This is a genomic window from Paracoccus bogoriensis (assembly GCF_019431455.1).
GTDB lineage: Bacteria > Pseudomonadota > Alphaproteobacteria > Rhodobacterales > Rhodobacteraceae > Paracoccus > Paracoccus bogoriensis.
The window spans coordinates 1-54,930 of record NZ_JAHYSR010000008.1 but is presented as its reverse complement, the minus strand read 5'-3'; the positions used below and the strand labels follow the sequence as shown (position 1 = coordinate 54,930).

Genomic DNA, 54,930 nt, shown 5'->3' with positions numbered 1-54,930 from the left:
ACTGGAAGCCGCCATCGAAGCCGCCTGGGAGGCGCGCGACAGCATCACCTCTGCCACCAGGGGCGAGGCCCGCGACGCCGTCGAGGCCACCCTGACCGCGCTGGATAACGGCACGCTGCGCGTGGCCGAGCGCCATGAGACGGGCGAATGGCATGTGAATCAGTGGGCCAAGAAGGCCGTGCTGCTGTCCTTCCGCCTGAACGACATGGAAGAGATGTCGGGCGGGCCGCAGGGCGGCAAGTGGTGGGACAAGGTGCCCTCGAAATTCCACGGCTGGACCGAAGCCGACTGGCGGCAGGCCGGGTTCCGCGCCGTGCCGGGCGCGATCGTGCGCCGCTCGGCCTATATCGCCAGGGGCGCGGTGCTGATGCCGTCCTTCGTGAACCTGGGCGCCCATGTGGGCGAGGGGACGATGGTGGACACCTGGGCCACGGTCGGTTCCTGCGCGCAGATCGGCCGCAACGTGCATCTGTCGGGCGGCGTGGGCATCGGCGGCGTGCTGGAGCCGCTGCAGGCCGGGCCGACCATCATCGAGGATGATTGCTTCATCGGCGCCCGGTCCGAGGTGGTCGAGGGCTGCATCATCCGCGAGGGCTCGGTTCTGGGCATGGGCGTCTATATCGGTCAATCCACCAGGATCGTGGACCGCGAGACCGGCGCGGTCATGTATGGCGAGGTTCCCGCCGGGTCGGTGGTCGTTTCGGGTTCGATGCCCTCGAAGAACGGCGTGAACCTTTATTGCGCGGTGATCGTCAAGCGTGTCGATGCAAAGACGCGCTCCAAGACCTCGGTCAACGAGCTTTTGCGCGACGGATGACGACGCTATACGTCGATGCGGATGCCTGCCCGGTCAAGGCCGAGGCCGAACGGGTGGCCGTCCGCATGGGCGTCGAGATGGTGCTGGTCTGCAATGGCGGGCTGCGGATGCCCACGCATCCGCTGGTGCGCCTGCAGATCGTCTCCGAGGGCCCCGATGCGGCCGATACCTGGATCGCCCAGAATTGCGGGCTGGGCGATGTGGTGGTCACGGGCGATCTGCCTCTGGCGGATCGCTGCATCAAGGCGGGCGCCCGGGTCGTCACCCATGCTGGCGAAGAACTGAGCGACGCGAATATCGGTCCCCGCCTTGCCGCCCGAGACCTGATGGCCGATCTCCGGGCGGCGAACCCGTTTCATCCGGGCAGTGGCGGCACCTTCGGCAAGGCCGAGAGGGCGCGCTTTCTGTCCACGCTGGATCGTGTTCTGGGCGCAGCACGTCGGGCGGGGTGAACCTTTCCTGTGGAGCCGCGTTCGCTGCATGGCCTTGACGGAGAGACCATGCACCACGACGAGACGATCACCGGGCTGATGGGCCGGGTTCAGGCCGTGGCAGAGAAGGGCGAGCGCACGTGCCTGCGCGACGTGATCGACTCGCTTGGACGGGACAGCTTCATCCCGCAGCTGATGATCCCCGCGCTGGCGGTGGTCTCGCCCCTGTCGGGCGTGCCGCTGTTTTCCTCGCTCTGCGGGATCACCATTGCGCTGGTCTCGGCGCAGATGCTGGCGCAGCGCCAGCGGATCTGGCTGCCGCGCTGGCTGCTGGAGAAAGAGATCGACAGCAAGCGCCTGCTGTCGGCCGCGACGCGGATGAAGCGGCCTGCGGGCTGGCTGGACCGGATCACCCGCAACCGGCTGCGTGTCCTGGTCTGGCCGCCGGTCCTGTGGATCGCGCAGGCGCTGTGTCTGGCCTGCGGGCTGATGATGCCGTTTCTGGAACTGGTGCCGTTCACCTCGTCGATCCTGGGGACGGTCGTGCTGCTTCTGTCCTTCGGGATGCTGGCGCGGGACGGGCTGTTCACGCTGCTGGGATTTGTGATGATCGGCGGGTTGGGCATCGGGGTGACGGTGTTCGTCAACGGCAGCACCGTCTAGCGCGTTGCGGCAGGCCGCGGCCCGACGGGCCATCGAGGCCCGCCCGGCCGCCGCCCCTGCGCCTTGCGGCACAGGCGCGCAGCGCATCGCGGCAATCAGGCGCCCGGCTTGATGCGCGGCCCTGTCCCGTCGGCGAAGGCGGCAAGCCGGTCACGCGCGGCCTCTTGCGTGTTCACCACGCCTGCGACTGCGGCCTCGGCATAGGCAGCGTCAAGCGCGCTCATGTTCTGCATGTGGCTGATGGCCGAGCAGATCGCGAAGTTCGACAAGGGCGGGTTCGCCGCCGCCGCCAGCGCGATCTCGTGTGCCTTCGTGGCGGGATCGTCCACCAGATACTGGCAGAGCCCGACCGACAGGGCCTCGTCTCCGCGATAGAGGCGGCCGGTCAGCATCATGTCGATCATCCGCGCCTTGCCGATCAGGTCTGCCACGCGGATCGTGGCGCCGCCCCCGGTGAACAGGCCGCGCTGCCCCTCGGGCAGGCCGAAATAGGTGTCGGGGCCCGCCACCCGGATATGCGCCGCCGAGGCCAGCTCCAGTCCGCCGCCCACGACCGCGCCCTGAAGGACCGCGATCACCGGGACGCCGCCATATTCCATCTTGTTGAACGCCTCGTGCCAGCGCAGGCAGACCTGCATGAAATCGGCCGCCGTGCGGTTGGCCTGATGATGTTCCACCAGATCCAGGCCCGCGCAGAAATGCGGACCGGCCCCCGACAGGATCGCCGCCCGCGCGCCCGATCGGGGCAGCGCCTGAAAGACCTCGATCAGCTCCTCGATCGTGGCGATATCCAGCGCATTGCGCTTGGCCGGGCGGTTCAGCATGACGCTGGCGATGCCATCTGCATCCAGTTCGACTTTGAGGTTGTTCAGGTCCAGCCGGTCGAGGGGTCTCATGGCGCTCCTTTCGGTCAGGGGTTCGTGATCAGCAGCATGACCACTGGAATGGTCAGGATCGAGGCCGCGGTCGAGATCAGGATCGCAGCCGAGACGCGTTGCGGCGCGATGCGGAAATGTTCGGCCAGCATGAAGACGTTGCCTGCGACCGGCAGGGCGGCCGCGGCGATCATGACCGCCGCCGTGACAGGCGGCACGCCGAAGGCCCAAGCGCTCAGCGCGATGGCCAGCGGATGCAGGATCAGCTTGGCCGCCGATAGCCAGCCTGCCGCCGCCACCCGGACCAGCCGCCGCCCGGCCAGCCCCGCGCCGATGGCAAAGAGCGCGCCCGGCGTCGCCGCCGCGCCCAGCAGCGTCAGCAATTCCTCCAGCGGGCGCGGCATCGCCAGGCCCGACTGCGCCCAGGCCAGTCCGGCCAGCATCGACAGGATCATCGGATTGCCCGCCAGCCCCCGCAGCACCGGCAGGACGGCCGCGAGCCGCAGACCGCCCTGCCGCGCGCCGTGGACGATCAGCGTGATCAACGCCGAAAAGACCAGCATGTCGATGGCCAGCACCATCAAGAGCGGCCCGACGGCGACCGGCCCCATCAGCGCGACCAGCATCGGCACGCCCAGAAAGCCGGTATTGCCGGTCATGCAGCAATGCGCCTCCATCGCGGCCTCGGGCAGGGACAGACCGCGCGCGCGTGCAATTGTCATGCCAAGAGCCCAGACCGCAAGCGAGCCGGTCAGATAGGCCAGGACGAAGCGCGGATCGAAGATGGCAGTCAGATTCAGCCCCGCGGCAAAGCGGAACAGCATCGCCGACAGCGCAAAGTAGAAGACGAAGCGGGTCAGCCAGGCGGCACCCTCGGGCGGAAAGAGACGGAATGCAGCGGCCAGCCAACCCAGCCCGATGAGCCCGAAAAAAGGCAAGGTCTGCAAAAAGACCTCAGCCATGGCGCGCGGTGTTATGTTTCATGCCGCCCCTTTGGGGCCTCAGCCGGACCCGATCAAGATGCCTACGGCCAGCACCAAACCACCGCCGACCACGACTTGCAAGGTGGCCCGCCAGAAGGGGGTCTGCATCCAGCGGTTCTGAATCCAGGCGATGGCCCAGAGCTCCAGGAAGACCACGATGATGGCGATCGTGGTCGCGGTCCAGAAATCGGGGATCAGGTAGGGCAGGGCATGGCCCAGACCCCCGATCGTGGTCATCACCCCCGCCGCGATGCCGCGCTTGATCGGCGAGCCTCGCCCCGAGACGACGCCGTCATCGGATGCGGCCTCGGTGAAGCCCATGCTGATCCCGGCGCCCAGGCTGGCGGCAAGCCCCACGATGAAGGTCGTCCAGGGATCCTGCGTGGCGAAGGCCACCGCGAAGATCGGCGCCAGCGTCGAGACGGAACCGTCCATCAGCCCGGCCAGACCGGGCTGGACCCAGGTCAGCACGAAGTTGCGATGGGCGACTGCATCCTCGGCCGCGCGGGCGTCGCCGCCCAGATAGGTGTCCGCCAGCTCATCCGCGCGGGTCTCGTGATCGCGCTCGGCGGCGGCCAGATCGCCCAGAAGCTTGCGGATGCCCGCATCCTGGCTGAGCTGTGCGGCGCGGGCATAGAAATCGGCGGCGTCACGCTCCATCCCTGCGGCCTCGCTGCGGATCTGGTCCAGCGTCAGGGTCTTCATCATCCAGGCCGGGCGGCGCATCGGATAGCCGGCCACATGCTCGCGGCGGATCACCGGGATCGCGTCGCCCCACCGCTCGCGATGCAGGTCCAGAAGCGCGCGGCGGTGGCCGTCCTCTTCCAGCGCCATGGCGTCGAAGATTGCGGCGGTGGCGGGATAATCCGCGCGCAGGAAGCTGGCCCAGTTGCGATAGATGCGGGCGTCGTCCTCTTCCGAGGCGATGGCCAGCGCGACGACCTCCTGCTGAGTCAGGTCGTCGAACCGCTTGCGATTGGTCAAAAGCGCCATGCTCATCCTGGGTCTTCAACCATGTTCGAGGCAAGACCTGTGGCGGTGGGGAGGCCAGAGGCCCTTTGCCGCGGTGGAATTCACGCGCGCCGTCCCCGATCGGGCGCTCTTGCACCATGACATGACCCGGCTGCCCACAGAAATGCGGCACATCGACCACTGCCGCCAGCCCTGCACGCCCAGGTCACGGGTCGAGACCTCGGGCGTCCAGTTCGCCCAACCGCACGGAGCCGTGCCAGGTTCGGGTGGCCTTTTCGGCCTGATGGCTGCGCGGTTTGGGTTCTGGGCGTGCGAAGGCTTCTGCCGTGACGGGCGCGCCCATGTCAGAGCGGGCAGGGGGCGCTGCCCCCCGTCCCTTGCGGGGACTTCCCCCGGGATATTTACGTCGAGGCAAAGAGGTGGGCTTTCCTGTTTCCGCAGTCGGCCCTATGCAGAAGGAATGAGCGATTACGACGAGATCCGCGCCCGCATCCGGGCGCTTTGCGAGGGCGAGACCGATGAGGTCGCGCTGATGGCGACCGTGGCCTGCGAGCTGCATCATTCGGACGAGCGGTTCGACTGGACGGGTTTCTACCGCGTGGTCGCGCCGGATCTGCTGAAGATCGGCCCCTATCAGGGCGGGCACGGCTGCCTGGTGATTCCTTTTTCGCGCGGCGTTTGCGGCGCCTGTGCGCGGACGCGCGAGGTGCAGCTGGTCGATGATGTCGAGGCTTTTCCCGGGCATATCGCCTGTTCCTCATCCACCCGGTCCGAGATCCTCCTGCCGGTTTTCGGCGCGGGCGGGCGGCTGATCGGAGTTCTGGATATCGACAGCGACCGGCCCGCCGCATTCGATTCGCGCGACGCCGAGGCGCTGTCGGCCATTCTGGCCGACGTGTTCGGCCATCTCTGACGCAGGAGTCCCGATGATCTGGGAGACGATCGCCGCCATCCCCTCGGCCCAGCTGCTGGCCTTCGTGCTGGGCGGGCTGGTCCTGAACTTCGCGCCGGGCCAGGATGTATTCTTCGCCAGCGCCTGCGGCATCCAGGGCGGGCCGCGCGCCGGGGCATGGGCCGGGTTCGGTGTAGGGCTGGGCGTGCTGATGCACGTGACGCTGGCCACGGTCGGTCTGGGCGCGCTGGTCGCCGCCCATCCCGAGGCCCTGCGGGCGATCAAGTATCTGGGCGCGGCCTATCTGCTGTGGCTGGCCTGGAAGAGCTGGAACGCGGGCGAGGTCGATCCTGCCGCGCGGGGCAGCGTGCGCGTCTGGTCGATCATCCGGCGCGGTTTCCTGTCGAACGCGCTGAACCCCAAACCCGTCCTGTTCATGCTGGCCTTCCTGCCGCAATTCACCAATCCGGCATGGGGCCCGATCTGGCAGCAGATCCTGGGCCTTGGGCTGATCTTTGCCTTCACCGGGACGTTGGTGACGATGGGTTACGGCATCGTCGGCGGGGTGGCCGGGCAGGTCATCGGCAAGCGGCTTGGTCTGGTCAACCGAATCGCCGCCGTGATGTTCGCCGGGCTGGCGCTGCGCCTTGTCGCGCGATGAGCGATTTCGTCTATACGCCCCCCAAGGGGGGCGTCACCGTGCTTCATGCCGATCACGAGATCCTGGTCGTGGACAAGCCCTCGGGGCTGTTGTCGGTGCCGGGGCGCGGCGAGGATCGGGCCGATTGCCTGATCGCGCGGCTGCGCGGCGCCTTTCCGACCGTGTTGCTGGTGCATCGGCTGGATCTGGATACGTCGGGCGTCATGGTCTTTGCGCTGAGCCCGCACGCGCAGCGCCATCTGGGCCGCCAGTTCGAGGCCCGGCAGGTCAAGAAGATCTATGTCGCGCGGCTGGCCGGGCGGCTTGAGCCCCGGACCGGGCGCGTGGATCTGCCGCTGGCGGTGGACTGGCCGAACCGCCCTCGTCAGAAGGTCGATCACGAGGCGGGGCGTCCCGCACAGACCGATTGGCGGGTGCTTTGCGCCGATGACCGGGAAACCCGTGTGCGGCTGATGCCGGTCACGGGACGCAGCCACCAGTTGCGTGTCCACATGGCCGAGATGGGGCATCCGATTCTGGGCGATCCGCTTTACGCCAGCGGCGCGGCCGCCAACCACCCGCGCCTGATGCTGCACGCCGAGACCCTGCGCCTGCGCCACCCCGACAGCGGCGTGGTGGTGGGCTTTTCCAGTCCTGCGCCTTTCTAGGCCGCCGAACCAGCCCGGCGGGCGCGCCGCAGCAGCCAGCGCGCGAGCCAGGGCAGCAGCGCCAGCGCGATCAGGGCCGCGACAAGCCGGGGGCCGAAAATGTCCGAGATGTCGTCGATCTCGGCCAGGCTGGTCCCGGCAAGCGCCAGGATCGTCTTGTTCGGCAGAACCCCGATGGCCGTGATCGGCACGAAGACCGCCAGCCGCATCCGGCTGATCCCGGCCGCCAGGTTGATGACCAGGAAAGGCAAGGCCGGGGTCAGGCGCAGGCTGAGCAGCGCGATCCAGCCGTCGCGCGCCACGGTGCGATCCAGCGCCTGCGCCCGGCGGCCCAGACGACGCCTGAGCGGGCGATAGATCAGATGCCGCGCAATCAGAAAAGCCAGCATCGCGCTGAGGGTTGTGCCTGCCACCGACAGCAGCGCCCCCGCCCAGAGGCCGAACAGCGCGCCTCCGGCCAGGGTCATGACCGTAACCACCGGCAGGGGCAGGGTTCCCGCGACGCCGAAGATCACCACGAAAACCACTGCCGCCAGCGCCGTGTTCCGGTCGCGCCAGCTGCGGATCAGCGCGACCTGGTCATAGACCCATGTCAGATCGACCCCGCCCGAGGGCAGATGTGGCCACAACGCAAACCCCGCCCCCAGCACCGCCAGAGCCAGACCAACCAGCGTGGCGCGCCGGATCAGTCTGTGCCGTCCGGGTCGGGCGGGGTCACGCGGCCGGGCTCGGATCATGGCGTTTCCCTTGCAAGGTCGGCGGGCCGGCCCTGTCCCGGGCCTGGCCTCTTGGCGCAACGACCGGGGATGCCCTCGGGTTGCCTGCTGCCTGCCGGGTTGTGGGCCGTGGCGGGCTGACCTAAGGATTGCGTAGCCATGGGGGGGTAACGGATGACGCATCTGTGGGTCAGGGCCGAAAGCAGGCCGAACGAAGAGCGTGTGGGCATCACGCCCGACGGGGTGCGGCGCCTGATTGCACAGGGTTTCACCGTCACGGTCGAGAAATGCCCCCGCCGCGTCATCCCGGCCGATGCCTATGTCAAGGCGGGCGCGGCCATCGCCCCCAAGGGCAGCTGGCCCGGCGCCCCCGCCGATGCGATCATCTTCGGTCTCAAGGAACTGCCCGAGGACGGCACCCCCCTGCACCATCGCCACATCATGTTCGGCCATGCCTACAAGGGCCAGCCCGCGGGACAGGCCCTGCTGCGCCGCTTTGCCCAAGGCGGCGGGACGCTTCTGGATCTGGAATACCTGACCGACGAGGACGGCCGCAGGCTGGCGGCCTTCGGCTATTGGGCCGGCTATGCGGGCGCGGCCGTGTCGTTGTCGGCCTGGGTCGCGCAGCAGGCGGGCGCGATCTGTCCGCCCGTGCGCGCCTGGCCGGGACGCGATGCGATGCTGGCCGATCTGCAGGCCCGGATGGATGCGACGGGGCGGCCCCGCCCGCGCGCCATCGTGATCGGCGCCAGGGGCCGCGTGGGCAGCGGTGCCTGCGATCTGCTGACCGCGATGGGTGTGACCGTCACCCGCTGGGACATGGCCGAGACCGCGCATGGCGGCCCCTTCCCCGAGGTGCTGATGCACGACATCTTCGTCAATGCGATCCTGGCCCGGCCCGGGGCACCGGTTTTCGTGCCGCAATCTGCCCTGACGGCGCCGCGTGCCTTGTCGGTGATCGGCGATGTGGCCTGCGACCCGACCAGCGAATTCTCTCCGATCAAGGTCCATGACCGAACGACCAGCTGGGACCAGCCTGTCCTGCGCGTGGCTGACAGCCCGGTGCTGGACGTGATGGCGATCGACAATCTGCCCTCGATGCTGCCGCTGGAAAGCTCCGAGGATTATGCCGCGCAGCTTCTGCCGGTGCTGGAGGGGCTGGATACCTTCACCGCCCCCTGGGCGCGTGCCAAGGCGCTGTTCGTCCGGCATTCCGGTTCCCGCCTCTGACGCCATCGTGAAGTCGCAGTCCGGCTTTGACCGGAACGCAATCTGCGCCGGGTTGTTCGATCCCTGACACAGCCTGACGGAACGGAGGACGACGATGACAACGAAGGCGCGCCCCAAGGCTCCTGGCCTGATGATCAGCACGCTGGCACTTGCTGCGGGGACGGGGCTTCTGGCCTGCGCCGCCTTTGCACAGGACTTCAACGACGCCCCGCCGCATGGCGCCCGGTTCGGCCAGACCCCTGCCTTCGAGGGCCAGACCCGTGCTCCGGTGATCGAGGATGATCTGACCCTTGCACAAGAGGTCATCGCCGACGGGCTGGAACATCCCTGGGGCCTGGTCGAGATGCCGGATGGCAACTGGCTTGTGACCGAACGTCCGGGCCGGATGCGCGTCATCACCCCGGATGGCGAGGTTTCGGACCCGATCGAGGGCCTGCCCGAGGTCGATGCCCGCGACCAGGGCGGTCTGCATGACGTGGCCATCGCCAGCGATTTCGCGGAAACGCGCCGCGTCTGGTGGACCTATGCCGAACCGATGGAGGACGGCAAGAACACCACCGCCATCGCGACCGGCATCCTGAACGAGGACGCCACCGCGCTTGAAGATGTGCAGCGCATCTGGCAGCAGGTGCCCGCCTGGGACTCGACCAAGCATTTCGGCGCCCGCATTCTCTTTGACGACGAAGGGCATCTGATTGTCGGCCTGGGCGAGCGGTCCGACCCCGAGCCACGCGAATATGCGCAGGATCCCCAATCGACCCTGGGCAAGGTCATCCGCATCAATCGCGAGGACGGCAGCCCCGCCGGCGCGGGGATCGACGGCGCGCTGCCCGAAATCTGGTCGATGGGCCACCGCAACATCCAGGGCGGTGCCATCGATTCGCAAGGCAACATCTGGTTCAACGAACACGGCCCGCGCGGCGGGGACGAACTGAACCTGATCCAGCCGGGCGCGAATTACGGCTGGCCGGTCATCACCTATGGCGTGGAATATGCGGGCTCGCAGGTGAACGAGGGTCTGACCGCGCAGGATGGCATGGAGCAGCCTGTCTATTACTGGGATCCCTCGCCCGCGATCAGCGGCATGGCCTTCTATGAGGGCGAAATGTTTGCGGATTGGCAAGGCGATGCCCTGATCGGCGGCCTGCAAAGCCAGGACATCATCCGCCTGACCATCGAGGATGGCCGCGTCACCGGCGAACAGCGCTATGCCAAAGGCATCGGCCGCGTGCGTGAAATCGAGGTGGCCAGCGATGGCGCGCTGATGGTCATCACCGACCACGAGAACGGCGCCCTGATCCGCCTGACGCCCGAAGGCTGATCAGCATGACGATGCCGAACCCCGCCCCGTTCCGGGCGGGGTTCCTGCGTCAGACGGGCTTCTGCAGCGCGTCCTCGACATCCTCGGGCGAGATACCGAGCGCCTCGAGCCCGGCTTCCAGCAGATCGGCCAGACGCGGCTCTCCCATCAGGTAGTCGGCGGTGGGGGTGGTCCGTTCGGCGCGAGCGGTGGCGATGGCCTCGGCCAGTTCCTCGGGCTCGAAGCTTTCGCGGCCGATCCACATGACCGCGACAAGGCTGGCCTGTTCGTCATCGTTCATCGAATCGATGAAATCGTGCAATTCGGTGCGCGTGCCGTGCTGGCGACGGCTGCCCTGATGGGCCCAGGGATTGACCCCGCTGTCATAGTCGCGGGCGCGGATGATCACATGGGCGATCTTGTCGGTGGCGATTTGCAGCATGTCGCACCTCCTTTTGCGCCAGTGTCGCGCCGAGGGCGGCGCGGGTCAATCCTTGCGGCCGAAAAGACGCTCGATATCGGACAGACCCAGCCGGACCCAGGTGGGGCGGCCGTGATTGCACTGACCCGACCGGGGCGTGCGCTCCATCTCGCGCAGCAGGGCGTTCATCTCGTCCGCGCTCATCCGGCGGCCCGACCGCACCGAGCCGTGGCAGGCCATCGAGGACAGGACCGCGTCGATGCGCCCCCGCAGCCGGTCGGACACGCCCTGATCGGCCAGATCGTCCAGAATGTCGCGGATCAGGGCTGCTCCGTCCAGACGCCCCAGCAGGGCGGGAATTTCGCGGATCGCGATGGCGCCGGGGCCGAAGGGCTCGATAACCAGCCCCAGCTCGGCCAGATCGGGGGCCAGCGACAGGATCAGGGCCGCCTCGGCTTCGGACAAGGTGACGATCTCGGGGATCAGCAGCGCCTGTGTCGTGATGCTGCGGCTGGCGGCCTGGGCCTTCAGCCGCTCATAGACCAACCGTTCATGGGCGGCGTGCTGATCGACGATGATCAGACCGTCAGCGGTCTGGGCGATGATGTAATTCTCGTGGATCTGCGCGCGCGCGGCGCCCAGGGGGGCATCCGCCGGGGCCTCGGTCGCCGGCTCCAGCCGGGCCGAGGCGCTGGCCTCGGCAAAGCCCGAGGCCAGAAGCGGCGCCTGCGCCTCTTGCGCGGCCCGGATTGCCGCGGTCGAGGGCGGCACCGACTGCCATGTGCGGTGGGGATGATGGGGCGCGGGCGTCTCGGGGCGGAAGGCATCCGCCATCGCTGCGCCCAACGTGCCCGAGGCGCGGTGCCCCGCCCCCGCCATCGCATGACGCAGCGCGCTGACGACCAGCCCGCGCGCGGCCTGCGGATCGCGGAACCGGACCTCGGCCTTGGCGGGGTGGACGTTGACATCGACCAGTTGCGGATCGCAGCTCAGATACAGCACCGCCGCCGGATGGCGCCCCGGCGCCAGCACATCCATGTAGCCCGCCCGCAAGGCCCCGGTCAGCATCTTGTCGCGGACCGGGCGGCCGTTGACATAGACATGCTGCGCCACGGCGGCCCCCCGCGAATAGGTCGGCAGCGCGGCAAAGCCGGTCAGCGCGATCCCGTCCCGCGTCGCGTCCAGCGGCAGGGCATTGTCGATGAAATCCGCGCCCATGATCCGCGTGAGCCGGGTGGCCAGTGCGCCGAACAATTCGCCCTGTTCGGCATCGGCACGAAAGATCTCGCGCCCGTCAGCGGTCAGGGTGAAGCCGACAAAGGGCTCGGCCATGGCAAGGCGGCGCACGGTTTCGGCCACGGCCTGCGTCTCGGCGCGGTCGCTGCGCAGGAATTTCAGCCGGGCGGGCGTGGCAAAGAACAGGTCGCGCAATTCGACGACAGTGCCGGGATTGCCCGCCGCCGGACGCACTGGCGCGACGCGCCCCCCTGTCACGGCGATCTGGGCGGCATCCGCCCCCCGTGCGCGCGAGGTGATGACCAGTCGCCCCACCGCGCCAAGCGAAGGCAGCGCCTCGCCGCGAAAGCCGAAGCTCTTGATTGCCAGCAGGTCGCTGCCGTCGATCTTGCTGGTCGCATGGCGCGAGAGGGCCAGCGGCAGGTCGTCCGCCGTCATGCCGCAACCGTCATCGACCACGCGGATCAGGCGGCGCCCGCCATCCTCGATGGTGATGTCGATGCGGCTCGCCCCGGCATCCAGCGCATTCTCGACCAGTTCCTTGACCGCCGAGGCCGGACGCTCGACCACCTCGCCCGCGGCGATACGATTGGCCGTTGCCTCGTCAAGCTGGCGGATGATAGGCCGGATATGGGGGGTATGGGTGTTCATGCCCCCATATCTAGCACCTCCCCTGCCTGCCTGCCAGAGATTCGCCCGACCCCGGGCGCGACCGCGCCGCGGTCGGCCGGCGTGCCGGCCGCGGCGCCACCGCCGGCCCGCAGGGCCGGCTATTCCGCCGCCAGCGGCAGGTCGTCTTCGGTCTCGATCCCCTCGGGCCGCCCGACCAGCACGAAGCGCAGTCGGTCAGGGTCCAGCAATTCGCCCGCCACGCGGCGCACATCCTCGGCGGTCACGGCCTCGACGCGGTCGTTGCGGGTCTCGATGTAATCGACCGGCAGCCCGATCAACTGCATCCCCGCCAGGATTGAGGCGATCCGCCCGTTGCCGTCGAAGCGCAGCGCGTATTCGCCCGTCAGAAAGGTCTTGGCATCAGCCAGTTCCTGCTCGGACACGCCCTCGGCCATGCGCGCCCATTCCGTGCGGATCAGCTCGACCGCCTCGGCCACGGTGGCATTGGCGCTGGCCATGCTGCCACGCCAGATCTGGCCGTAAAGCCCGGTCGAAAGCCCGGTTCCGACGCCATAGGTCAGGCCGCGCTTTTCGCGGATCTCCTCCATCAGGCGCGAACTGAAACCGCCGCCGCCCAGGATATGATTGGCCAGGACGGCCGCAAAGTAATCGGGATCGTCGATGGCGATTCCCGGTCCGGCAAAGCTGACGACCGTCTGCGGGCTGTCCCAGTCGATCACCGTCACGCCACGGGTCAATGCCGGCTCGACCGCGTCGGGCAAGGGGGCAGTGGCCTCTTCGGGCAGGCCCGCCAGAACCTTGTCGATCAACAGACCCAGATCCTCGGCCGAGATGTCGCCCGCCGCGCCGACCACCACCCGGTCGCGCGCCAACACCCGGTTCTTGGCCGCAACCAGATCTTGCCGGGTCAGTGCCTGGACGCTGTCCACCGTGCCATTGGCCGAACTGCCATAGGGATGATCGCCCCAAGCCTGTCGCGCCAGTTCCCGGGCCGCAATCACATTGGGGTTGCTGGCCTCGGACCGGATCGCCGCCAGAACCTGCGCGCGCACGCGCTCGACCGCGGCATCGTCGAAGCGGGGCTGGCTCAGCGCCTCGGCCAGCAGTATGGCGGCCTCGTCGCGCGTCTCGGTCAAGGCCCGCAGACTGACATTTACCGTGTCGTCGCCCGCTGCAAAGGACAGGCGCGCGCCCAGATCCTCGACCGCCTGGGCAAAGGCCGTGGCGTCACGGGTGCCGGCGCCTTCCTCCAGCAATGCCGTCATCAGGTTGACCGCGCCCCGTTTGCCGGGCGCATCCATGCTGGCCCCGCCCCGGAACTGGAACTCGACCGCGACAAAGGGGATGCTGTCATCCTGGACCAGCCAGGCGCCAATCCCCTTGGGCGACGTGACCTCCTGGATCTCGATGGCCTTAACGGGCAGGGCGAAGGCCGCGAACAGCAAGAAAAGGGCGGCGCGGATCATCCTTGCACCTCTGATTCGGCGGTTGCGGGAGGCTCGATTGCGGGGGTCGTCGCGGGCGCCTCGGCGGCAAGGCTGTCGGGATGGGGCGCTGCATCCGGCAGCAGCCAGCCGGTCACGCGGCCCGGATTGTCCAGCACCATCCGTGCGGCCTGCATCACCTGGTCATCGGTCACTTCGCTCAGGATGCGTGGCCAGTCCAGCACATCCTCGACGCTCAGGCCCGTCGCCAGGCCCTGCCCGAAATCATAGGCGCGCGCATGGGCGGAATCGCGGCCATAGATTTCCGCAGCCCTGATCCGCGTCCGGACCCGTTCCAGATCGGCCGGGTCGGGGCCTTCCTCAAGGAACCGCGCCAAGGCAGCATCCAGCGCCGCCTCGGCCTCGGCCGGAGACACTCCGTCGGCGGGCACGAGCGACAGAGCGAAGTCGGTGCGGTCCAGCGACAGCCCGTCGTAGCGCGCGCTTGCGAAAAGAGCCTTGCCCGGCAGCACCAGTTCGCGCCCCAGCACAGAGGTTTGCGAGGATCCGCCCAGCAACTCGGCCAGCACCGTCAGCGCCGCCGCCTGGCGCTGGTCGCCCGGTTCGCGCGCGGGGGCCAGGATACGGCGCGTCATCTGCGGTTGCGGCACGCGAGGGTCGGACATTTCCAGGCGCCTGTCGGCCCGTTTGGGCGGCTCCTGCGGGCGCTGGCGGGGGGCGATGTCGCCACGCGCAGGGATGGGGCCGTAATGTTCCTCGGCGAGAGCACGCACCTCCTCGGCCGAGACATCGCCCGCCACGATCAGAATGGCGGCGTCGGGCGCGTAATGGGCCTCATACCAGGCCTTCGCGTCGTCCAGGGTCAGCGCCTCGATCTCGTGGCGCCAGCCGATGATGGGGCGGCCGTAAGGGTGGTTGTCATAGAGAACCGCATTCAGTTCTTCGGCGAACAGGGCGCGCGGATCGCTGTCGATGCGCTGCGCGCGTTCCTCCAGCACGACCTGGCGTTCGGCCAGCCAGTCATCATCCGAGATGTTCAGATTCGCCATCCGGTCGGCCTCCATCGCCATGACCATGGGCAGGCGGTCGCTGGCGATGCGCTGGAAATAGGCCGTGAAATCCCACGAGGTGAAGGCGTTGTCGCTGCCGCCATTGGCCGTGACGATCCGCGAGAACTCGCCCGGCTCAAGGCTGTCGGTGCCCTTGAACATGAGATGTTCCAGATAATGCGCGATGCCGGACTTGCCCGGTTCCTCGTCGGCGGCGCCGATTCGGTACCATACCATCTGCACGACGACCGGGGCGCGGCGATCCTCGATCACCACGGTTTCCAGCCCGTTGGACAGGGTGAAATGGGTGACGCCATCGGCCAGATCGGCCAGGGCGGTGCCTGCGGACAGGATCAGCCCCCCCATGAGCGGCAGGGCGGCGGTGACGGGCGTTTTCAGGGCGGGGCAGGGCATCGGGGAAGCAACCTCCTCTTTCCTGCTGGAAATCTGGACCTCTCGCAACCCGGACGCAACCCGGACTCAAGCGAATGTGTCGCCCCTTCCGTTCGAGGGGCGCGGGGGCGAAGCCCGCGAAAGCCCGGCCCCTCGATGGGGTCGGGCTTTCGCCCCCTGCCCGTCGGTCAGGTGAGGCTTGGCTTCAGGCGATCAGGGTCAGCGGCAGGCTGCGCGGGCCATGCGCCTGCAGGCCGGTCTTCCACAGGACCGGGCCCGCAGCTTCGATCGCCCGTGTGCGCGACAGAAGAGCCGAGAACAGCACCTCCATGTTCAGCCGGGCCAGATTGTTGCCCAGGCAGACATGCGCGCCTGCGCCGAAAGCCAGATGCATGTTCGGCCGGCGCCGGATGTTCAGACGGTCGGGATCGGCAAAGGCCGCCGGGTCGCGGTTCGCGCTGGCGTAGAGCAGGCCGAACTTCGTCCCCTTGGGCCAGTCCTGCCCGCAGATCGTCAGATCCACCGAGGCGTAGCGGTGAAAGAACGGCAGCGGCGCAGAATGGCGGAACATCTCCTGCACGGCCTGCGGCATCAGCGCGGGTTCGGCGCGCAGGGCCGCCATCTGGTCGGGATGGCCGATCAGCGCGTTCAGCCCCGACCCGATCACGTCGATGGTCGAGCCGTGGCCCGCATGGAGGATCTGCATGACCGTGGCGATCAGCTCGTCATGGGTCAGCAGGCCCGCCGTCTCGGCGCCGATCAGCGCGCTCATCAGGTCGTCGCGCGGCGCGGCACGGCGGGCGGCGTAAAGCTCCTCCAGCAGCTCGGCAAACAGCCGCGTCGCCTCCTCGGCGCGGGCCTTTTTGGCGGCGCTGCGGTCTATGTCGAAATAGCTGACGACATCCTCGGACCAGGCGGTCATCTGCGGGGCCAGCGCCGGGTCGGTGCCGATCAGATGGCCGATCACCTGTCCCGGCAGATGGGCGGCCAGGCTCTCGATGAAATCCACCGGCCCCGCGCCGATCAGCGGCGCCAGTTCGCGGGCGACCCAGTCCGCGACGAAGCCGCGCAGGCTTTCAAGCCGTGTCTTGGTGAAAAAGGGAAAGACCGCGCGGCGCAGGCGGTCATGGTCGGGGCCGTCCAGTTCCAGCATCGAGGTCTGGACGTAGCGTTCATGGAACGGCATGTCGTGGAAATTGCCCGCGACCTGAAGGCGGCGCACGTCGTCCGGGGGCAGGAAGGCCGCGGCCGAACGCACCATCCGCCGGTCCAGCGCGATGGCGCGGACATCCTCCATCCGGCTGGCCAGATACCCGTCAAAGGCCGCCCAATAAGGCAGGCCGGGCATGGCACGCAGGCGGGCATAGGCGGGCCAGGGATCGGCGCCGAAATCCGGCGCCGCGGGATCAAGCAGCGGTTCCATCGGATCAGCGCGTCTGCGGCCGGGGCGAGGTCGGCGTGACCGCGCCCGCGCGCTGCCAGCGCAGCAACTCGGCCCGCTGATCCAGCGCCATGGGCGCATAGGCGCGCTGATAGACGCTGGAGTTGAACAGAACCTCAAGCGGGCGGCGGGCATTGCGCTTGCGCCAGCGCAGATCGGCCGCTGCCAGCGTCGCCCGGATCGAAGGGTCGGTGCCAAGGCGTGAGGCATGGGCGACCAGTGCCTGATCGACCGCGCCGATGCCTTGATCGGCCAGCCGCGCCGGGTTGCCGCCAAGCGCCGCCACGGCGTCGCCCTGGGGGTTCGGGTCGGTCAGGTTCGCGCCGCCCGGCGTGGGCGTCGGCAGCACGGCCAGATCGGGCGGCATCGACAAGGGCCGCGTCGGCAGGATGGCGAATTCGTCGGGCGAGGTCTGTCCCGCGCGAATATTCATCAGCCTGCCATCGCCCGAGCAGCCCGCCAGCGCCGTCGCGGCCGCCACTCCGATCATCAGCGCATATGCCCGCATATCCTGCCCCTCTGGTCCTTTGCGCCCGTTCTAGCCGGATTTTCCTGCCCCGTCACGGGGCTGTTCACGGGGCTGTTCACGGGGCTGTTCGCCGGGCAGGCCCGCGGTCCGATCGGGCGCGGTGGCGGGCCGGGTCCGGGGCGCGCGGGGCTTTCGGGGCTTCTTCGGCGGCAAGGATTGCGGTTGCGGGATCAGGACCAGCCCGATGGCCCCCGCAAAGATCGAGATGTCGGCCAGATTGAAGCTGTAGGGGTTCTGCCAGTTGGGCAGCGACATGTTCAGGAAATCGGCCACCGCACCATAGAGGATGCGGTCGATCACATTGCCAAGCGCGCCGCCGATCAGCAGCCCCGCCGAGATCCGCGCCAGCCGTCCGCAGGCGTTGCGGCGCACCCAGAACCAGACCCAGAGGCAGATCGCCAAGGCAATGCCGATCAGCACCCAGCGCATCACCTCCTGATCCGAGGCGAAGAGCCCGAAATTCACGCCCTGATTCCAGGCCATGCGCAGGTTCAGCCAGGGCGGAAAGACATCAATGGCGCGCACCCGGTCCAGGTGCAGGACATGGACGACCCAATATTTCAGCGCCTGATCCAGAACGAAGATCACCGCCGCGACCCAGGCAACCAGGCGCATATCGGCGCGCTGCGGCCCCTTGGGCGCGCGTTTGCGCGGGGTGGCGGGCTTGCGCGCGGGGGCGCGCAGGGGTTTCGCCGGCGCGGCCATCAGTGCCGGAAATGCCGCTGGCCGGTCAGCACCATCGCCAGACCCAGCCGGTTCGCCGCCGCGATCACCTCGTCATCCCGCATCGAGCCGCCGGGCTGGATCACCGCGCGGGCACCTGCCGCTGCCAGCGCCTCGATCCCGTCGGCAAAGGGGAAGAACGCGTCGGACGCCACTGCTGCGCCATTGGTCAGCGGCTCGGGCAGGCCGAGAACCTCGGCCATGTCCTCGGACTTGCGGCGACCGATGCGGGTGCTGTCCACGCGGCTCATCTGGCCCGCGCCGATGCCGACGGTGGCGCGGTCCCTGGCATAGACGATGGCGTTGGATTTCACATGCTTGGCGACGGTCCAGGCGAACATCAGGTCGGCCAGCTCATCTTCGGTCGGCTGACGTTCGGTCACGATCTTCAGATCGGCGCGCGTCACATGGCCGTTGTCGCGGTCCTGCACCAGAAGCCCGCCGGCAACCTGCCGCCAGGCCAGCCCGCCCGCCCGCGGATCCGGCAGTCCGCCCGTGGTCAGCAGGCGCAGGTTCTTCCTGGCGGCAAAGACGCGGCGAGCGTCCTGGTCGGCATCGGGCGCGATGACGACTTCGGTGAAGATCTTCACGATCTCTTCCGCCGTCGCACCGTCCAGCGGCTGGTTCAGCGCGATGATGCCGCCGAAGGCCGAGGTCCGGTCGCAGTCGAAGGCGCGCCTGTAGGCCTCCAGCGCGGTCTCGCCCCGGGCCACGCCGCAGGGATTGGCGTGCTTGATGATCGCGCAGGCGGGGCCGTCCGCGGGGTCGAACTCGGCCACCAGCTCGAAGGCGGCGTCGGTGTCGTTGATGTTGTTATAGGACAGTTCCTTGCCCTGATGCTGCTGCGCGGTGGCCACGCCGGGGCGCGCATCGCCGGTGACGTAGAAGGCGGCCCGCTGATGCGGGTTCTCGCCATAGCGCAGGCCCTGCGCCAGGGTGCCTGCGAAGGCGCGGCGGCGGGGCGTGGCCTCGCCGATGGCCTCGGCCATCCAGGTGCTGACGGCGGCGTCATAGGCGGCGGTGCGGGCATAGGCGATCTGCGCCATGCGCTGCCGGAAGGGCAGGGTCGTGCCGCCATGGGCGTCCAGTTCCGCCAGGACCGCGTCGTAATCCTGCACATCCACGACCACGGTGACGAAGCCGTGGTTCTTGGCCGCCGCCCGGATCATCGCCGGACCGCCGATGTCGATATTCTCGATGCAGTCGTCATAGGCCGCGCCCTTGGCGACCGTCTCCTCGAAGGGATAGAGGTTCACCACCAGCAGGTCGATCGCGCCGATGCCGTGCTGTTCCATGGCGGCCACGTGGTCGGCATTGTCGCGCAGCGCCAGCAACCCGCCATGCACCGCCGGGTGCAGGGTCTTGACGCGACCGTCCATCATTTCCGGAAAGCCGGTCACATCGGCCACGTCGGTCACGGTCAGGCCCGCATCGCGCAGGGCCTTGGCGCTGCCGCCGGTGGACAGGATCTCGACGCCGCGGGCATCCAGCGCGCGGGCGAAATCGACCAGGCCGGTCTTGTCGGATACGGAGATCAACGCCCGCTTGAGGGCAACGGCGGCAGAGGCTGCGTGTGCAGACATGGGTGGGGCCTCGTGTCTCTGGGTGACGCCCAGTTAGCGAATGCCCCGCCCGAGGTCCAGACTCAGCGCCGCGAGGACAGGATCTGGCTGGCCAGTTGCAGCGCGGCCACGACCATGACGGCCGTGCCGATCCCCGAGGCCAGCCCGCCCGCGCCCCGCGCCGCGGTGGTCGCGCCGCGCGTCCGCAGGACGAACTGCGCCAGTTTCAGGCCCATGGCGATGGTGCTCCGTCTCATCGGAATACCTCTGTTCGGGGTTGCTTCGCGGGGGAAAGGCCTGGCGGGGCTGCCGGGTTTCCGTGGGGCGATGTCGCAGCGCGCCGCTTGTCCCCCGCTCAGCCGGGCTTGCGCAGGCGTGCCATGTAGAAGCCGTCCATGCCGCCCCGGTCGGCCCAGTAATCGGGGCGCAGGCGCAGCCCGCCTTCCTCGGTGATCCAGGCGGGGTCGATGCCCGGCAGGTCGGGGCGCTCCACCATCAGGCCGGGATGGCGGGCAAGCGCCTCGTCGATCTGCACCTCGCCCTCGTCGGGGATCAGCGAGCAGGTGGCAAAGACCAGCCGCCCGCCGGGGCGCAGGATGGACAGGGCATGATCCAGCATCGCGGCCTGCAGCGCGATCAATTCGGCGATGCCGTGGCCGTCACGGATGAAGGGCAGGTCGGGATGGCGGCGGATGGTGCCCGTGGCCGAACAGGGCGCATCCAGCAGGATCGCGTCCGGCGCGGTGGCAGGCCGCCAGTCCAGCGCGTCGGCGGCGACCAGATCGGCGGACAGGCGGCAGCGGGTCAGGTTCTCGGTCACGCGGCGCAGGCGCGCATCCGAGATGTCCAGCGCGGTGACCTGCGCCCCGGCCGCGGCCAGTTGCAGCGTCTTGCCGCCCGGCGCGGCGCAGAGATCGACGATCCGCTCGCCGGGTTGCGGGTCCAGCAGGCGGGCGGGCAGGGCGGCGGCGGCGTCCTGCACCCACCAGTCGCCCGCATCATAGCCCGGCAGGGCGCTGACATGGACCGGCCCGTGCAGGCGGAACGATCCGGTCGGCAGCGCCTCGGCCCCCGGAGGCGGCGTGGCGCCGGGCTTGACGGTCAGATCAAGCGGCGCGCCCTGCTGATGGGCGGCCTCGATGGCCAGCAGGGTCGCTGCGTCATAGGCGTGCGCCAGCGGCTCGCGCAGCCATTCGGGCAGGCGCTGCGGTGGCAGATCGGCCCAGCCCTGACAGGCAGATGCCTTGCGCAGCACCGCGTTCACCATTCCCGCCGCCGCCTGCCCGCGTTTGCCCAGGCCGCGCGCCAGATCGACGGCGGCGCCCACGACGCCATGGGCGGGCGCGCCCAGTTCCAGCATCTCGACCACGCCAAGGCGCAGCACATCCGCGATCTGCGGCGCCGGATTGCGCGCGACCAGCCGGGCGATAACGGCATCGGCCCGGCCCTGATGGCGCAGCGTCTCGGCCGCCAGCCGCGCGGCACGCGCCTGGTCGGCCACCGGCAGGGCGCGCAAGGCGTCCGACAGGTCTGACAGCGCACGCCCCTCGCGCACGCCCTGGATCAATCGCAACGCGCCCTTGCGCGCCATATCGCCGCCCGGCCTTGCCAAAATGCTTTCCTTCACCTGAATCTTCGTCAAGACTGGCCCAAGCCCTTACGACCATTCCGAGGATCTTTCCATGAGCGATGACAGAACCGGGGTGCCGGCCGCCGATGCCAGCCCTGCCACGCGCGATCTTCCCCCCGCCGCCCAACGCGCCCTGGCCGAGGCCGAGGAGCGCCGCAAGGCGCGCGCCGCCCAGATCCTGCCCAAGGAATATGGCGGCCGCGATGGTCCTGAACCCGTGCGCTACGGCGATTACGAAAAGAACGGCATCGCGGTGGATTTCTGAGGATGGACTGGCTTCGGGCCTCGGCCATGCAGCAGGGGCGCGCCATCATGGCGGGCATCCTGGACCCCATCGACCAGACCGAGGCCTATCTGGCCGCCGCGAAGGGCCATCCCGATTGCACGCGCATCTATGCCCGTCTGACGCCTGCCCGCGCCCGGTCCGAGGCCGTCGCTGCGCATGACCGCGCCAGGCAGGAGCGCCGCCACAGTCTGCTGGACGGCGTCGCCATCAGCTGGAAGGACAATATCGACAGCGGCGGCACCCCGACCGAGGCCGGCTCTCGCCTGCTGGAGGGCCGGGTGCCGCGCAAGGACGCCATCGTGCTGGCGCGGCTGGCACGGCGCGGCACGGTCTGTCTGGGCAAGACGCATCTGACCGAACTGGCCTTTTCGGGTCTGGGTCTGAACCCGATGACCGCGACGCCGCCCAATGCGCTGGACCCCGACCTGGCGCCGGGGGGCAGTTCGTCGGGGGCGGCGGTCTCGGTCGCGCTTGGGCTGGCGGCGGCGGCGATCGGATCGGATACCGGCGGCTCGATCCGGGTGCCTGCGGCCTGGAACGGTCTGGTGGGGTTCAAGCCGACGCCGGGCGCGGTGCCGGAAAAGGGGGTCGTGCCGCTGTGCCGCAAGTTCGACGTGACCGGACCCATCGCCCGCAGCGTCGAGGATTGCGCCGAGATCTTCGCGCTGATGACGGACCAGCCTGCGCCCGATCTGACGGATGCCTCGATTTCCGGGCGCCGCCTGCTGGTGCTTGAGGGCGCGCCCTTCGACGGCGCCGAGACCGCGCCCGTCACCGCCTTTGCTGATGCGCTGGACAGGCTGGGCCGGGCGGGCGCGCACATCACCCATGTCGCGACCGAATGGACCGACCGCGCGCTGGCCCTGTCGCCGGTGCTGTTCGCCCCCGAGGCCTATGGTATCTGGCGCGCCCAGATCGAGGATGCGCCTGAATTGATGTGGACCCCGGTGCTGGAACGCTTCCGGGGCGGGGCCGATATCAGCGCGATGGATTACGTCGCCGGCTGGGAAAGCCTGACCCGCATCCGCCGCAAATGGGTCAAGGAAATCGCGGGCGGATTCGACGCCGTCCTGATCCCGACCGTGCCGATCCTGCCCCCCAGGGTCGAGCGACTGATGAACGATCAGGCCGAATTCGTGCGCGCCAACCTGCTGGCGCTGCGCAACACGCGGATCGGCAACCTGCTGGGCCTGCCGGCGGTGACGTTGCCCACCGGGCACCCGGCCTGCGGGATTTCGCTGATGGGCCATGCGGGGCGCGACCGGCATCTGCTGTGCGTGGCCGCCGGGGTCGAGGCTGCGCTGGCGGTCTGAGGGCCGCCCGCCTCTGCCTGCTCTTTGCTGGACGCAAGGCGGCGATCACGCTAAAGTTTCTGTCAGGAAAACGGGGCGCAGACCCCGAAGCGAGGCAGAGATGGCAACACCCGAGCGGTTCTCGAACCTGCCGGACTACGCATTCCCGCGTCTGCGGGCATTGCTTGCGGACCTGACGCCGGGGCTGGCGCCGGGCGCCGCCCCCACCGTGCTGACCATCGGAGAGCCGCGCCACGCGATGCCCGATTTCGTCGCGCAGGTGATGGCGGACAGCATCGGCAGCCTTGCGAAATACCCCGTGAACGAGGGCACGCCCGAATTGCTGGGCGCCATCAGCGGCTGGCTGGGGCGGCGCTATGGTCTGGACGTGGCGCCCGACCGGCTGATGGTGCTGAACGGCACGCGCGAGGGGTTGTTCAACGCAGCCCTTGCGCTGTGTCCGGAACGCAAGAACGGCCAGCGCCCCGCGATTCTGGTGCCCAATCCGTTCTATCAGGTCTATGCGGTGGCCGCCGCCGCCGTGCAGGCCGATCCGGTCTTTGTCCCCGCGACGCCCGAAACCGGCAACCTGCCTGATTACGCGGGCCTTGATCCGGCGCTGCTGGACCGGGTGGCGGTCGCCTATCTGTGCTCGCCCGCCAACCCTCAGGGCGCGGTGGCGGGGCGCGATTATCTGGAACGGCTGATCGCGCTGGCCGAGCGGCATGATTTCCTGATCTTCGCCGATGAATGCTATTCCGAGATCTGGCGCGACACGCCCCCGCCCGGCGCCTTGCAGGTGGCGACAGCGATGGGCCTGCCCGACCGGGTGGTGATGTTCAATTCGCTGTCCAAACGCTCGAACCTGCCGGGGCTTCGGTCGGGTTTCGCGGCGGGCGGCGTGGCCCAGATCCGCGAGATGCGCCGCCTGCGCAGCTATGCGGGCGCGCCCTTGCCCCTGCCCGTGCAGGCCGTCAGCGCCGCCGCATGGGGTGACGAGGATCACGTGGGGGCCAGCCGCGCGCTCTATCAGCAGAAATACGCCATCGCGGACCGGGTTCTGGGCGCCATGCCGGGCTATCTGCCGCCCGAGGCCGGGTTCTTCCTGTGGCTGCCGGTAAACGATGGCGAACAGGCGGCGCGCAGGCTCTGGGCCGAAGCGGGCATCCAGGTCCTGCCCGGCGCCTATCTGGCGCGCGAGGTGGACGGGCAGAACCCCGGACGCGGCTTTGTCCGCGTGGCGCTGGTCGCCGATGCCGACGAGACCGAGGCGGCCCTGCGCCGCATGGTTGACGTTCTGACGGATGAAAGGGGCTGAGCCATGGCAAGCTGGCACGCGAAACACCGTGATCCGCTGTTCGACCAGACCACCCGCGCCGCGTTGGAACGCCGCGGCAAGGAGCTGATGGGCGCGGGCCTGATCACGCTGGCGGTGATCGTGGCGATGATCCTGGGCAGCTGGTCCTCGGACGATCCCAGCTTCCTGTCGGCAACGGACGAACCTGCGCAGAATTTGCTGGGCAGCTTTGGAGCCTATATCGCCTCGCCCCTGATGATGATCGCGGGCTACGGGTCCTGGGTGCTGGTTCTGGCGGGTGTCGTCTGGGGCCTGCGGCTGATGCTGCACAAGGGCGAGACGCGGCTGATGCGCGGCATCTTCACGCCGATCGCGGTCGCGCTGGTCGCGGTCTATTGCTCGACCCTGTTGCCGGGGCCGGACTGGCAGCAGACCTATGGCCTGGGCGGCCATTTCGGCGACATGGTAATGGGCGCCATGCTGAATCTGATGCCCGTGAAGGCGCAGATCGGTATCCGGGTGGCGGGCCTGCTGACGGCTGCGGGCGTGGTGGCGATCCTTGCTTTTGTGCTGGGCTTCGACCGGGCCGAACTGCGCGGCCTGTGGCGGCGCTTCGTGATGGGTCTGGCGCTGGCCGCGCAGATGGCGCAGGCGGCCTTTGGCGGCGCGCAGGCACTGGTCGCGGGCCTGCGCGACCGCCGTGCCCGCAATGCGGACGAGGCCCCGCAGCCGCGCGTCGAGCCCGCCCCCGCCCGCACGCGCCGCGCGCCCGAACCCTTCGAGCTGGAGGCCGATATGCCCCAGCCCGAACTGATCGAGCCCGAGCTGATCGACCATGACGATCACGGTCCCGCCCCGACCCAGGACGAATTGCGCGGCCGCATCAGCGACGCGATCACCAGGCGCTCGGGCAAGCCGTCGGTGTTGGCGGCGGTCGCGGCGCGTCTGGCCCGCGACGGTGGCGCCCCTGCTGCCGCTGCGGAACCCGAAGCCGAGCCGCGCCCCTTTGGCGCCGAGACGCCGCGTCAGATCGTGACCCCCGCCAAACGCACCGCGCCCTCGCGCAGCGCCCAGGCCGAGGCCGAGCCGCGCCTGCGCTTCGACGAAAGCGGCCCCGCCTACGAGGTGCCTCCGCTGGCGCTGCTGACCGCGCCGACGGCCAGCGACCGGCACCACATCTCGCAAGAGGCGCTGATGGAAAATGCCCGGATGCTAGAGGCGGTGCTGGACGATTACGGCGTCAAGGGCCAGATCACCGAGGTCCGCCCCGGCCCGGTCGTCACGCTTTACGAACTGGAGCCCGCTCCGGGGCTGAAGGCCAGCCGCGTGATCGGCCTGTCCGACGACATCGCGCGGTCCATGTCGGCCCTGTCGGCGCGGGTCTCGACCGTGCCGGGCCGCACCGTCATCGGCATTGAACTGCCGAATGCGCGCCGCGAGAAAGTGCTGCTGCGCGAGATCCTGGCCAGCCGTGCCTTTGGCGACGGCACGCATCCCCTGCCGCTGGCACTTGGCAAGGATATCGGGGGCGATCCGGTCGTGGCGAACCTGGCCAAGATGCCGCATCTGCTGATCGCGGGCACCACCGGGTCGGGCAAGTCGGTCGCGATCAACACGATGATCCTGTCGCTGCTCTACAAACTGACGCCGGACGAATGCCGGCTGATCATGATCGACCCCAAGATGCTGGAACTGTCGGTCTATGACGGCATCCCGCATCTGCTGTCCCCGGTCGTCACCGACCCCAAAAAGGCCGTCGTCGCGCTGAAATGGGTCGTGGGCGAGATGGAGGACCGCTATCGCAAGATGTCCAAGATGGGCGTGCGCAACATCGAGGGCTATAACGGCCGTGTCCGCGAGGCCCTGTCCAAGGGCGAGATGTTCAGGCGGACCGTCCAGACCGGCTTTGACGAGGATACGGGCGAGCCGATCTTCGAGACCGAGGAGTTCCAGCCCGAGACCTTCCCCTATATCGTGGTGATCGTGGATGAGATGGCCGACCTGATGATGGTCGCCGGCAAGGAGATCGAGGCCTGCATCCAGCGCCTGGCGCAGATGGCGCGGGCCTCGGGCATCCATCTCATCATGGCGACGCAGCGCCCGTCCGTCGATGTGATCACCGGCACGATCAAGGCGAACTTCCCGACCCGGATCAGCTTCCAGGTCACATCCAAGATCGACAGCCGCACCATTCTGGGCGAACAGGGCGCCGAGCAGCTTCTGGGCCAGGGCGACATGCTCTACATGGGCAATGGCGCGCGGATCACCCGCATCCACGGCCCCTTCGTCAGCGACGAAGAGGTCGAGGAGGTTGTGACGCATCTGAAATCCTTCGGACCGCCCAGCTACCAGTCCGGCGTGGTCGAGGGCGTGGACGAGGACAAGGCCGACGACATCGACGCCGTGCTGGGCCTTGGCGGCGGAGAAAGCGGGGACGAGGCGCTTTACGACCAGGCGGTGATGATCGTCGCGCGCGACCGCAAATGCTCGACCAGCTACATCCAGCGCAAGCTGGCCATCGGTTACAACAAGGCCGCCCGTCTGGTCGAGCAGATGGAAGAACAGGGCGTCGTCAGCGCAGCGAACCATGTCGGCAAGCGCGAGGTTCTGGTGCCCGAGATCTGATCGCGGGAGCCGGCGCCCAAGGAGACATCCATGACCGTCTGGCAGCTTCACATGCTGAATGCGCGCGGCACGCTGACGCCCATCATGGCCGAGATCCGCGCCCATGCGCGCGAGGTTGTCGAACTGGTCTCGCAGCGACTGGACCTGCCGCGCTTCGATCTGGTGGTGCGTCGTGGCGATGCGGTGATCCCGGAATGGGGGATTGCGGGGCAAGCACCCGCGCTTGGCGTGATCGAATTGGTCCTGGACCCCGACCGCGTCGAAGCGCCGCATTTCAGGCGGATGCTGGTGCGGCAGATGGTCCATCTGCTGCGGTGGGAGATAGCGCCACCGGACCGCTCTTTGGGCGAGGCGCTGGTGGCGGCCGGATTGGCGGGGCATCTTGTGACCGAGCTACTGGGTGGCGTGGACCCGTGGGATCAGGTGCGGCCCGGAACGGGGATGCTGAAACAGGCGGCCGCCCTGTGGGCACGGCGCGATCAGGATCCTGGCGAGTGGTTCCAGGGGCGCGGGCGGATGCGGAAATGGTCGGGTTACGGGCTGGGCTACCGGATCGTTGCCGAGCATCTGGCCGAGGGCGGCGATGCGGCGGCGCTGGTCCATGCGCCCGCCGACGCCTTCCGGGCCGCCTTGCGGCGGTTGATGGCGATGGAAGGGGTGGAAGAGCCCGAGACGGTCGCGCCCTCTGAGGTCGAGGAGGCACCCGGCGAAGAGGCCGCGGGCAACTCGCCCCCCGGACGCCCCGAGGATAGCTGAGCCAAGGCAAAGGGGCTGGGGTCAGGCGCTTGTGCGGCGGGCGGCGAAGGCGAGGGTCAGGGCGATCCCGGCCAGGGCACCGCCCAGATGGGCCTGCCAGGCGACCGAGGGCATGGCGAAGGTCAGTGCGACATTCAGGCCGAGGATCAGCGCCACCGCGCGGGCCAGCGGTGCTGTCGAACGCTGGCGACGTCTGAGCGTCAGCGCCGTCTGAACGACCAGCGCGCCCGCGATCCCGAAGACCGCGCCCGAGGCGCCGATCATCGGGCCCGCGGCGGGTTCCAGCCAGGCGAAGACCAGCGCGCCTGCGATCTGCGAGACGAGATAGACCAGCGCCATCTGGCCCGTGCCCATCATCCGCATCAATTCGCGCGACAGGGCGGCAAGGCCGATCATGTTCATGGCCAGGTGCAGCAGCCCCGCATGGAGAAGGCCGTAGCTGGCGAACATCACCCATTGCTGGAAGGGATAGAGGCCCGTTCCTTGCCAGAAGACCGGCGACCAGAAGCCGCCCAGCATCACTGTCGCATGGCGCGCGACCGGATAGCCGAAAAGGCCGGCCGCGATCAGCGCGCCCTCGATGAGACAGCAGGCCAGGATGACCAGCCGCACCCAGAGCGGCAGCGCCACCGGGCCGAGCCTGCGCGCCGAGACGCGCGGAAAGGCCGCCGGGCGCGGGTCGCGCAGCGGGTCAGTCATCGGCCTTGATCTGCCGCGCCTCGTCGATCAGCATGATCGGGATGCCTTCGCGGATCGGGAAGGCCAGACCGGCCGCGCGCGAGACCAGTTCCTGGCGCGCCGCGTCATAGGCCAGCGTGGTGTGGGTCACGGGGCAGACCAGCGCTTCCAGCATGTGGCGGTCGAAGCCGGGGGCGGTGTCGGTCATTGCAGTCTTTCCTCGTCCTGGCCCCCATGCAGCGCGAATTCGATCAGGCCGACCAGCAATTCGCGCCGGTCCGTCAGGCTGGGCGATTCCAGCAGCGCCTGCTTGTCGCCCGCCGAGAAGGGCAGCATCATCGAGAGCGAGTTGATCAGCAGCTCGTCCTCGGCCTGGGCGGCGGCCTCCCAATCGGTCGAGAGGCCTTCGCTTTGCATGAAGCGGGCGAGCAGCGCGAAGAGGGCCTGCCGGTCGAGGCCGTCATCCTGTTCCGGCGCGCCGAGATCGCGCCCGAACGACGACCAGTCGATCCCGGCCTGAAGATAGGGGGCAAAGCCCTCGAATGTTTCCAGCAGCCGAAAGCGCGAGACCGCCGCAAGCGAAATCATCATGCGACCGTCATCGGTTTCCGAAAACGCCACCACGCGCCCCGCGCAGCCGATCGAGGCCAGTCCGTCGCCTTCGGGCTGGATCAGGCCGATCAGGCGATGGGGTGTCTTCAGCGTGTCTTCCAGCATCTGCAGGTAGCGCGGCTCGAAGATATGCAGTGGCATCCGGGCGCGTGGCATCAGCACGGCGCCGGTCAGCGGGAAAAGGGGGATGCGGTCAGGAAGATCGAAGCGGCGGCGCATCGGCTCAGGCGAAGATCAGCGAGGACAGCCGGCGGCGACCCTTCTGCGCGATGGGATCGCCGGGTTTCAGGCTATCGAAGATGGTCAGAAGCTGCGTCTTGACCACGCCATCGTTCCACTCACGATCGCGGCGGAAGCTGTCCAGAAGGATTTCGACTGCCTCCTCGGTCCGGCCAGCCGCGTGCAGGGCGGTCGCGTAATCGAGGCGCGCCTGCTGATCGGCGGGATCGGCCTCGACACGGGTCTGAAGCTCGTTCAGGGGGCCCGCATTCTCGGCCTGGCGGGCAAGATCCAGCTGGGCGCGAGCGGTCTCGACCGGGGCGGCGCCGGCGATGGCGGGTGGCACCTGCGACAGCGTGGCCGCGGCCGCGGCCATGTCACCCGCTGCCAGATGCGCGCGGATCAGGCCCCCCCAGGCTTCGGGGCTGTCGGGCATCTCGCCGATGATGGCGGTAAACGTCTCGATGGCGTCGGCGGTCTCTCCGGCCTCGATCATCTGGTCGCCGGCCTTGATCGCTTCGGCCAGCCCGCCGTCATCGCCGCCCATCGCCACCAGCTTTTCGACGAACTGCCTGATCTGGCTGGCCGGGATCGCGCCCTGGAAGGCATCGACGGGACGGCCCTGGAAGAAGGCATAGACGGTCGGGATCGACTGCACGCGAAGCTGGGCCGCGATCATCTGGTTCTCGTCCACGTTCACCTTGGCCATCCGCACGCGGCCCTTGTGGCGCGCCACCTCGGCTTCAAGCGCGGGGCCGAGCGTCTTGCAGGGGCCGCACCAGGGCGCCCAGAAATCGACGATCACAGGAACCTGCATCGAGGCCTCGACCACCTCGGCCATGAAATCGGCCTCGGTCACATCCTTGATGACATCGCCGGTCCTGGGTGCTGCGGCCCCGTCGAAAAACATGCTCATGGCGTCCCCAAAGCTTCTGGTTGGTGTTTCGGGCAATATGGGCGCTTGGCCCGGCAAGCGAAAGTCCCCATCGGATCAAAGGTCGAAGCGGGCCAGGACCGGGACGTGATCGCTTGGGCTTTCCCAACCCCGGCATTCGCGCAGGATGCGGCTGCCATGAGCGGCATTGGCGATGTCGGGGCTGGCCCAGATATGGTCCAGCCTGCGCCCCTTGTCGGCGGCGTTCCAGTCGGGCGCTCGATACGACCACCAGCTGTAGAGCTTGCCCTCGGGGATGTCCTGGCGCGTCACATCCACCCACTGCCCGGCATCCTGTGCCTGAGCCAGATGCTCGACCTCGATCGGGGTGTGGCTGACGACCTTCAGCAATTGCTTGTGCGACCAGACATCATCCTCGCGCGGGGCGATGTTCAGATCACCCACAAGGATGGATTTCTGCGGGCGGTCGGCGTGGAAGGCGTCGCGCATCTCGGTCAGGAAATCCAGCTTCTGCCCGAATTTCTCGTTCACTTCGCGGTCGGGAATGTCGCCGCCTGCGGGCACATAGATGTTGTGGATCACCACGCCGTTGTCCAACCGGGCAGACACATGGCGCGCATGGCCCAGGCTGGCATAATCGCGGTCGCCCGCATCGGTGATCGGCAGGCGCGACAGGATGGCAACGCCGTTGTAACCCTTTTGACCTCGCGCGACGATGTGGTGATAGCCCAGTTCGGCAAAGCGGGTCAGGGGGATCTTCTCGACCGGCGACTTGCATTCCTGAAGGCAGAGGATGTCGGGGCCTTGCTCGGCCAGAAACCGCGCGACCAGCCCTTCGCGCAGGCGGACCGAGTTGATGTTCCAGGTGGCGATGGTGAACATGGGGGTCTCCTTTGCGGCGGAGCCTAGCCGCGGGGGCGCCGGGTGCCAAGCCGGGGTTGCGATATGGGACGCCTGCGCTATGGATTGGGGAAACGCGAAAGGGCCTGCCATGCGGCGCATGACCATCGACGATGCCCTGACGCAGGGCGGCACGGGCCGGTTCCAGTGGCGCCTGCTGGGAATCTTCGGGCTGGTCTGGGCGGCGGATGCGATGCAGGTCATCGCGGTGGGCTTCGCCGCGCCCTCGGTGGCCGTCACCTTCGGTCTGGACCGCGTGACCGCCTTGCAGATCGGCACGGCGTTCTTTCTGGGCATGTTCGCGGGCGCGTTCCTGTTCGGGCGGCTGGCCGACCGGATCGGGCGTAAATGGGTGCTGGTCGGGACCGTTGCGATGGATGCGGTCTTTGGTCTGGCCTCGGTCTGGGCGGGGGATTTCACCTGGCTTCTGGCGCTGCGCTTCCTGACCGGGGTGGCGGTGGGCGGCACGCTGCCCGTCGATTACGCCATGATGGCCGAGTTCCTGCCGCCGCGGAACCGGGGGCGCTGGCTGGTCTGGCTGGAGGGGTTCTGGGCGATCGGCACCATCGTCATTGCCCTGACCGCCTGGGCCGCTGTCACCATGGGCGCCGATGCGCCTTGGCGCTGGATCTTCTTCGTGGCCGCCGCCCCCGCGCTGATCGGGTTCTTCCTGCGCTTCTGGATCCCCGAAAGCCCCATGTATCTGGTCCGCACCGGCCGGCAGGCCGAGGCGCGCGCCGTGATCCAGAAGGTGCTGGCCGTAAATGGCGCGCCGCCCCTGCCGCCCCAGACCCATCTGGTCGCCGCGCCGGTCGAGGCCGGGGCCGCGCGCTCGATCTGGGCGGGGTCGCTGCGGCGGGTCACGCTTGGCGTTCTGGCGGTGTGGTTTCTGGTCTCGCTGTCCTATTACGGCGTTTTCGTCTGGGTGCCCGGCCAGCTGGCGACCGAGGGCTTCGGCTTTGTCCGCGGCTACGGTTTCCTCGTGGTGCTGGCCCTGGCGCAGGTGCCGGGCTACGCGCTGGCCGCCTGGGGGGTCGAGGCCCTGGGCCGCCGCGCCACGCTGACGGGGTTCCTGATCCTCAGCGCGGCGGGTTGCGGCATGTTCGCCTTTGCGACCGCGCCTCTGCTGGTCGCCGCCGCCCTGATCGTGATGAGCTTTGCGCTGCTGGGCACCTGGGGCGCGCTTTACGCCTTTACGCCCGAGCTTTACCCGACCCATCTGCGCGGGACCGGCATGGGCACGGCCAGCGCCATGGCACGGCTGGGGGGCATCCTTGCGCCCAGCCTGCTGGCCGTGGTCTTCGCCAAGGGCTTCGGTCTTGCCATCGGCAGTTTTGCCGCATTGCTGCTGCTGGCCGCGCTGGCCCTGATGCTGGTCAGGGCCGAGACGCGCGACCGCGCCATCGCCTGACGCCGGGAACGCAGCCGCGCCGGGGCCCGTTGCCCTGACGACAGAACGCAAGGAGGAAGGCATGGGCCAATTGGTCAACGGCGTCTGGAAGGACGAATGGTATGACACCGACAGCACCGGCGGCGAGTTCAGGCGCGACACGTCGAAGTTCCGCAACTGGGTGACGGCGGATGGCAGCGCAGGTCCGACTGGCCAGGGTGGCTTTCGGGCGGAAAGCGGGCGCTATCACCTCTATGTCAGCCATGCCTGCCCCTGGGCGCATCGCACGCTGATCTTTCGCGCCATCAAGGGGCTTGAGCCGCATATCGAGGTCTCGGTCGTGCATCCCGACATGGGGTCCGAGGGCTGGGAGTTCCGCACCGATTTCGACGGCGCCACGGGCGACCGGCAATTCGGGCTGGCTTATCTGCGCGAGGTCTATGTCAAGGCGCGGCCCGATGCCTCGGGGCGGGTCACGGTGCCTGTCCTGTGGGACAAGGAAACCGGCCAGATCGTGTCGAACGAAAGCGCCGACATCATCCGCATGTTCAACAGCGCTTTCGACGACATCACCGGCAATCGCGACGATTACTGCCCCGAAGATTTGCGCGAGGCCATCGAGCCGATCAACGACCGGATCTATGACACGGTGAACAACGGTGTTTACAAGGCCGGCTTCGCCACCACGCAGGCCGCTTATGACAAGGCGGTGCATCCACTGTTCGACAGTCTCGACTGGATCGAGGGGATGTTGTCCGAAAACCGCTATCTGACCGGCGACCGGATCACCGAGGCCGATTGGCGGCTGTTCACGACCGTGCTGCGCTTCGACGCGGTTTATCACACGCATTTCAAGTGCAACCGCCGCCGGATCGTGGATTACCCGAATCTATGGGGCTGGGCGCGTGAACTCTACCAATGGCCCGGCGTCGCCGAGACCGTGCATTTCGACCATATCACGCGGCACTATTACTACAGTCATGACATGATCAATCCGCACCGGATCATTCCCATCGGCCCCCGGCCCGACTGGACCGCGCCCCACGGTCGCGGATGAGAAAAAGCCCCGGCAGCCTGACTGCCGGGGCAAGGGAGAGGAGGGAGTGTGGCCGCATCCACCGACCACTGGGCTTCGGGTGGAAAACGCATCCCCGCCGCGCCGGTTCCCGCGATGATATGATCGGCGGGAAGTCGCGCAGGGTTTCAGGCGACCAGCCGGTAGCCGCCCGATTCCGTCACCAGAAGGCGGGCATTCGAGGGATCGGGCTCGATCTTCTGGCGCAGGCGGTAGATGTGGGTTTCCAGCGTATGCGTGGTCACACCCGCATTATAGCCCCAGACCTCGTGCAGCAGCACGTCGCGCGGCACGACACCATCCTGCGCCCGATAAAGGAACTTCAGGATGTTCGTCTCTTTCTCGGTCAGGCGGATCTTGCGGTCCTTCTGGTCGATCAGCATCTTCATCGAGGGCTTGAACGTATAGGGCCCAAGCTGGAAGATCGCGTCCTCGGATTGCTCATGCGTGCGCAGCTGGGCGCGCAGGCGGGCCAGCAGGACCGGGAACTTGAAGGGTTTGGTGACGTAATCGTTCGCGCCCGCATCCAGACCCAGGATCGTGTCCGCGTCGGTGTCGTGACCGGTCAGCATCACGATGGGGCATTTGACGTTCAGCTTGCGCAGTTTCTTGCACAGCTCGCGCCCGTCCGTGTCAGGCAGGCCGACATCCAGCACGACCAGATCGAAAATGGCGTTCCTGGTGGCCTCGACGGCCTCGGCGCCGCTGCCGGCTTCGGCAACGTCGAAATCTTCGGTGGCGACCAGTTGTTCGGCCAGCGCCTCGCGCAGGTCTTCCTCGTCATCGACCAGAAGGATTTTTTTCAGTCCGGGCATGTTGCCTCCTTTGGCTTCTCGGCACACATGAAGGATCACGCCCGCGTGTCGTCCAGCACCATGTCGGAAGTCTCACATGGTTTTGTCGCACAGGCGGGTTTTGTTTCGGATTGTTTCAGAAAGCGCCCGCATGAGCCTGATCCCGACCCTTGCCGAAATCGTGGCCCGCGCCCGCGCCGACCTGCGGATGGGTCTGCCCGTGATGGTGGGCAGCCACGTTGCCGCAGCGGCCGAAACCCTGTCGGCGGCGCGCCTGGCCGATTTGCGTGCGCTTGGGCCCGCTGTGCTGGTCCTGACCGAGCGGCGGGCGCAGACGCTGAAGGCGCGTGCCTATGATGCGGGGCTTGCGCGCGTGATCCTGCCGCCCAAGGCCGATCTGGCCTGGCTGCGCGCGCTGGCCGATCCGGCCCATGATCTGCGTCGCGCGATGAAGGGGCCGCTTTTCACCGCGCGCGAGGGCGATGCCACCGATCACCGTGCCGCGCTGGCGCTGACGAAATCGGCGCAGCTTCTGCCTGCCGTCGTCATGGTTCCTGCCGCCCCGGTCGAAGGTCTGACCCGCCTGCCGACCGCGCCCCTGATGGCGCAATTGTCGCAAGAGGCCGCGCTGGCCCCGGTCGCCGCCGCCCGCGTGCCGATCATCGCTTCGGAACGGTCGCGCCTGCATGTCTTTCGCCCCGACAATGGCGGCGAAGAGCATTACGCCGTCGAGATCGGCGATCCCCCCCGCGACACCCCGGTTCTGGCGCGGTTGCATTCGGCCTGTTTCACCGGCGACGTTCTGGGCAGCCTGAAATGCGATTGCGGCCCGCAGCTTCAGGCCGCGCTCAGTGCGATGGGGCAGGCCGGGGCCGGCGTGCTGCTCTATCTCAATCAGGAAGGTCGGGGCATCGGGCTGGCCAACAAGATGCGCGCCTATGACCTGCAGGATCAGGGCTTCGATACCGTCGAGGCCAATCACCGCCTTGGCTTCGAGGATGACGAGCGTGACTTTCGCATCGGCGCCGCCCTGTTGCGACGGCTGGGCTTTCGGGCTGTGCGGCTTATGACGAACAACCCGCGCAAGGTGGCGATGATGCAGGGCCACGGCATCGACGTGGCCGAACGTGTGCCGCTGATCGTGCCGCAGAACCCGCATAATCAGGGCTATCTGGCCGTCAAGGCGCAGAAATCTGGCCACCTGCTGTGAGGGCCGAGGACATGGTCCTGACGCCAGCCGGGCTGCGTTTTCGCGGGCGGCTCTTTCCCTGCGCCATCGGCAAGGGGGGCATCAGCGCCACCAAGCGCGAGGGCGATGGCGCGACCCCCGAGGGACGCCACCGCATCACCGGGCTGTGGTATCGTCCCGACCGCCTGCCGCCGCCGGCGCCTTGGGCGCGGCCCATCGGGCCGGGCGATCTGTGGTGCGACGATCCGGGCCATCCGGCTTACAACCGCCATGTTCGCGCCCCGCTGTCGGCCAGCCATGAACGCCTGCGCCGGGCCGATCCGCTATACGACCTGATCCTGACGACCGACTGGAATCAGGCGGGGATGCCGGGCCGGGGCTCGGCGATCTTCCTGCATCAATGGCGCAGGCCCCGCTTCGGGACCGAGGGTTGCATCGCCTTTGCCCGCCCGCATCTGCTGTGGATCGCGGCCCGCGCGGTGCCGGGGACGGTGCTGATCGTCAGTTGCCGGCCCTAGCCGTAATCGCGCGCCCCGAAGATCGCCGAGCCGACGCGCACATGGGTCGCGCCCTCGGCGATGGCGGTCTCAAAATCGGCGCTCATCCCCATGGACAGAAGGGCCAGGCCATTATCCTGGGCCAGCCGCCGCAGCAGGCGGAAATGGGGCAGCGGGTCCAGACCCTCGGGCGGGATGCACATCAGCCCCTCGGGCGACAGGCCCAGATCGCGGCATTGGCGCAGGAAGCCGGGCAATTCGTCGGCCAGGATCCCGGCCTTCTGCGGCTCGTCCCCGGTATTGACCTGGACGAACAATTGCGGCTGGCGGCCCTGTTCCGCGCAATGCTGCGCCAGCTTGCGAGCCAGCGTCATCCGATCCAGCGTATGGATCGCGTCGAACAGGCCGACCGCCGCGCGCGTCTTGTTCGACTGGAGCGGGCCGATCATGTGGAGCGAGACATCCGGATAGCGGACGCGCCACGCCGGCCACTTGCCTTGGGTTTCCTGGACGTAGTTTTCGCCAAAGACACGGTGGCCCTGGTCCAGCACGGCCTGCACCCGCGCGGCGGGCTGCACCTTGCTGACCGCGATCAGCGTCACGCTGCCGGGCGCGCGCCCGGCCTGTTGTTCGGCCGCCCGGATGCGGCGCCTGATGTCATCCAGTCCCATGTCTGCACAAGACAAAAAGAAAAGAGCGGGCGCAAGGCCCGCTCTTTCCGTAACCGCTGATCGTGGGATCAGAAGTTGAAGCGCACACCGAAGTCGGCGATGATGTCTTTGTTGTAGTTGCGGTGGATCGCGGTGGCCAGGTAGGCGCCGCCCAGGTCGTACTTGCCGCCGATGCCATAAGCGATGTCGGTGGCGTTGTCGGCCGCGTCGTTGTTGGCGACATAGCCTTTGACGGTGGTCAGCGGAGCAACTTCGAACTCGCCATACAGCGTGATGGTGGTGCTGTCAGCGTCGCCGTTGTCGATCCAGTTCAGACCCACGGTGTTCTCGGTGCCCGGCAGGGTGTAGGCGGCGCCCAGGAAATACTGGTCGTTGCCGTCGATGCCAGCGCCGTCCATGACAGCGGCGGCCGACAGGGCGATACCGTCCATCTTGTAATCGACCGAGACGCCGATCTCTTCATCGCCGCCGGCCAGCGAAGCCTGGTCGGTGTTCACATAAGAGATGCGGGCGGTCAGAGCGTCAACCGCATAGGTCGCGGCGATGCCGACGCGGTTGTTGTTGGCGCCGTAGCCGCCGGTCGAATAGGCGAAGAAATCGCCCGAGGGGTTGCCGAGCGAGCGGTCGAAGATACCGATTTCCGACGCGTAGAGCAGGTTGGCGCTGTCGAAGGCGGTGCCGACGTTGCCGACCGACACGGTCAGGCCGCTGGCGGTCACGTAGATCTGGCCGGGAGCGAAGCGGTTCAGTTCCGGCTGGCCCTGATCCCACTGGAAGCGCAGGCGGGCGCCGAAATCAACGCCCTGGTCGGTCGAGTTGGTGGCCAGCACGTTCAGACGGACGCGCGACTGGATCTGGGTCTCTTGCTGGGTGCCGTTGGCGCGGTTCTCGACAAAGTCCAGACCGGTGCGGGCGAAGCCCGAGAATTTCACGTCGGCCGCGGCGACACCGGCCGACAGGACCAGCGCGGTGGAGGCGATAAGAGCCTTTTTCATGGTGTGTTCCCTCTTGTCTCTCTGGTGCCCAAGCCGGCGATCCCGCCCTGGGTATGCTGTTTGTTTCCTCCTTTCGGACTTGTGATGCAACGGAATCAGGTTTGCGCTGATTTCTTTGGTCATTTCTGTGATGCACAAGGGCCACACCTGCGATTGCGTCCTTGATCCTTGGCGGCCTTGCGGCAGGCCCCGCCCTTGCCTTCGACAGGGCAAGGCGCTTGTTTTGCACCGCCGATCCGGTCTAATGCTTGGCCCACAAGCAACAGCCGGGGGATGGCATGACACCTGCACGCATTGCGCGCCTGACAATGGCCACCATGCTGATGGCGGGTCTTGCTGCCTGCGGCGGCGCCCGCAATGCCTCGACGACCGAGGCTGCCCTGAACGAGCCCGACATGCGCCCCGCCCTGCGCGGGACGCGCATCCAGGACGTGTTCGGCCGGTCCGAGGATCTCAACGCGACCATCGGGGTGAACAAGTATCTGTGGAATGCCAGCCTCGAGGTTCTGAACTTCCTGCCCGTGCAGACGGTGGACCCTTTCACCGGGGTGATCCAGACGGGCTTCGGCACGCCTCCCGGCGGGGGGCGCGCCTATCGTGCGACAATCCATATCACCGATCCAGCGCTGGACGCGCGCAGCCTGCGGCTGTCGCTGCAAGGCCCGGGTGGCGCCGCGGTCGAACCCGGCACCGTCCGCGCGGTCGAGGATGCGATCCTGACCCGCGCGCGCCAGTTGCGTCTGCGCGACGGACGGCTGTAGCGACCGAACGCGGCGGGCGCATCTGGACCCGCTGCGGCGGGGCGTATAAACCCTGCGGGCAACGAATGATGCCCGAGGTTCCCGATGCCCTATGATCCCGCCACCAGCGAAGCCCGATGGCAGAAGGCCTGGGCCGAGGCCGGCAGCTTTACCGCCACCCGCGACGACCGCCCGAAATACTACGTGCTGGAGATGTTTCCCTATCCCTCGGGGCGCATCCATATGGGGCACGTCCGCAACTATACGATGGGCGACGTGGTGGCGCGCTTCAAGCGTGCCCAAGGGTTCAGCGTGCTGCATCCGATGGGCTGGGACGCCTTCGGAATGCCCGCCGAGAACGCCGCGATGGAACAGGGCGGTCATCCTCGCGACTGGACCTATGCCAATATCGCCACCATGCGCGAGCAGTTGAAGCCCCTGGGCCTGTCCATCGACTGGAGCCGCGAATTCGCCACCTGCGACGACGCCTATGTGGCCCAGCAGCAGGCGCTGTTTCTGGACATGCTGGAAGCAGGGCTTGTCACCCGCAAGTCGGCGCAGGTGAACTGGGATCCGGTCGATATGACCGTGCTGGCCAACGAGCAGGTGATCGACGGCAAGGGCTGGCGATCGGGCGCGCCGGTCGAGCGGCGCGAACTGACGCAGTGGTTTTTCAGGATCAGCGAGTATTCGGACGAATTGCTGGAGGCGCTGGAGGGGTTGAAGGGCTGGCCGGAAAAGGTGCGCCTGATGCAGGCCAACTGGATCGGCAAGTCGCGCGGCCTTCAGTTCCGCTTCCAGACCGTCGATGCGCCCGCCGGCCACGAGACGATCGAGGTCTATACGACCCGCCCCGACACACTGATGGGCGCGTCCTTCGTCGCCTTGTCGCCGGATCATCCGCTGGCCAGGGAACTGGCTGCCTCGCGCCCCGAGATCGAGGCTTTCCGCGAGGAATGTCGCCGGATCGGCACGACCGAAGAGGCCATCGAGACCGCGCCGAAGCTGGGCCTGGATACCGGGCTGACAGTGCGCCATCCGCTGGACCCGGAGTGGCACTTGCCGATCTGGATCGCGAACTTCGTGCTGATGGATTACGGCACCGGCGCGATCTTCGGCTCGCCCGCGCATGACGCCCGCGACCACGAATTCGCCACGAAATACGGCTTGCCCATCCGCGCCACCTTCGGCGAACGCGGAATGACGCAGGATCAGGCCGACGCGCTGGTGGCAAAGGCACCCTTCGTGCCCGCCAGGACAGAGGTCGTCACCTATGTGCGCGGATTTGCCGGTGCGGCCGATCAGACCGGCGAGGCCGCGGTGGACGCCGCCATCGCCCATGCCGAGGCGCAGGGCTATGGCGAGGGCGTGACCAAGTTCCGCCTGCGAGACTGGGGCATCTCGCGCCAACGCTACTGGGGCTGTCCGATCCCGGTCGTCCATTGCGACGCCTGCGGCACCGTCCCCGAGAAAAAGCAGAACCTGCCCGTGCTGCTGCCGCAGGACGTGACCTTCGACCTGCCCGGCAACCCGCTGGACCGCCATCCCAGCTGGCGGCAGGTGCCATGCCCTGTCTGCGGAAACGCCGCCCGGCGCGAGACCGACACGATGGACACCTTCGTTGACAGCAGCTGGTACTACGCCCGCTTCACCTCGCCCCATGCGGATACGCCCACCGACCGGGCAGAGGCCGATTACTGGATGAACGTGGACCAGTATATCGGCGGGATCGAACACGCGATCCTGCACCTGCTCTATTCCCGATTCTTCGCCCGGGCGATGGTCAGGACCGGCCACCTGCCCGAGACGGCGAAGGAGCCCTTCAACGCGCTGTTCACCCAGGGGATGGTCACGCACGAAATCTACAAGACCACCGACGATCGCGGCCGTCCGGTCTATCACCTCCCCGAGGACGTGAAGGACGGGAAGCTGGCGGACGGCACCCCCGTCGAGGTCATCCCCTCGGCCAAGATGTCGAAATCCAAGAAGAACGTCGTCGATCCGGTGGACATCGTCAGCCGCTTCGGCGCCGACACCGCGCGCTGGTTCATGCTGTCCGACAGCCCGCCCGAACGCGACGTGGAATGGACCGCCGCCGGGGCCGAGGCCGCAGCGAAATTCCTGGCCCGCGTCTTCCGCCTGGCCGAGGAGGCTCCGGCCGAGGGCGGCGACGACCCCGCCCTGACCCGCGCCGCGCATCGCGCCATCGCGGATGTCACGAAGGCCATCGAGGGCTTTGCCTTCAACAAGGCGGTCGCCAGGCTCTACGAGCTGGCCAATGCGGTCGGCAAGTCGCCGGCCGGGGGCGAGGCGCGCCGCGCCGTGCTGCGCATCATGGCGCAGCTGATGGCGCCGATGGTGCCGCATCTGGCCGAGGAGGTCTGGGCGATATCGGGCGGGCAGGGGATGGTCGTGGACGCGCCCTGGCCACAGGCCGATCCGGCCTTGCTGGAGGATGATACCGTGACGTTGCCCATCCAGATCAACGGCAAGCGCCGGGCCGAGATTGCGGTGCCCAGGGACATGCCCAGGGAAGAAGTCGAGGCGCTGGTCCTGGCCGACGAGACGGTGCAACGTTTCCTGGACGGCGCGGCGCCCAGGAAGCTGATCGTGGTGCCGGGGCGGATCGTCAATGTGGTCGCCTGACCGTCGGGCGCTGATTCTTGGCTTGCTGGCCATGGCCGGTTGCGGATTGCAGCCAGTCCATGGCCCGGGCGGGGGCGGCAACCGCCTGTTCGGCAAGGTCCGACCGCGCGACCCGGACACGCCGCTGGATTTCGTGTTCAACCGCCGGCTGGCCGAGAGGCTGGGCCCCGATGACATGGCGATCTACGATCTGGATTACCGGATCAGCGTCGGCGTCACGTCTCAGGCGATCACGCCGGACGAGATCACGACCCGTTATTCGCTGAACGGCACCGCCGATTTCGCCCTGACCGGGCCGGACGGCGCGGTGCTGACGCAGGGCCGCGTCAGCAGTTTCACCTCTTATTCGACGACCGGGACGACCATTTCGACCCTGGCGGCCGAGGGCGACGCGCGCGAGCGGTTGGCCCTGATGATGGCCGATCAGGTGGTCACGCGGCTTCTGGCCGCTGCCCGCACCCTGCCGGGCTGAGCGATGCTGCTGAAAGGGGCCGAGATCGCGCGCTATCTGGCCCGGCCTGACCCGTCGCGGCCGGGTCTGCTGATCCATGGGCAGGACGCGATGCGCGTTGCGATGAAGCGGGCCGAGGCCGTCAGGGCGTTGGTCGGCGAGCGTGCCGACGAAGAGATGCGCCTGACCCGCATGGCAGGGGCCGGGCTGAAGAAGGATCCCGCCCAGTTGCTGGACGCGGTGCGCGAGGTGGGGTTCTTTCCCGGCCCGCGCGTCGTGCTGGTCGAGGACGCGCCCGACGGCGCGGCGGATGCGGTGCGTGCCGCACTGGAGGGATGGCGCGCGGGCGATGCGGTGATCGTGATGACCGCGGGGGCGCTGGCAAAATCCTCGGCGCTGCGAAAGCTGTTCGAGACGCATGGTCAGGCGATCTGCGCGCCGATCTACGACGACCCCCCCGGCGAGGACGAGATCGCGCGCTGGCTGTCCGATGCCGGTCTGCGCGAGGTGCCGCGCGATGCCATGCGCGAGATGCTGGTCCTGGCCCGCGCGCTGGACCCCGGCGATCTGCGCCAGACGATCGAAAAGATCGGGCTTTACAAGCATGGCGACCCCTCGCCCCTGACACCGGACGAAATCGCCCTGATGGCCCCCGCCACGATCGAGGCGGATCTGGACGAACTGATCCACGCCGTCGCCGAACGCCGCGAGGCCGAATTCGGCGCATTGATGCGGCGGATCTCGGCGCAGGGTCTGGCGCCGGTCTCGATCTGCGTTGCCGCGCTGCGCCATTTCCGCGCGTTGCATCTGGCGGCGGCCGATCCGGCCGGGCCTGCGGTCGCGCTGTCGCGGGCGCGGCCCCCGATCTACGGCCCGCGCCGCGACCGCATGGTGCGGCAGGCGCAGGGCTGGGGCCTCGGCCCGCTGGAAGAGGCCATCCGGGCGCTGCTGACGCTGGACCTGACGCTGAGATCCTCGACCCGCGCGCCGCAGATGCCGCTGGTCGAGCGCGCGCTGCTGCGGCTGGCGATGCGGCCTCGGGGGCGGCGGTGAGCCTTGCGGTCGATGCGCTGGTCGTGGGCGCCGGTCCTGCCGGGCTGATGGCGGCCGAGACGTTGATGGCGCCGGGGCGCCGCGTGCTGGTGGCCGAAGCCATGCCCTCGCCCGCGCGCAAGTTCCTGATGGCGGGCAAGTCGGGGCTGAACCTGACCAGGGACGAGCCTGCGCCAGCCTTTCGCACGGCCTTTTCGGGCAGTGCCGCGGGCGTGCTGGACGGGTTCGGCCCGGATCAGGTCAGGGCCTGGGCCGAGGGCTTGGGCATCGCCCTGTTCACGGGATCGACGGGGCGGGTCTTTCCGGTCGGCATGAAGGCCTCGCCGCTGCTGCGGGCATGGCTTGCGCGGCTGGAAGCGGGGGGCGTCGTCCTGAACCGCCGCTGGCGGCTGAAGGCGATCGGTGACGGCTTTCGCTTTGCCACACCCGAGGGGCCGGTGCTGGTGCGCCCGCGTGTCGCGGTGCTGGCCATGGGCGGGGCAAGCTGGCCCAGGCTGGGTTCGGACGGCGCATGGCGGGGGCTGTTGGAGGCCGCCGGTGTCCCGGTTGCGCCTTTCCGCCCCGCCAATATGGGTTTCCGGGTGGATTGGTCGCCCGCGATGGCGCGGCATTTCGGCGCTGCGGTCAAGGGCGTGGCGATCCGTGCCGGGGCGCAGGTCAGCCGCGGCGAATGGGTGATCGCGCGGGCGGGAATCGAGGGAGGCGGCGTCTATGCTGTCGCTGCCGCGATTCGTGACGGCGCAGAGCCGCTGCTGGATCTGGCGCCCGACCTGGACCTGGCCGCGCTGGCGCGGCGCTTTGCTCGTCCGCGCGGGCGGCTGTCGGTCGGCAACTGGCTGCGTCGCGTTCTGGGCGATCCGGTGCGCGCGGCACTGCTGATGGAATGGGGCAGGCCGCAGCCCCAGGACGCGCCTGGCTGGGCCGCGCGGACCAAGGCGCTGCCGATGCAGCTTGCGGGGCCGATGGGGCTGGATCGCGCGATTTCCTCGGCCGGGGGTGTCATCGCCGACGCGCTTGGTCCTGGGCTTGAACTGAAAGCCCTGCCCGGCGTTTTCGTGGCGGGCGAGATGCTGGACTGGGAGGCGCCGACCGGTGGCTATCTGCTGACCGGCTGCCTGGCCAGCGGTCGCAGGGCGGGCCTTGCGGCGGCGGCACGACTTCAGACGCCGCCGGCCTGACGATCAGGCCCGGCGGCAGGCGGCCAGTTGCTGGCGATACATTTCCGAACGCTGGCTGACCTGGCCTGCGACCCGGATCAGCCAGGGCTTCTGATTGTAACTGCCCCGCGCATAGCCGCTGCGACCCTCGTGATAGGCCAGGTATTGCCGCCCGGCATCGTGCTTGGACAGACCAAGGCGCTGCTGGCTGCCATGCATGTACCAGCCCATGAAATCGGTGGCATCGCGAATGTTGTCGCGTCGGGCGCGGCGGTTGCCGGTGGCCCTCTGATATTCCTCCCAGGTGCCGTCCAGAGCTTGCGAATAGCCGAAGGCGCTGCTTTGGCGACCGATGGGGATCACGCCAAGCGCGTATTGATGCGGGGTGCGCGCATCGCCGATGAACTTCGATTCCTGATACATCGTGGCCATCTGGACATGCACCGGCACGCCCCACTTGCGCTCGGTCGCGCGCATGGCACGCATATAGGCGGGACGCTCGGCCGCGATGGCACATGCATTGTCAAGCTGACGCGGAGCGCTGAAGTTTCCGCCGCCGCATGACGCGACAAGCGCGACAATGGCCAGCTTCAGAAGCCTGTTCATCCTGCCCTCGTGCTGCGTTTCGTGTCGTTTTCCCGCAGTATTAGCGGAAAACACGAGGCTTTGAAATCACAAAGCCGGAATGGGCGGGCGCCCGCCGGTCGGATCAGGCGGCGCTTTCGGGGCGAAGCAGCGCGTTCAGCGCGCGCAGATTTTCGGCCCCCGCCTCGCGCAACAGCGTCTCAAGCGCGCGGTAATGGCGCAGCACCTCCTGCCCGGTCGGCGTCACCCGGGCGCCGCCGCCGCCCGCCCCGCCGCGCGCACTGTCGATCACGGGATCGGCAAAGGCGGTGTTCATCTCTTCGACCAGGGTCCAGGCGCGCTTGTAGCTCATCCCCATCTCGCGCGCGGCGGCCGAGATCGAGCCCAGGCGGCCGATCCGGGCCAGCAACTCGGCCTTGCCCGGCCCCAGGATCAGCGGGCTGTCATATTCCAGGCGCAGCTTGATGCGCAGTCGGGGGGTGGAAGCGGACATCGGAGCCTCGGCTGATGGCGTTATTCCCCGTGACCATAGCGATCCCGTGCGGGGAACGCAATTTCCGCCGATTCCGCAACGGCACATCGGCTGCGACTTGCCGCAGGATGCGGGGCTTCTATGCTGTCGCCACCCTGAGAGGAGGCTATGATGTCTGCATCCGAAATCGTGATCCTGTCCGGTGCGCGCACCGCCATCGGCGGCTTTGGCGGCAGCCTTGCGGGCACCCCGCCCATTGATCTGGCGACCACCGTCACCCGCGCCGCGCTGGAGCGCGCGGGCCTTGCCCCAGAAAAGGTCGGACAGGTGGTGTTCGGCCATGTCATCAACACCGAACCCCGCGACATGTATCTGAGCCGCGTGGCGATGCTGAATGCGGGCATCCCGCACACCGTCCCCGCGATGAACGTGAACCGGCTTTGCGGGTCGGGTGTGCAGGCCATCGTCTCGGCCACGCAGTCGCTGATGCTGGGCGATGCGCAATTCGCCGTGGCGGGCGGGGCGGAATGCATGAGCCGGTCGCCCTATGCGGTTCCCTCGGCGCGATTCGGCGCCAGGATGGGCGATCAGGTGATGCTGGACATGATGACCGGCGCGCTGACCTGCCCGATGGGCACCGGCCACATGGGCGTCACCGCCGAAAATGTTGCCGCAGAGCATGACATCTCGCGCGAGCAGCAGGACGAATTCGCGCTGGAATCGCAGCGCCGGGCGGCGGCGGCCATCGCAGCGGGCCATTTCCGCGAGCAAATCGTCCCGGTCGAGATCAAGTCGCGCAAGGGTATCGTCGCCTTCGACACCGACGAGCATCCCAAGGACACCACGCTGGAGAAGCTGGCCGCGCTGAAGCCGGTTTTCCAGAAGGGGGGCAGCGTGACGGCAGGCAATGCCAGCGGCATCAATGACGGCGCGGCGGCCTTGGTCCTGGCACGGCGCGATGCGGCCGAGGCTGCGGGCCTGGCGCCGCGCGCCCGGATCCTGGGCTATGCCGTGGCAGGCGTGCGCCCCGAAGTCATGGGCATCGGTCCCGTTCCCGCGGTCGAGCAATTGCTTGAGCAGACCGGTCTGAAGGCCGCCGATTTCGACGTGATCGAATCGAACGAGGCCTTTGCCGCGCAGGCCTTGGCCGTGACCAAGGGGCTGGGCTTGGACCCGGCGCGGGTGAACCCCAATGGCGGGGCGATCGCGCTTGGCCATCCGGTGGGCGCGACGGGCGCGATCATTGCGATCAAGGCCCTGTATGAACTGGAGCGGATCGGCGGGCGGCGTGCGCTGATCACCATGTGCATCGGCGGCGGTCAGGGCATCGCGCTGGCCATCGAGCGGATCTGACGTCGCGATGCCGGTCGGGGCCATGCGCGCCCCGGCCGGCGTTCGGGCGGCGCGGTTTCGCATGGGTCGGAACTGGACGGGCCGTCCCGATGGGACGGCCCGCGAGTTCCACGGAGATGGTCCGGTTAGGGATGGAAGAAATCCGTCCGGTCCCAATCAGGGTTTACGACCCTCGGGGCTGCCCTCAGGCCACGGCCCCCCTGACTGTTCCGACACCTCTCTCCAATATCACTCTCGACACTGGACCACCTCCTTTCAAAAGATTGCCGTTGGAATTTCAGGGTGCCACAGATTCCCCGTCAGTCAATTGCCATTATGTTTCAGACCGCAACAAATTGCGGACAAATAGACGAAAGGGCACAAGGGCAAGTAGTGCCAGACCAAGCTTGACCAGCCAGTCGGCACTTGCCAACGAAATCCACAGCGCGCTGACCGGTCCGTAGCCAAGCAGCGGAACGGCCTCGTTTGCCCAGCCCGTATTGGCGTCGGCGGGCAGGAAGGCCGCGAATGCGATGGTGAAGAACAGCGCCGTGTCCACCGTCGATCCCACGATGGTCGAGGCCAGGGGCGCCCGCCACCAGCGCCCGCCGCGAAGTGCGTCGAAGACCGCCACATCCAGCAATTGCGCGATCAGGAAGGCCGTCCCCGAGGCGATGGCGATTCGCAGGGTCGTTGCCTGGAAACCGGCGGCGACCAGCGAGCAGGCGACGCCGGTGACGAATCCCGCCAGCACGACGCGGCGCGCGGCCGAGGGGCCATAGACACGGTTCATGACATCCGTGACCAGAAAGGCCAGCGGATAGGTGAAGGCACCCCAGGTCAGCCAGTCGCCGACCACGAATTGCACAAGGATGTTCGAGGCCACGACGATGGCGGCCATGGCAAGGATGCCGGGCAGGAAGCGGTTCATCTGGGGGTCCGTTTTACAAGGTGGCGGAGAACTCGGCCCCGCACGGGCGGCGGCGGGGCAGGGCGCGCTTACGCCCTGTCTGCCCGGCCTGTCAATTCCCCTGCGCCTGCCGGTCGCTTCGGGTGATGCGGTATTCGACAACCTCGGTCCGTTGCAGGAACAGGAAATTGTCGTCCGAAATCATCGTGACGCGCAGATCCTCGGGGCTGCCCCAGACCGACACACCCTCGAGATTGTCGAACTGCATCGGCGCGCTTTCGATCAGGATATGCTCGTCCTGCGGCCCTTCCGCATCCAGCACCATGCTGCGCAGCCGCGACCGGAAGCCCAGAGGGCCCAGAAAATCGCGTTCAAGCAGATAGAACCGGCCGTCGGGGCCGTAATCGGCGCCCACCGGCAGCCAGTTCCCGTCGCGCCGGATCTGCGTCATTTCCGACCATGCGCCATCCCGGAAGGCCAGCACGGTAAAGGGAGTCGTTGCGCTGGCGGATCGCTCGGGCACGATCACCAGCGTCCCGTCCTCACGCAGGGCCAGCGCCTCGAACCCGGCATTCGCGCTCATGCCCGGCAGGACCGGCGGGCGGGGCAGCGGGTCCGAGGGGCCATGCGGATCGCCGTAGCCTACGATTCGGTGCAGGCCCTCGAAGCTGACCCAGACCCGCCCGTCGGGCGCGAGGGCCAGACCCTCGCTGTCGCCCAGATGCCCGGCGGGCAGGGGCGTGCCGTGGCGATCGGACAGATGGGCGCGGTCCTCGACATGCAGCGCGATGATGCGGCCGGCCGCGTCGCGGTCGATCCGGCCGGTGAACAGATGCGCCCGGTCGGTCAGCGCGTGAAAGCGCGTGCCGTCCCCGGTGATCTCGATGCCCGAAAAGCCGCCGAATTGCGGGTCGTCATGGCGCCAGATATGGGTTGCCAGATGCTGCGCCACCGGCTCGGCCCCGGCAGGGGCGGCCAGCGCGATCAGGATCAGGGCGAGTTGGCGACGATCTGGCATTGCTGGGGAAGCTCGCTCATCCGATAGGTGCGGGGATGCCGGTAATCGGGGTCCGGCCTTGCGGCAGGGGCGCGCGAGGGGTTGGCGCGGTTGTTGATCCATTCCTGCGCCTCGGCGCAGCCGTCGCCGGGCGGGGGCGGATCCTGCGTCCGGCAGATCGAGCCCTGCGGGCAGGACAGCCGGATGTGGAAATGGTGGTCGTGATTGTTGATCGGGCGCACCTTGCGCAGCCAGGATCGGTCGCCCGTCTCCATCTGGCACATGGCGACCTTGGCCACCGGATCGACCAGCAGGCGTTCAACCCGCGGATCACGGGCGGCGGCACGCATGATCAGGAAATGTCCGGTTGTCCAGTGCTGCGACAACCCCAGCCCGCCTGGGGCCACGACCGAGACCGACGAGATGGTCTCGCGCTGCTGGCGGCTCAGCGTCAGCGAGGGCGGCGGCAGCATCCAGATGTCGGCATCCAGCCCGATCTGGTGGCTGGCATGGCCCGAGGTCATCGGCCCGCCGCGCGGCTGGCTGATGTCGCCGATATAGAGGCCCTGCCACCCGGCCTGCTGCGCGGCGCGCGACAGGCCCTGCAGGAAGTCGATCATCACCGGATGGCCCCAGTGGCGGTCACGCGACAGCCGCATCGACTGCCAGCTTGGCCCGCTTTCGGGCATCTGCACCAGGCCTTGGGCGCAGCCTTGCGAATAGAAGCCGATCGAGACGGCAGGCCCCTGCGAGGGGGTGCGGAACGCGCCGAACACGTCCTTGGCCAGAGGATCGGCGCTGGCCGGGGCGGCAAGCCCAAGCACCAGCGCGGCGGCTTTCAGCAAATGTTTCATGGGCGCGGTCCCTCTGCCTCTCCTTCGGGGTTCACCCACATTAGCAGAAGCAGGGCCAGCAGGAAGATCACGATCAGCGGCAGGAAGCCGATGCGCTGGCTGCCGCTGATATCGGTCGTCACGGCGATCAGGAAGGGCGCCAGAAAGGCCGTGACCTTGCCCGACAGCGCATAGAGGCCAAAGCCCTCGGTCGCGCGGTCCTCGGTCGTGTGGCGCACCATCATCGTGCGGCTTGCGGCCTGCAGCGCGCCGCCCGCCCCGCCGATCACCGCGCCGCAGGCAAAGAAGATCAGATCGGGCAGCCGCAGCCCGGCCAGGATCGGGTCGGGGGTGGCGATACCCAGGACCGAGCTGCGGTCCATCCCGATCAGCAGCGTGCAGACCGCCGATAGTGCAAGGATCGAGGCGATGATGACCGCGCGCGGACCAAAGCGCCGGTCAGCCTTGCCGCCCAGCCAACTGATGATCGCGGCCGAGATTGCGCTGATGACACCGAAGACCCCGGCCAGAAAGACCGGCCAGCCCAGCACCGTGCCCGCATAGACCCCGCCAAAGCCGTAAAGCGCGTTCAGCGCATCGCGCGAGAACATCGACGAGGCCAGCCAGGCCGCAAGGCTGCGCCGGTGCCTGAGGCTGCGGATCAGCGACCAAAGCTCCGCCAGCGCCGCCCCGACCCGCACGGGCCGCCCGGCACCTGAAGGTTCGCGCACCCACAGGAAGAAGGGAATCATGAAGACCGCATACCAGATCGCGGTGAAGGGGCCGACAAAGCGCGTGCCCTCGCGCAGGGCCGGGTCCAGACCGAACAGGGGCGGGATGCCCGCCAGCGTGCGGCCTCCGGGCGTTTCGGCGAACAGCGCCAGCATCAGCGCCAGCGCGACGACCCCGCCCAGATAGCCGAAGGCGTAGCCCGACCCGGATATACGCCCGATTTCGGCCTTGGGGGCAAGGCCGGGCAGCTGAGCATTGGCGAAGATCGTGGCGAATTCGACGCCGATCAGGCCGATACCGAACAGCACCACCGCCTGAACCAGCGCGGGCTGGGTGGGCATCAGCCACCACAGACCGGCCGAGCCGATGACGTAAAGCCCCGAAAAAGCCCAGATCCACGGCATCCGCCGACCTGACGTATCGGCGATGGCGCCCAGGATCGGGGCAAAGACCGCGATGATCGCCCCGCTGATCGCCAGCCCGTAGCCCCACAGCGCCTGCGCCTGCGCGCCTGCGATCGTGGCGCTTTCGCCCATGGCGATGAAATGGCGCTGCGCCACCTCGGCGAAGTAGATCGAAAAGATGAAAGTCAACAGCAGCGTGTGATAGGGCTGGCTGGCCCAGTCAAAGAACCACCAGCCCCAGATCCGCTTGCGATCAAGCTCTTGCCGCATCTTCCCCCCTTGGACGCCCGGCGCCATAAGGGCAGCACGCCGTCAGGCTGGCAAGCCTTTCGTTTGTGCGGGGCCAAAGGGCGGCCAGGGGCGCAGGGCGTCGGCCTCGATCCAGGCGGCGATCCAGTCGGGCAAGGGCGGGCTGTCAGTCGGGTGGCCAAGCGCCGCCATCACCTCGGCCGGGGCGACGATGCCCTGTTTCGAGGTCACGGCAGAGCGGATCAGCACCTGATTGCAGCATTCGCCCCCGCGCCACATCGACTGCTCCATATAGACGAAGCGGTGATCCCACCCGACCAGCCGCGAGACCATGGTAAAACGGTCGAATGCGCGGATGCGCCGCCGGTAGCGCGTCGAGTTGCCCGCCACCGTGATGCCCCAGCCGCGTTCCTTCAGGACGGGGATCAGCCCGGTCCGACTGACCAGCGGGATGCGGCCCAGATCGAACAGCGTCAGGGTGCGGCCGTTGTTCAGCTCCCACCAGGGGTCCAGATCCCAGGGCCAGCAGAGATGCGTGGAAACATGCGCGTCCAGCGGGCCGAGTCGCGGCGCTTTACGGTATTTCAACATCTCCTTGGCAAAACGGATCAGAGGATACATCGGCGGCCCTTTCGCTGTTCGCGCCCGTGGTGGCCCCGGATCACGCGGGCGTCAACCCAGACGCGGCGGCAGGCGGTCGCACCGGGTTGCTCATCGGGTTGCGCCGGTCGAATCGCGCGTCCATACAGGGGCAGGACAGGCCAGGGGGCCGCAGACAGGATGACGGGGAACGCGGATGGTCACGCTGTATCAAGCCTTGCAACTGATCCTTCAGATCATGTGGTTCGTGATGATCGTCCACATCATCATGTCCTGGCTGATCAATTTCCAGGTCCTGAACCTGCGCCAGCCGCTGGTCGCGCAGATCTGGGACGGGCTGAACCGTCTGCTTGAACCGATCTATCAGCCGATCCGCAACATGCTGCCCAATACGGGCGGGCTGGATCTGGCGCCGCTGGTGGTTTTTGTCATCATCATCATTGCCCGCAGCGCGCTGGCAAACAACGCGGCTTTCTTCTACGGCTATTGATGGCGCGCGACCTTTCTTCGGGTGATCTGCTGCGGCAGGTCTGGGGCTTTGACGGCTTTCGCCCCGGCCAGCAGGAGATTGTCGAGGCCGTGGCCAAGGGGCGCGACGTGCTGGCCATCATGCCCACGGGCGGCGGCAAGTCGCTGTGCTACCAGTTGCCCGCGCTGATGCGCGACGGCGTGACGGTGGTGATCTCGCCGCTGATTGCGCTGATGCGCGACCAGGTGCGCGCCCTGCGCGAGGCGGGGGTCGAGGCGGGCGCGCTGACCAGCGGCAATACCGAGGCCGAGACCGAGGCCGTCTTTCAGGCCATCGCGGCGGGCCAGATCAAGATGCTCTACATGGCGCCCGAGCGGTTGGCCTCGGGCGGGACGGTCTCGCTTCTGCGGCGGGCGGGCGTGACCGCGATCGCGGTTGACGAGGCGCATTGCATCAGCCAGTGGGGGCACGACTTTCGCCCCGATTATCTGCGGATCGGCGATCTCAAGCGGGCGCTGAACGTGCCGCTGGCCGCCTTCACGGCGACCGCCGACGCCGAGACACGGGCCGAGATCGTCTCGCGTCTGTTCGGTGGCGCCGAGCCGCTGACCTTCCTGCGCGGCTTCGACCGTCCCAATATCCGGCTGGCCTTTCAGCCCAAGGACAGTCCGCGCCGTCAAGTCCTGTCCTATGTCGCCGCGCGGCGCGGGCAGTCGGGAATCATCTATTGCGGCGCCCGCGCGCGGACCGAGACGCTGGCGCAGGCCCTGCGCGAGGCGGGCCACCCGGCCATCGCCTATCACGCCGGCCTCGAGGCCGAGGCCCGGCGCAAGGCCGAGGTGCGGTTCCAGCGCGAGGACGGGCTGATCGTCGTGGCGACCATCGCCTTTGGCATGGGGATCGACAAGCCCGACATCCGTTGGGTGCTGCATGCCGACCTGCCCAAATCGATCGAGAATTATTATCAGGAGATCGGCCGCGCCGGCCGCGACGGCGATCCGGCGGACACGCTGACGCTTTACGGCCCCGACGATATCCGTCTGCGCCGCAGCCAGATCGACGAGAGCCTGGCCGAGCCCGCCCGCAAATCGGCCGATCACGCGCGGCTGAACGCGCTGCTGGGTCTGGCCGAGGCCACGGGCTGCCGCCGCCGCCGCCTGCTGGCCTATTTCGGCGAAGAACTGGCCGAGGACTGCGGCAATTGCGACCTGTGCCAGACGCCGCCGAAGCTGTTCGACGGCACGATGGCGGTGCGCAAGGCGCTGTCGGCCATGTTGCGGACGGGCGAGTGGTTCGGCACCGGCCATCTGATCGACATCCTGACCGGGACGACCACCGAGAAGGTGCGCGAACGCGGGCATGACCAGTTGCCGACCTTCGGGGTCGGGCGCGAGCATGGGCGCGGTCAGTGGCAAGCGATCTTCCGGCAGATGATGGGGCTGGATCTCTGCCGCCCCGATCCCGAGCGCCATGGCGCGCTTCATCTGACCGAGGCCGCCCATCCCGTGCTGCGTGGCGAGACCAGCGTCACGCTGCGCCAGGACACGACCCGCACCAAGGCGGCGAATGTCCTGCGCGCCCAGGTCTCGGAAGAGGACGAGCCGCTTCTGTCCGCGCTGAAGGCCCGTCGCCGGGCGCTGGCCGAGGCCGCGCGCGTGCCGGCCTATGTGATCTTTCCCGACCGCACCCTGGTCGAGATGGCCGAGCGTCGGCCCCGCGATCTGGACCAGATGGCCCGGATCGTCGGCGTCGGCGCCAGGAAGCTGGAACGCTATGGTCAGGCCTTTCTGGAGGTGATCGCGGGCGAACCGGCGCAGATGCATCCGGCGCGCCGCGCGCTGGCGGGCCGCCCCGAGGGCGCGCTGTTCGACCGGCTGATCGCTGCTCAATCCAGGCTGCAACGCGGCGCGGACGGGACAGAGAAACCGCTGAGCTGCTCGACCGCCCAGATCCGCCGCATCGCCGAGGCGCGGCCCGACAGCCTGGACGCGCTGGCGCGTCATCTGGACGAGGCGCGCCTGCGGCGTTTCGCGGATGCTTTCCTTGCCGAGATCGTCGCCGCAGATTGATCGGCCATTGTGACCTCCGTCAAGGGATCGTGATGCATCGCCGCGCGCATGGCCTGCGTATCTTGTGCAATGGTCGGCCGAGGCCCCTGCGCCGACCCCGATCGGAGGATGCGATGAAACTGAGCTGGTCTGACGTCACCCCGCAGTGGATGTATCTCAACCGCCGTGCGTTCATGGCAGGCAGCGCCGCCGCGCTGGCACTCGGCGGGCAGGCCCAGGCCCAAGCCCTGACGGCCCGTCCCTCGCCTCTCTCGACTGACGAGGCGCCCAACAGCTTCGAAGAGATCACGAACTACAACAATTTCTATGAATTCGGCACGGGCAAGGACGACCCCGCCCGCAATGCCGCTGCCCTGACCACCGACCCCTGGTCGGTCGAGATCACCGGGCTTGTCGAACGCCCCGGTCGCTACGGCGTCGAGGATCTGGCCCCCGAGAATGCGCTGGAGGAACGCATCTACCGGCTGCGCTGCGTCGAGGCCTGGTTGATGGTGGTGCCGTGGATCGGCGTGCCGCTGGCTTCGGTCCTGAACCGGGCAGGGCTGAGGCCCTCCGCGAAATACGTCGAATTCGAGACGCTTCTGCGGCCCGAAGAGATGCCCGGCCAGCGGCGCCCGATCCTTGATTGGCCCTATCGTGAAGGGCTGCGCATCGACGAGGCCATGCATCCGCTGACGATTCTGGCCACCGGGCTCTACGGTCAGGCCATGCCGAATCAGAACGGCGCTCCGATCCGGCTGGTTGTGCCGTGGAAATACGGCTTCAAGTCGATCAAGTCGATCGTGCGGATCAACCTGCGCGAAGACCAGCCGATGAACACCTGGCAGCAGATGCAGCCAGGCGAATACGGCTTTTATGCCAACGTGAACCCCCAGGTCGATCACCCGCGCTGGAGTCAGGCGACCCACCGCCGCATTGGCGCGGGGCTTTTCGCCGGGCGCGAGCCGACACTGATGTTCAACGGCTATGCCGATCAGGTTGCCTCGCTCTATGCGGGTATGGATCTGAGGGTAAATTATTGATCCGCGACTTGAATGACAGGCTGCGCCGGGTGCCGGTGCCGCTGGTCTGGGTGCTTGGCACGATTCCCTTTGCGCTGCTGGTATTCGACGCGGCGACGAACAACCTTGGCGTCGATCCCGTTCAGACCATCGAGCACCGGCTTGGCCGCACGGCATTTTACCTTCTGGTCGCCGGGTTGGCGGTGACGCCGCTGCTGCGCCTGACCGGAGTGTCGCTGATGCGCTTTCGCCGCGCCATCGGCGTTCTGTGTTTCGGATACGCTGCGGCCCATGTGCTGAGCTGGGCGGTGATCGATATGGGCCTGCTCTGGGGCCAGATGGGCCGCGACATCGTCAAGCGCCCCTATCTGCTGTTCGGGATGTTGTCCTTCGTGGCGATCTTCGCACTTGGCGTGACCTCGAACAACCTGTCGCTCCGGCGTATGGGCGCGAGGGCTTGGAGAAATCTGCATCGGCTTGTCTATCCGGCCGCCGTGCTGGCGGGGATGCATTGGCTCTGGGCGGTCAAGGTCAATGAGATGGCGCCGCTTGTCTGGACCTCTCTGATTGTCGCGTTGCTTGTCCTGAGAGTTGCGATTCCCCGGACGCGGGGACGATCTGCGTGATGGTATCATATAATACACAATAAAAACAAACCGTTAAAATTTTTATGCGCCGGGGATGCATTTTTTTGTGCAAACCCGCTTGCGTCTTCTGTTTGGTGCGCCTATTTACCGCTTCACCGAAGGCGGGGACGCTGACGGTGCTGGGGTGGCGCTTTGGGGTGCTGGACTGGCGGGAATTCTGGGA

At 67.9% G+C, this 54,930-nt stretch carries 56 protein-coding genes (1 of these 56 only partly in view); 27 read left to right on the top strand and 29 right to left on the bottom strand.

The annotated features are described in order from the left end of the window. The 3 genes in view from dapD to KY389_RS05615 are tightly spaced (at most 48 nt apart) and all read left to right on the top strand, a layout consistent with a single transcriptional unit that may run on beyond the window. Nucleotides 1-817: the 3' portion of a 2,3,4,5-tetrahydropyridine-2,6-dicarboxylate N-succinyltransferase gene (gene dapD, locus KY389_RS05625; RefSeq protein ID WP_219829874.1), read on the top strand. It extends 14 nt beyond the left edge of the window; only the last 817 of its 831 coding nucleotides appear in the window; its start codon lies off the left edge, out of view; it ends in the stop codon at nt 815-817. Beyond that, nucleotides 814-1,269: a YaiI/YqxD family protein gene (locus KY389_RS05620; protein ID WP_219829873.1), complete on the top strand. Its 456-nt coding sequence runs from the start codon at nt 814-816 to the stop codon at nt 1,267-1,269. Before dapD ends, KY389_RS05620 begins: the two co-directional genes overlap by 4 nt. Before the next feature lie 48 nt (nt 1,270-1,317). Continuing rightward, the gene (locus KY389_RS05615; protein ID WP_219829872.1) at nt 1,318-1,911 is read left to right on the top strand and encodes an exopolysaccharide biosynthesis protein; all 594 of its coding nucleotides are present in this window, start codon (nt 1,318-1,320) and stop codon (nt 1,909-1,911) included. Between the two features lie 95 nt (nt 1,912-2,006). Here KY389_RS05615 and KY389_RS05610 read toward each other — a convergent pair whose 3' ends face one another. From KY389_RS05610 to mbfA, 3 genes are read right to left on the bottom strand one after another with little or no spacing between them, the layout of a single operon-like run. Continuing rightward, complete coding sequence (locus KY389_RS05610; RefSeq protein ID WP_219829871.1) at nt 2,007-2,807, bottom strand: crotonase/enoyl-CoA hydratase family protein; 801 nt, start codon at nt 2,805-2,807, stop codon at nt 2,007-2,009. 14 nt (nt 2,808-2,821) lie between these two features. Beyond that, on the bottom strand, nt 2,822-3,748 hold the full coding sequence (locus KY389_RS05605; RefSeq protein ID WP_219829870.1) for an AEC family transporter: 927 nt from the start codon (nt 3,746-3,748) through the stop codon (nt 2,822-2,824). Between the two features lie 39 nt (nt 3,749-3,787). Beyond that, nucleotides 3,788-4,762 carry an iron exporter MbfA gene (gene mbfA / locus KY389_RS05600; protein WP_219829869.1) on the bottom strand — a complete coding sequence of 325 codons (975 nt, stop codon included), beginning with the start codon at nt 4,760-4,762 and terminating at the stop codon, nt 3,788-3,790. A 439-nt stretch (nt 4,763-5,201) separates the two neighbouring features. Between mbfA and KY389_RS05595 the strand changes: the two genes are divergently transcribed. From KY389_RS05595 to KY389_RS05585, 3 genes are read left to right on the top strand one after another with little or no spacing between them, the layout of a single operon-like run. After that, nucleotides 5,202-5,654 carry a GAF domain-containing protein gene (locus KY389_RS05595; RefSeq protein WP_219829868.1) on the top strand — a complete coding sequence of 151 codons (453 nt, stop codon included), beginning with the start codon at nt 5,202-5,204 and terminating at the stop codon, nt 5,652-5,654. A 13-nt stretch (nt 5,655-5,667) separates the two neighbouring features. Beyond that, the gene (locus KY389_RS05590; protein WP_219829867.1) at nt 5,668-6,294 is read left to right on the top strand and encodes a LysE family translocator; all 627 of its coding nucleotides are present in this window, start codon (nt 5,668-5,670) and stop codon (nt 6,292-6,294) included. Further along, nucleotides 6,291-6,941 carry a pseudouridine synthase gene (locus KY389_RS05585; RefSeq protein WP_219829866.1) on the top strand — a complete coding sequence of 217 codons (651 nt, stop codon included), beginning with the start codon at nt 6,291-6,293 and terminating at the stop codon, nt 6,939-6,941. The genes KY389_RS05590 and KY389_RS05585 overlap by 4 nt, the downstream gene beginning before the upstream one ends. Here KY389_RS05585 and KY389_RS05580 read toward each other — a convergent pair. After that, nucleotides 6,938-7,678: a TVP38/TMEM64 family protein gene (locus tag KY389_RS05580; RefSeq protein ID WP_219829865.1), complete on the bottom strand. Its 741-nt coding sequence runs from the start codon at nt 7,676-7,678 to the stop codon at nt 6,938-6,940. The two genes, KY389_RS05585 and KY389_RS05580, sit on opposite strands and share 4 nt — an antisense overlap. Before the next feature lie 153 nt (nt 7,679-7,831). On the opposite strand from KY389_RS05580, the gene KY389_RS05575 reads away from it, so the two are divergent. Then, complete coding sequence (locus KY389_RS05575) at nt 7,832-8,887, top strand: saccharopine dehydrogenase (RefSeq protein ID WP_219829864.1); 1,056 nt, start codon at nt 7,832-7,834, stop codon at nt 8,885-8,887. Between the two features lie 94 nt (nt 8,888-8,981). Further along, the gene (locus tag KY389_RS05570; RefSeq protein WP_219829863.1) at nt 8,982-10,208 is read left to right on the top strand and encodes a PQQ-dependent sugar dehydrogenase; all 1,227 of its coding nucleotides are present in this window, start codon (nt 8,982-8,984) and stop codon (nt 10,206-10,208) included. A 49-nt stretch (nt 10,209-10,257) separates the two neighbouring features. Here KY389_RS05570 and KY389_RS05565 read toward each other — a convergent pair whose 3' ends face one another. The 10 genes from KY389_RS05565 to KY389_RS05520 form a co-directional block, all read right to left on the bottom strand. Next, complete coding sequence (locus tag KY389_RS05565) at nt 10,258-10,629, bottom strand: DUF3775 domain-containing protein (RefSeq protein ID WP_219829862.1); 372 nt, start codon at nt 10,627-10,629, stop codon at nt 10,258-10,260. A 45-nt stretch (nt 10,630-10,674) separates the two neighbouring features. After that, nucleotides 10,675-12,495 carry a DNA mismatch repair endonuclease MutL gene (gene mutL / locus KY389_RS05560; RefSeq protein WP_219829861.1) on the bottom strand — a complete coding sequence of 607 codons (1,821 nt, stop codon included), beginning with the start codon at nt 12,493-12,495 and terminating at the stop codon, nt 10,675-10,677. A 119-nt stretch (nt 12,496-12,614) separates the two neighbouring features. Then, the gene (locus KY389_RS05555) at nt 12,615-13,943 is read right to left on the bottom strand and encodes a M16 family metallopeptidase (RefSeq protein ID WP_219829860.1); all 1,329 of its coding nucleotides are present in this window, start codon (nt 13,941-13,943) and stop codon (nt 12,615-12,617) included. Beyond that, nucleotides 13,940-15,385 carry a M16 family metallopeptidase gene (locus tag KY389_RS05550; protein WP_425517145.1) on the bottom strand — a complete coding sequence of 482 codons (1,446 nt, stop codon included), beginning with the start codon at nt 15,383-15,385 and terminating at the stop codon, nt 13,940-13,942. The genes KY389_RS05555 and KY389_RS05550 overlap by 4 nt, the downstream gene beginning before the upstream one ends. A gap of 184 nt (nt 15,386-15,569) precedes the next feature. Beyond that, nucleotides 15,570-16,787: a cytochrome P450 gene (locus tag KY389_RS05545; RefSeq protein ID WP_219829859.1), complete on the bottom strand. Its 1,218-nt coding sequence runs from the start codon at nt 16,785-16,787 to the stop codon at nt 15,570-15,572. Between the two features lie 4 nt (nt 16,788-16,791). Beyond that, the gene (locus KY389_RS05540; protein ID WP_219829858.1) at nt 16,792-17,313 is read right to left on the bottom strand and encodes a DUF3035 domain-containing protein; all 522 of its coding nucleotides are present in this window, start codon (nt 17,311-17,313) and stop codon (nt 16,792-16,794) included. Nucleotides 17,314-17,343: 30 nt separating this feature from the next. Further along, nucleotides 17,344-18,039: a signal peptidase II gene (gene lspA, locus KY389_RS05535; protein WP_246587976.1), complete on the bottom strand. Its 696-nt coding sequence runs from the start codon at nt 18,037-18,039 to the stop codon at nt 17,344-17,346. Continuing rightward, the gene (purH, locus tag KY389_RS05530) at nt 18,039-19,640 is read right to left on the bottom strand and encodes a bifunctional phosphoribosylaminoimidazolecarboxamide formyltransferase/IMP cyclohydrolase (protein ID WP_219829857.1); all 1,602 of its coding nucleotides are present in this window, start codon (nt 19,638-19,640) and stop codon (nt 18,039-18,041) included. Before purH ends, lspA begins: the two co-directional genes overlap by 1 nt. Before the next feature lie 62 nt (nt 19,641-19,702). Continuing rightward, nucleotides 19,703-19,876, bottom strand: coding sequence for a hypothetical protein (locus KY389_RS05525; RefSeq protein ID WP_219829856.1), 174 nt, complete (start codon nt 19,874-19,876; stop codon nt 19,703-19,705). A 98-nt stretch (nt 19,877-19,974) separates the two neighbouring features. Continuing rightward, a complete protein-coding gene (locus KY389_RS05520) occupies nt 19,975-21,210 on the bottom strand; it encodes an RsmB/NOP family class I SAM-dependent RNA methyltransferase (protein ID WP_219829932.1) in 1,236 nt (411 codons plus the stop codon). 91 nt (nt 21,211-21,301) lie between these two features. On the opposite strand from KY389_RS05520, the gene KY389_RS05515 reads away from it, so the two are divergent. The 5 genes from KY389_RS05515 (at nt 21,302) to KY389_RS05495 (ending at nt 27,505) form a co-directional block, all read left to right on the top strand. Next, nucleotides 21,302-21,514: a DUF1674 domain-containing protein gene (locus KY389_RS05515; RefSeq protein WP_219829855.1), complete on the top strand. Its 213-nt coding sequence runs from the start codon at nt 21,302-21,304 to the stop codon at nt 21,512-21,514. A gap of 2 nt (nt 21,515-21,516) precedes the next feature. After that, nucleotides 21,517-22,848: an amidase gene (locus KY389_RS05510; protein WP_219829854.1), complete on the top strand. Its 1,332-nt coding sequence runs from the start codon at nt 21,517-21,519 to the stop codon at nt 22,846-22,848. 100 nt (nt 22,849-22,948) lie between these two features. Next, nucleotides 22,949-24,145, top strand: coding sequence for an aminotransferase class I/II-fold pyridoxal phosphate-dependent enzyme (locus KY389_RS05505; protein WP_219829853.1), 1,197 nt, complete (start codon nt 22,949-22,951; stop codon nt 24,143-24,145). Between the two features lie 3 nt (nt 24,146-24,148). Further along, complete coding sequence (locus tag KY389_RS05500; protein WP_219829852.1) at nt 24,149-26,749, top strand: DNA translocase FtsK; 2,601 nt, start codon at nt 24,149-24,151, stop codon at nt 26,747-26,749. Nucleotides 26,750-26,779: 30 nt separating this feature from the next. Beyond that, on the top strand, nt 26,780-27,505 hold the full coding sequence (locus tag KY389_RS05495; RefSeq protein ID WP_219829851.1) for a DUF2268 domain-containing putative Zn-dependent protease: 726 nt from the start codon (nt 26,780-26,782) through the stop codon (nt 27,503-27,505). 21 nt (nt 27,506-27,526) lie between these two features. Here the strand turns inward: KY389_RS05495 and KY389_RS05490 are convergent, their stop codons facing one another. The 5 genes from KY389_RS05490 to KY389_RS05470 all read right to left on the bottom strand — a co-directional run bounded on the left by KY389_RS05490 (nt 27,527) and on the right by KY389_RS05470 (nt 30,791). After that, on the bottom strand, nt 27,527-28,204 hold the full coding sequence (locus KY389_RS05490; protein WP_219829850.1) for a rhomboid family intramembrane serine protease: 678 nt from the start codon (nt 28,202-28,204) through the stop codon (nt 27,527-27,529). Next, on the bottom strand, nt 28,197-28,391 hold the full coding sequence (locus KY389_RS05485) for a Trm112 family protein (protein WP_219829849.1): 195 nt from the start codon (nt 28,389-28,391) through the stop codon (nt 28,197-28,199). The genes KY389_RS05490 and KY389_RS05485 overlap by 8 nt, the downstream gene beginning before the upstream one ends. Beyond that, nucleotides 28,388-29,014 (bottom strand): LON peptidase substrate-binding domain-containing protein, encoded by a 627-nt coding sequence (locus KY389_RS05480; RefSeq protein ID WP_219829848.1) that lies wholly within the window; start codon nt 29,012-29,014, stop codon nt 28,388-28,390. The genes KY389_RS05485 and KY389_RS05480 overlap by 4 nt, the downstream gene beginning before the upstream one ends. Before the next feature lie 4 nt (nt 29,015-29,018). Beyond that, the gene (locus tag KY389_RS05475) at nt 29,019-29,930 is read right to left on the bottom strand and encodes a thioredoxin family protein (RefSeq protein ID WP_219829847.1); all 912 of its coding nucleotides are present in this window, start codon (nt 29,928-29,930) and stop codon (nt 29,019-29,021) included. A gap of 75 nt (nt 29,931-30,005) precedes the next feature. After that, on the bottom strand, nt 30,006-30,791 hold the full coding sequence (locus KY389_RS05470) for an exodeoxyribonuclease III (RefSeq protein WP_219829846.1): 786 nt from the start codon (nt 30,789-30,791) through the stop codon (nt 30,006-30,008). Nucleotides 30,792-30,900: 109 nt separating this feature from the next. Between KY389_RS05470 and KY389_RS05465 the strand changes: the two genes are divergently transcribed. Continuing rightward, on the top strand, nt 30,901-32,220 hold the full coding sequence (locus KY389_RS05465) for an MFS transporter (protein WP_219829845.1): 1,320 nt from the start codon (nt 30,901-30,903) through the stop codon (nt 32,218-32,220). Nucleotides 32,221-32,281: 61 nt separating this feature from the next. Continuing rightward, nucleotides 32,282-33,256, top strand: coding sequence for a glutathione S-transferase family protein (locus KY389_RS05460; protein WP_219829844.1), 975 nt, complete (start codon nt 32,282-32,284; stop codon nt 33,254-33,256). 146 nt (nt 33,257-33,402) lie between these two features. On the opposite strand, the gene KY389_RS05455 is transcribed toward KY389_RS05460, so the two are convergent. After that, a complete protein-coding gene (locus KY389_RS05455; protein WP_219829843.1) occupies nt 33,403-34,089 on the bottom strand; it encodes a response regulator transcription factor in 687 nt (228 codons plus the stop codon). Between the two features lie 130 nt (nt 34,090-34,219). On the opposite strand from KY389_RS05455, the gene ribA reads away from it, so the two are divergent. Both ribA and KY389_RS05445 read left to right on the top strand, forming a co-directional pair. Continuing rightward, a complete protein-coding gene (gene ribA / locus KY389_RS05450) occupies nt 34,220-35,278 on the top strand; it encodes a GTP cyclohydrolase II (protein ID WP_219829842.1) in 1,059 nt (352 codons plus the stop codon). An 11-nt stretch (nt 35,279-35,289) separates the two neighbouring features. Next, nucleotides 35,290-35,775: a L,D-transpeptidase family protein gene (locus tag KY389_RS05445; RefSeq protein WP_246587975.1), complete on the top strand. Its 486-nt coding sequence runs from the start codon at nt 35,290-35,292 to the stop codon at nt 35,773-35,775. Here KY389_RS05445 and KY389_RS05440 read toward each other — a convergent pair. After that, complete coding sequence (locus KY389_RS05440) at nt 35,772-36,425, bottom strand: YggS family pyridoxal phosphate-dependent enzyme (protein WP_219829840.1); 654 nt, start codon at nt 36,423-36,425, stop codon at nt 35,772-35,774. The two genes, KY389_RS05445 and KY389_RS05440, sit on opposite strands and share 4 nt — an antisense overlap. Before the next feature lie 68 nt (nt 36,426-36,493). Next, complete coding sequence (locus KY389_RS05435; RefSeq protein ID WP_219829839.1) at nt 36,494-37,543, bottom strand: porin; 1,050 nt, start codon at nt 37,541-37,543, stop codon at nt 36,494-36,496. A 155-nt stretch (nt 37,544-37,698) separates the two neighbouring features. On the opposite strand from KY389_RS05435, the gene KY389_RS05430 reads away from it, so the two are divergent. The 5 genes from KY389_RS05430 to KY389_RS15285 all read left to right on the top strand — a co-directional run bounded on the left by KY389_RS05430 (nt 37,699) and on the right by KY389_RS15285 (nt 43,488). Further along, on the top strand, nt 37,699-38,181 hold the full coding sequence (locus KY389_RS05430) for a DUF3576 domain-containing protein (RefSeq protein ID WP_219829838.1): 483 nt from the start codon (nt 37,699-37,701) through the stop codon (nt 38,179-38,181). 84 nt (nt 38,182-38,265) lie between these two features. Then, nucleotides 38,266-40,806: a leucine--tRNA ligase gene (gene leuS, locus KY389_RS05425; protein WP_219829837.1), complete on the top strand. Its 2,541-nt coding sequence runs from the start codon at nt 38,266-38,268 to the stop codon at nt 40,804-40,806. Further along, a complete protein-coding gene (lptE, locus tag KY389_RS05420) occupies nt 40,793-41,278 on the top strand; it encodes an LPS assembly lipoprotein LptE (protein WP_219829836.1) in 486 nt (161 codons plus the stop codon). Before leuS ends, lptE begins: the two co-directional genes overlap by 14 nt. A gap of 3 nt (nt 41,279-41,281) precedes the next feature. Continuing rightward, entirely contained in the window at nt 41,282-42,310 is a 1,029-nt protein-coding gene (gene holA, locus KY389_RS15290; protein ID WP_246587974.1) for a DNA polymerase III subunit delta, read from the top strand. Then, entirely contained in the window at nt 42,307-43,488 is a 1,182-nt protein-coding gene (locus KY389_RS15285; protein WP_343222906.1) for a BaiN/RdsA family NAD(P)/FAD-dependent oxidoreductase, read from the top strand. Before holA ends, KY389_RS15285 begins: the two co-directional genes overlap by 4 nt. Before the next feature lie 3 nt (nt 43,489-43,491). On the opposite strand, the gene KY389_RS05410 is transcribed toward KY389_RS15285, so the two are convergent. Together KY389_RS05410 and KY389_RS05405 are read right to left on the bottom strand one after the other, a co-directional pair. Next, nucleotides 43,492-44,073, bottom strand: coding sequence for a transglycosylase SLT domain-containing protein (locus tag KY389_RS05410; protein WP_219829834.1), 582 nt, complete (start codon nt 44,071-44,073; stop codon nt 43,492-43,494). 103 nt (nt 44,074-44,176) lie between these two features. After that, a complete protein-coding gene (locus tag KY389_RS05405; RefSeq protein WP_219829833.1) occupies nt 44,177-44,545 on the bottom strand; it encodes a winged helix-turn-helix domain-containing protein in 369 nt (122 codons plus the stop codon). A 150-nt stretch (nt 44,546-44,695) separates the two neighbouring features. Here KY389_RS05405 and KY389_RS05400 point away from each other — a divergent pair, with 150 nt between their 5' ends. After that, a complete protein-coding gene (locus KY389_RS05400; RefSeq protein WP_219829832.1) occupies nt 44,696-45,877 on the top strand; it encodes an acetyl-CoA C-acyltransferase family protein in 1,182 nt (393 codons plus the stop codon). A 313-nt stretch (nt 45,878-46,190) separates the two neighbouring features. Here KY389_RS05400 and KY389_RS05395 read toward each other — a convergent pair whose 3' ends face one another. The 5 genes from KY389_RS05395 to KY389_RS05375 all read right to left on the bottom strand — a co-directional run bounded on the left by KY389_RS05395 (nt 46,191) and on the right by KY389_RS05375 (nt 50,602). Further along, complete coding sequence (locus tag KY389_RS05395) at nt 46,191-46,787, bottom strand: queuosine precursor transporter (protein ID WP_219829831.1); 597 nt, start codon at nt 46,785-46,787, stop codon at nt 46,191-46,193. A 91-nt stretch (nt 46,788-46,878) separates the two neighbouring features. Then, nucleotides 46,879-47,784 (bottom strand): esterase-like activity of phytase family protein, encoded by a 906-nt coding sequence (locus KY389_RS05390; RefSeq protein WP_219829830.1) that lies wholly within the window; start codon nt 47,782-47,784, stop codon nt 46,879-46,881. After that, a complete protein-coding gene (gene mepA / locus KY389_RS05385) occupies nt 47,757-48,617 on the bottom strand; it encodes a penicillin-insensitive murein endopeptidase (RefSeq protein ID WP_219829829.1) in 861 nt (286 codons plus the stop codon). Before mepA ends, KY389_RS05390 begins: the two co-directional genes overlap by 28 nt. Continuing rightward, nucleotides 48,614-50,002, bottom strand: coding sequence for an MFS transporter (locus KY389_RS05380; RefSeq protein ID WP_219829828.1), 1,389 nt, complete (start codon nt 50,000-50,002; stop codon nt 48,614-48,616). The genes mepA and KY389_RS05380 overlap by 4 nt, the downstream gene beginning before the upstream one ends. Before the next feature lie 42 nt (nt 50,003-50,044). Beyond that, on the bottom strand, nt 50,045-50,602 hold the full coding sequence (locus tag KY389_RS05375) for an acyl-CoA thioesterase (protein WP_219829827.1): 558 nt from the start codon (nt 50,600-50,602) through the stop codon (nt 50,045-50,047). A 175-nt stretch (nt 50,603-50,777) separates the two neighbouring features. On the opposite strand from KY389_RS05375, the gene KY389_RS05370 reads away from it, so the two are divergent. The 4 genes from KY389_RS05370 (at nt 50,778) to KY389_RS05355 (ending at nt 54,746) form a co-directional block, all read left to right on the top strand. Next, complete coding sequence (locus tag KY389_RS05370; RefSeq protein ID WP_219829826.1) at nt 50,778-51,071, top strand: YggT family protein; 294 nt, start codon at nt 50,778-50,780, stop codon at nt 51,069-51,071. Beyond that, nucleotides 51,071-53,119 carry a DNA helicase RecQ gene (gene recQ, locus KY389_RS05365; protein WP_219829825.1) on the top strand — a complete coding sequence of 683 codons (2,049 nt, stop codon included), beginning with the start codon at nt 51,071-51,073 and terminating at the stop codon, nt 53,117-53,119. The genes KY389_RS05370 and recQ overlap by 1 nt, the downstream gene beginning before the upstream one ends. Nucleotides 53,120-53,232: 113 nt before the next feature. After that, nucleotides 53,233-54,141 carry a protein-methionine-sulfoxide reductase catalytic subunit MsrP gene (gene msrP, locus KY389_RS05360; protein ID WP_219829824.1) on the top strand — a complete coding sequence of 303 codons (909 nt, stop codon included), beginning with the start codon at nt 53,233-53,235 and terminating at the stop codon, nt 54,139-54,141. After that, nucleotides 54,138-54,746, top strand: coding sequence for a protein-methionine-sulfoxide reductase heme-binding subunit MsrQ (locus KY389_RS05355; RefSeq protein ID WP_219829823.1), 609 nt, complete (start codon nt 54,138-54,140; stop codon nt 54,744-54,746). Before msrP ends, KY389_RS05355 begins: the two co-directional genes overlap by 4 nt. Nucleotides 54,747-54,930 lie beyond the last annotated feature (184 nt).

Bases quoted from the DNA above. Each gene is read 5' to 3' on its own strand.
- lptE (WP_219829836.1), top strand. From the start codon at position 40,793: ATGTGGTCGCCTGACCGTCGGGCGCTGATTCTTGGCTTGCTGGCCATG.
- KY389_RS05400 (WP_219829832.1), top strand. From the start codon at position 44,696: ATGTCTGCATCCGAAATCGTGATCCTGTCCGGTGCGCGCACCGCCATC.
- KY389_RS05470 (WP_219829846.1), bottom strand. From the start codon at position 30,791: ATGTTCACCATCGCCACCTGGAACATCAACTCGGTCCGCCTGCGCGAA.
- KY389_RS05485 (WP_219829849.1), bottom strand. From the start codon at position 28,391: ATGACCGACACCGCCCCCGGCTTCGACCGCCACATGCTGGAAGCGCTG.
- KY389_RS05610 (WP_219829871.1), bottom strand. From the start codon at position 2,807: ATGAGACCCCTCGACCGGCTGGACCTGAACAACCTCAAAGTCGAACTG.
- KY389_RS05585 (WP_219829866.1), top strand. From the start codon at position 6,291: ATGAGCGATTTCGTCTATACGCCCCCCAAGGGGGGCGTCACCGTGCTT.
- KY389_RS05510 (WP_219829854.1), top strand. From the start codon at position 21,517: ATGGACTGGCTTCGGGCCTCGGCCATGCAGCAGGGGCGCGCCATCATG.
- KY389_RS05615 (WP_219829872.1), top strand. From the start codon at position 1,318: ATGCACCACGACGAGACGATCACCGGGCTGATGGGCCGGGTTCAGGCC.
- KY389_RS05460 (WP_219829844.1), top strand. From the start codon at position 32,282: ATGGGCCAATTGGTCAACGGCGTCTGGAAGGACGAATGGTATGACACC.
- KY389_RS05405 (WP_219829833.1), bottom strand. From the start codon at position 44,545: ATGTCCGCTTCCACCCCCCGACTGCGCATCAAGCTGCGCCTGGAATAT.
- KY389_RS05375 (WP_219829827.1), bottom strand. From the start codon at position 50,602: ATGTATCCTCTGATCCGTTTTGCCAAGGAGATGTTGAAATACCGTAAA.
- KY389_RS05430 (WP_219829838.1), top strand. From the start codon at position 37,699: ATGACACCTGCACGCATTGCGCGCCTGACAATGGCCACCATGCTGATG.
- KY389_RS05465 (WP_219829845.1), top strand. From the start codon at position 30,901: ATGCGGCGCATGACCATCGACGATGCCCTGACGCAGGGCGGCACGGGC.
- KY389_RS05525 (WP_219829856.1), bottom strand. From the start codon at position 19,876: ATGAGACGGAGCACCATCGCCATGGGCCTGAAACTGGCGCAGTTCGTC.
- KY389_RS05395 (WP_219829831.1), bottom strand. From the start codon at position 46,787: ATGAACCGCTTCCTGCCCGGCATCCTTGCCATGGCCGCCATCGTCGTG.
- KY389_RS05580 (WP_219829865.1), bottom strand. From the start codon at position 7,678: ATGATCCGAGCCCGGCCGCGTGACCCCGCCCGACCCGGACGGCACAGA.
- KY389_RS05390 (WP_219829830.1), bottom strand. From the start codon at position 47,784: ATGCCAGATCGTCGCCAACTCGCCCTGATCCTGATCGCGCTGGCCGCC.
- KY389_RS05590 (WP_219829867.1), top strand. From the start codon at position 5,668: ATGATCTGGGAGACGATCGCCGCCATCCCCTCGGCCCAGCTGCTGGCC.
- KY389_RS05520 (WP_219829932.1), bottom strand. From the start codon at position 21,210: ATGGCGCGCAAGGGCGCGTTGCGATTGATCCAGGGCGTGCGCGAGGGG.
- KY389_RS05555 (WP_219829860.1), bottom strand. From the start codon at position 13,943: ATGATCCGCGCCGCCCTTTTCTTGCTGTTCGCGGCCTTCGCCCTGCCC.
- msrP (WP_219829824.1), top strand. From the start codon at position 53,233: ATGAAACTGAGCTGGTCTGACGTCACCCCGCAGTGGATGTATCTCAAC.
- KY389_RS05575 (WP_219829864.1), top strand. From the start codon at position 7,832: ATGACGCATCTGTGGGTCAGGGCCGAAAGCAGGCCGAACGAAGAGCGT.
- KY389_RS05435 (WP_219829839.1), bottom strand. From the start codon at position 37,543: ATGACCAAAGAAATCAGCGCAAACCTGATTCCGTTGCATCACAAGTCC.
- lspA (WP_246587976.1), bottom strand. From the start codon at position 18,039: ATGGCCGCGCCGGCGAAACCCCTGCGCGCCCCCGCGCGCAAGCCCGCC.
- KY389_RS05475 (WP_219829847.1), bottom strand. From the start codon at position 29,930: ATGAGCATGTTTTTCGACGGGGCCGCAGCACCCAGGACCGGCGATGTC.
- KY389_RS05445 (WP_246587975.1), top strand. From the start codon at position 35,290: ATGGTCCTGACGCCAGCCGGGCTGCGTTTTCGCGGGCGGCTCTTTCCC.
- KY389_RS05380 (WP_219829828.1), bottom strand. From the start codon at position 50,002: ATGCGGCAAGAGCTTGATCGCAAGCGGATCTGGGGCTGGTGGTTCTTT.
- KY389_RS05550 (WP_425517145.1), bottom strand. From the start codon at position 15,385: ATGCCCTGCCCCGCCCTGAAAACGCCCGTCACCGCCGCCCTGCCGCTC.
- KY389_RS05545 (WP_219829859.1), bottom strand. From the start codon at position 16,787: ATGGAACCGCTGCTTGATCCCGCGGCGCCGGATTTCGGCGCCGATCCC.
- KY389_RS05565 (WP_219829862.1), bottom strand. From the start codon at position 10,629: ATGCTGCAAATCGCCACCGACAAGATCGCCCATGTGATCATCCGCGCC.
- ribA (WP_219829842.1), top strand. From the start codon at position 34,220: ATGAGCCTGATCCCGACCCTTGCCGAAATCGTGGCCCGCGCCCGCGCC.
- mepA (WP_219829829.1), bottom strand. From the start codon at position 48,617: ATGAAACATTTGCTGAAAGCCGCCGCGCTGGTGCTTGGGCTTGCCGCC.
- KY389_RS05505 (WP_219829853.1), top strand. From the start codon at position 22,949: ATGGCAACACCCGAGCGGTTCTCGAACCTGCCGGACTACGCATTCCCG.
- KY389_RS05605 (WP_219829870.1), bottom strand. From the start codon at position 3,748: ATGGCTGAGGTCTTTTTGCAGACCTTGCCTTTTTTCGGGCTCATCGGG.
- KY389_RS05515 (WP_219829855.1), top strand. From the start codon at position 21,302: ATGAGCGATGACAGAACCGGGGTGCCGGCCGCCGATGCCAGCCCTGCC.
- KY389_RS05570 (WP_219829863.1), top strand. From the start codon at position 8,982: ATGACAACGAAGGCGCGCCCCAAGGCTCCTGGCCTGATGATCAGCACG.
- mutL (WP_219829861.1), bottom strand. From the start codon at position 12,495: ATGAACACCCATACCCCCCATATCCGGCCTATCATCCGCCAGCTTGAC.
- KY389_RS05455 (WP_219829843.1), bottom strand. From the start codon at position 34,089: ATGCCCGGACTGAAAAAAATCCTTCTGGTCGATGACGAGGAAGACCTG.
- KY389_RS05410 (WP_219829834.1), bottom strand. From the start codon at position 44,073: ATGAACAGGCTTCTGAAGCTGGCCATTGTCGCGCTTGTCGCGTCATGC.
- purH (WP_219829857.1), bottom strand. From the start codon at position 19,640: ATGTCTGCACACGCAGCCTCTGCCGCCGTTGCCCTCAAGCGGGCGTTG.
- mbfA (WP_219829869.1), bottom strand. From the start codon at position 4,762: ATGGCGCTTTTGACCAATCGCAAGCGGTTCGACGACCTGACTCAGCAG.
- KY389_RS05440 (WP_219829840.1), bottom strand. From the start codon at position 36,425: ATGGGACTGGATGACATCAGGCGCCGCATCCGGGCGGCCGAACAACAG.
- KY389_RS05595 (WP_219829868.1), top strand. From the start codon at position 5,202: ATGAGCGATTACGACGAGATCCGCGCCCGCATCCGGGCGCTTTGCGAG.
- leuS (WP_219829837.1), top strand. From the start codon at position 38,266: ATGCCCTATGATCCCGCCACCAGCGAAGCCCGATGGCAGAAGGCCTGG.
- holA (WP_246587974.1), top strand. From the start codon at position 41,282: ATGCTGCTGAAAGGGGCCGAGATCGCGCGCTATCTGGCCCGGCCTGAC.
- KY389_RS05480 (WP_219829848.1), bottom strand. From the start codon at position 29,014: ATGCGCCGCCGCTTCGATCTTCCTGACCGCATCCCCCTTTTCCCGCTG.
- KY389_RS05540 (WP_219829858.1), bottom strand. From the start codon at position 17,313: ATGCGGGCATATGCGCTGATGATCGGAGTGGCGGCCGCGACGGCGCTG.
- recQ (WP_219829825.1), top strand. From the start codon at position 51,071: ATGGCGCGCGACCTTTCTTCGGGTGATCTGCTGCGGCAGGTCTGGGGC.
- KY389_RS05370 (WP_219829826.1), top strand. From the start codon at position 50,778: ATGGTCACGCTGTATCAAGCCTTGCAACTGATCCTTCAGATCATGTGG.
- KY389_RS05620 (WP_219829873.1), top strand. From the start codon at position 814: ATGACGACGCTATACGTCGATGCGGATGCCTGCCCGGTCAAGGCCGAG.
- KY389_RS05490 (WP_219829850.1), bottom strand. From the start codon at position 28,204: ATGACTGACCCGCTGCGCGACCCGCGCCCGGCGGCCTTTCCGCGCGTC.
- KY389_RS05500 (WP_219829852.1), top strand. From the start codon at position 24,149: ATGGCAAGCTGGCACGCGAAACACCGTGATCCGCTGTTCGACCAGACC.
- KY389_RS05495 (WP_219829851.1), top strand. From the start codon at position 26,780: ATGACCGTCTGGCAGCTTCACATGCTGAATGCGCGCGGCACGCTGACG.